This is a genomic window from Actinomadura keratinilytica, assembly GCF_039539665.1.
Lineage (GTDB): Bacteria > Actinomycetota > Actinomycetes > Streptosporangiales > Streptosporangiaceae > Spirillospora > Spirillospora keratinilytica.
Genome location: NZ_BAABDO010000004.1, coordinates 1 through 57,512 on the forward strand (window position 1 = coordinate 1; position 57,512 = coordinate 57,512).

Genomic DNA, 57,512 nt, shown 5'->3' on the forward strand with positions numbered 1-57,512 from the left:
CGGCGGGCGGCTCGGGCACGGCGCCCGCGACCACCCGCACCGGGCCGGCGCCGACACCGGGGCTGACGCCCGCGCCGCGCAGCAGGCGGGCCGCGGGCACCGCCGCGTCAGGCACTTTCCGGCTCCGGCTGCTTGAGCAGGGCCTCCAGCGTGTCGAGCAGCTCCTCGGCGCCCTCGCCCTCGGCGCGGATGATGACCTCCTGGCCGTGCCGGGCGTCCAGGCCCAGCACCGCCAGGATGCTCTTGGCGTTGACCGGCTCGCCGCCCGGCTTGGCCACGGTCACGTCGAAATCGGCCTTGGCCGCGGTCTGCACGAACAGCGCGGCCGGGCGCGCGTGCAGCCCCACCTTCGCCTCGATCTTGACGTTGCGCTGGCTCACAGCTACTCCTCATCCTCGCCGCGCCCGGGCGGTTCCCGGCGCGGTCGGCCCCCGAACACCCGCAGCACGGGTCCCGGCGAGAGCTCCACTTCCTTCAGGTTCGCCACCAGATGGTCGGCCCCGTCCAGGGCCTGCGCCGGCTGGGTGGTCGTCACGCCGACGCACGTCATGCCCGCGGCCTTCACCGCGGCCACCCCCGCCGGGGCGTCCTCGAAGGCCACCGCGTCGGCGGGCGGCACGCCGAGCGTCCCGGCCGCGGCCAGGTAGCCCTCCGGGTCCGGCTTTCCGGTGGTCACGTCCCCGGCGGTCACGGTCGCCGCCGGGAGTTCCAGAATGCCGAGGCCGTCCAGCAGGGCCTCGGCGTAGGGGCGCTGCGCGGAGGTCACCACCGCCACCGGCACGCCCGCCCCGTGCAGCGCCCGCACCAGCTCGACCGCGCCCGGCACCGGCGCCACCGGCGGCATGTCCGGCGCGGTGCCGTACGACACCACCTGCGCGAACAGCTCGTCGACGGCGCGGCCGGGGAACAGGTGCGCCAGCTCGGCCAGCACCTCGACGCCGCGCCGCCCGGCGAACGAGGCGATCAGCGCCTCGTCGTGCGGGACGCCGTGCGTCTGGAACAGCCGCTGCCACATGGCGCGGTTGCGCGGCTCGGTGTCGACCAGGGTGCCGTCCAGGTCGAACACCGCGGCCCGCAGCGGGATCTCCGCCGGGTCGCGGCGTTCCCCGGCACCGGGCGGGTCGTGCTCGCTCAGCGCCATGTGTACAGCTCGGCCCCCTTCTCGACCGCCCCGGACTCCTTCACGTCGGACAGCGCGTCGGCGGGGGCGTCCAGCGCCACCACCGCGCACACCGGCGACCGGCCGCCCGCCTCGATCTCGGCGGGGTTCCAGCCCACCACCGGCTGCCCCGCCTCGACCGCGTCGCCCTCGGCGGCCAGCAGCTCGAAGCCCTCGCCCTTGAGCTGGACGGTGTCCACGCCCAGGTGCACCAGCACGCCGTGGCCCTCGTCGTCGACGACGACGAAGGCGTGCGGGTGCAGCTTGACGATCGTGCCGGTCACCGGGGCGAGGGCCGGGCCGGGCGCGCGCTCGGGATCGACCGCGGTGCCCGGGCCGACCATGGCCTGCGCGAACACCGGGTCGGGCACTCCGGCCAGGCCGACGACCCGCCCGGCGACCGGTGACAGAACTCGCGTCATCGCGTGGCTCCCCCGGCCCGTCAGTCCAGCAGGTCTTCGATGTCGCTGGCGATGGTGTCGGCGTCCGGCCCGACCACCACCTGCACGACGTTTCCGCTGCGCATCACGCCGAACGCGCCGGCGGCCTTCAGCCCGGCATCGTCGACCAGATCCGCGTCCGAGACGACGGTGCGCAGCCGGGTGGCGCACGGTTCGATCTCGTCGATGTTGTCGGCGCCGCCCAGCGCGGCGATGATGGCCTCGGCCTTGTCCATCCGCTCGTCCCTTTCCTGGATGATCCGGGGAAACCCGGCGGACCCGGAGAGTCCGCTAGTCGGTCTGGGTGACCTTGTTGAGCCCGCGGGGCACGTCGGGGTCGACGCCGAGCGCCCGCGCCAGCGCCTCCACCAGCAGCTGCCCCGGCACGATCAGCCCCAGCGGCGCGACCCATTCGGGCAGGTCGGGGCCGGGCAGCGCCCGCGAGCACGCGGCGGCCAGCCCGTCCCCGCCGCCGATGCCGTACGCGCGGGCGCCCGCTCCGCGCACCCGCCGGGCCAGCGCCACCGTGCCGGCCAGGGTCGGCCCGGAGCCGGCGGCGACCAGCAGGGCGGGCGTCCGGTCGTCCACCACCGCGATCGGGCCGTGCAGCAGGTCGGCGTACGACAGGCCCATGGCGTGCAGATAGCACGCCTCCTTGATCTTCAGCGCCAGTTCCAGGGCGGTGCCGAACGCGATGCCGCGGCCGGACACCACCGCGCCCTGCACCTCGGCCAGCTCCGCGACGATCGCGGGCAGCGCCTCGGCCGCCTCGGTCACCGCGATGAGCCGCGCCACCTCGTCCGGCGCCCGGCGCAGATCGGCCCGCTCGACCTCGGCGCCGAGGCCGAGCGCCAGCACCGCCAGCGCGGCCAGCTGGGTGCTGTAGGTCTTGGTGGCCGGGACGGCGAGCTCGTCCCCGGCCTCGGTGATCAGCGCGACCTCGGCGGCCTCGGCCAGCGGGGACGCGGCGCCGTTGGTGACCGCGACGGTGCGGGCGCCGCAGGAGGCCGCCCACTCCAGCGTCTCGACGATCTCCTCGGTCTTGCCGGACTGGCTGATCGCCACGGCCAGCACGCCGGACAGGTCGAGGCGGCTGCGGTAGGCGGTGGCGATGGACGGCGCGGCGAGCGTGGCGAGCCGTCCGGTGTGCGACTCCACCAGGTACCGGCCGTACACCGCGGCGTTGTCGGACGACCCGCGCGCGATGAACAGCACCTGGCGGGTGCCGCGGGCCAGCAGCCCGAGGTCGGGCACGCGCGGCAGCAGCGCCTCGATGGTGCGGGCCAGGGCGTCCGGCTGCTCGCCGATCTCGGCCCGCATGCGGCTGGTGGTCATTCATCCCCCTGGAACACGTTGCTGCCCTGGTGAACGTTGCTGCCCTGGTAGACGATGTGCCCTGCGACCCAGGTGGCACGCGCCCGGTGGTCGGGGCCGAGCCACACCAGGTCGGCGGCCGCGCCGGGTGCGATGCGGCCGAGGTCGGGGCGGCCGATCAGGTCGGCCGGGACGCGGGTGGCGGCGTCGACCGCGGTGACCGGGTCGACGCCGAGGGCGACGGCGTTGCCGACCGCGGCGTCCAGCCGCAGCGCGGACCCGGCGATCGTGCCGTCGGCGCGCAGCGGCGGCCCCTCGGCGGGCAGCTCGATGGGCTCGCCGCCCAGGTCGTAGGAGCCGGGCGGCATGCCCGCGGCGGACGCGGCGTCGGTGACCAGCACGACCCGTCCGGCGGCGGCCGCGAACACCACGCGGGCCGCGACGTCCGACACGTGGTGCAGGTCGAGGATCAGGCCGGGGTGCAGCCGCGGGTCGGCCAGCGCCTGCGCGGCGACGCCGGGGTCGCGGTGGTGGACGCCGCTCTGGGCGTTGAAGATGTGGGTGACCTTGCGGGCGCCCGCGTCGGCGGCCCGGGCGACCTGCTCGGCGGTCGCGTCGCTGTGCCCGACGCTGACCAGCACGCCGTTCTCGACGAGCGTTTCGACCGCCGCGATGGCGCCGTCCCGTTCGGGCGCGAGGGTGACCAGCTTGACCAGGCCGGTCTCCAGGAGCGTCGCGACCGCCTCGGGCGTGGGGTCGGTGAGCCAGTCGGCGTTGTGGGCGCCCTTGCGCTTGGCCGACAGGAACGGCCCTTCGAGGTGGACGCCCAGCACCCGGGCCCCGTCCGGCAGTGCGGGCAGCAGGTCGCGGGTGCGGCGCAGCGCCGCGGCCTGGGCGGCGACGGGCGCGGTGATGAAGGTGGGCAGGAACGCGGTGACGCCCGTCTCGGGGAGCCGCCGGACGATCTCGTGCCAGCCGGCCTCGTCCGCGTCCGCCAGGTCGTGGCCGAAGTAGCCGTTCACCTGCAGATCGACCAGGCCGGGGGCGAGCGTCCCGGCGGGCAGGCGCACGTCCGGCGGTGCGGGCGGGGCGCCCTCGCCGACCTCGGTGATCACGCCGTCCGCCACGCGGACGAAGCCCGGGGACAGCAGGCGGGTGGGACCGTCCCCGTCGGGGACGGCGACCAGGTTCTTCGCGGCGAGGAGCAGTGCTGCCATGGGGGTGCTCTCCGTGCGGAGTGACGGCGCTCTGGACTGGTCTAGTCCGGACTAGACCAGTCGTCACCATACTCCACCAAACGGACAGAGCGAAGATCCCGGGGGCAACTCTCCCGCGACGGGGCCGGACCGCCGCCTCTCCGGCGGGCCGGCGCGCGGACCGGCCCGCCGCAAACCGCCCGGTGACGGCCGGTCATGGCTGCTGACCTGCGATTTCACGACGTTCCTGCTTAATGCAGCCGTTATCCATCTGTGCATTGACATGGCGTTTCATGCTGTGGTCTAGTCCGGCCTAGACCAGTACGTACCGTAGGTACCCGGCCCCGGCCCCGAGGACGACGACCACGTGACCAGCATCGACCCGCACAGTCCCGTCCCGAAGTACTTCCAGCTCCGGGCGATCCTGCTCGACCTGATCGAGTCGGCGGAGCTGCCGGTGGACGCGCCGATCCCGTCCGAGCGCGAGCTGTGCGTCCGGTACGGGCTGTCCCGGATGACCGTCCGGCAGGGCGTCGACCAGCTCGTCTCCGAGGGGCGGCTGTACCGGGTGCCGGGCAAGGGCACCTTCGTCGCCCGCCCCAAGATCGAGATGCCGCTGCGGCTGGTCTCCTTCACCGAGGACATGCTGGCCCGCGGGATGCGGCCGGGCGCGATCGACCTGGACCGGCGCACCATCGCCGCCGACGCCCACCTGGCCCGCCAGTTCGACGTCGAACCCGGCACCGAGATCCACGTCATCGAACGGCTGCGCACCGCCGACGGGCAGCCCATGGCGCTGGAGCGGGCGCACATCCTGGCCTCGCTCGCCCCCGACCTGCTCGACCGGCGACTGGCCGACCGCTCCCTGTACGGCGTCCTGGAAGCGGTCTACGGGGTGGTGTTCGACGCCGGAGACCAGACCATCGACGCCGCCGTGGCCGACGCCACGGAGGCCCGTCACCTGCAGATACCCCGCGGCAGCGCCGTCCTGCTCCTGCGGCGACGCTCCTACACCGGTGGCGTGTGCGCGGAACTGGGCGTGTCCACCTACCGGGCCGACCGCTACCAGATCCGCACCTCCCTCGGAAACCCGCAATCGCGCACGTAGCACTCCCCCGGCTACAAGGAGGAAAACCCGATGAGTTCCACAACCGCAGTGGGCGGGACCGCGGCACCAGGCCGCGGATCGGCCGCCCTGGCCGTCCTCCAGCGCATCGGCCGCAGCCTGATGCTGCCGATCGCCGTCCTGCCCGCGGCCGGCCTGCTGCTGCGCCTCGGCCAGCCGGACGTGATCGGCACCGACAAGGCGGCGGACCCGTGGATCAGCTTCTCCGGCGCCGACCGGGTCGCGCAGGTCTTCTCCGGCGCCGGGGGCGCGCTGTTCGACTGGATGCCGCTGCTGTTCGCGGTGGGCGTCGCCGTCGGCTTCGCCAAGAAGTCCGACGGCTCGACCGGGCTGGCCGCCGTGGTCGGCTACCTGGTCTTCCACTACGTCAGCATGAACATCTTCTTCGTCCGGTTCGACGAGGAGCTCAAGGCCAAGATCGGCAAGCAGCTGTTCGATCCGGACAACCCCGGCCGGCCCAACCTGGTGCTGGACCTGGCCGCGCAGAATCCCACCCGGGTGCTCGGCGGCATCGTCATCGGGCTCGTCACCGCCCTGCTCTACCAGCGCTTCTACCGCATCAAGCTGCCGACCTGGCTGGCCTTCTTCGGCGGCCGCCGGTTCGTCCCGATCATCACCGCGTTCACCGCGATGATCCTCGGCGTGGTGTTCGGCTTCATCTGGCCGGTGCTCGGCAAGTGGCTCACCGACTTCGGCGAGTGGATGGCCGACAACAGCACGATCGGCGCGGGCGTCTACGGCGTGATCAACCGGCTGCTGCTGCCGCTCGGCCTGCACCACATCCCCAACAACGTCGTCTGGACGCAGATCCCCGAGTGCACCGTGAACGGCAAGACCTACGCCGGCGACCTGAACTGCTACCTCAACGGCGCCGACGGCGCGGGCTGGTCGATGACCGGCTACTTCCCCGTCCTGATGTTCGCACTGCCCGCCGCCGCCCTGGCCATGTGGCGCGCCGCCCCGCCGCACCGCCGCCCGGCCGTCGGCGGCATCATGTTCTCCGCCGCGCTGACCGCGTTCGTCACCGGCATCACCGAGCCGATCGAGTTCGCGTTCATCTTCGTGGCGCCGATCCTGTTCGGCCTGCACGCGGTGCTGACCGGCATCTCCATGGCCGTCGCGGACGCGCTCGGCATGAAGCTGGGCTTCAGCTTCTCCGCCGGCGGCATCGACATGCTGATCAACGGCTCCAAGGACAACACCCACAAGCTGATCCCGTTGATCATCATGGGGCTGATCTACGCGGCGATCTACTACCTGCTGTTCAGCGTGCTGATCCGCAAGCTGAACATCCCCACCCCCGGCCGCGAACCGGAGGGCGAGGAGTCGGCCGCGGCCGACCCCGCCGCCTCCCCCGAACTGGCCGGCTCAGGCAAGAAGAGCGGCCGCTCGAAGAAGGGCGGCGCCGCGGAGACGAGCACGTCATAGCCGCCTTCTGACCACTCCTCCCGCCTCCCCCTCCGGCCGCGGCGGCGGGCCCCGACGGCCCGCCGCCGCGGCCTTCGCCATGCACACGCCCGCCTCCTGGGCGACCGAAGACACCGCGGCGCTCAGCCGACACCAGAGACGATCAACACCGTCCGCCCCCGCGACGACGGCGCCCCGTCTGTTCACAAGCCAACCGCCAAGGGTCCAGAGACGCCCATGTGAACGCGCCGCACGCCGCCACGTCCACCGAGGCCACAGCCAAGCCGACGCGCCCCCTGCCCGCCTTGGACGCATTGTCTGACCGCATCCGGCCAGCCTGTATCAAACGGCCCGTCCACGGCTCCTTGTAGTCGGCGCCTCCCCCCGGGCGCCCCCGACACAAGGAGACAACCATGCGCGAGCAGTTCCGGCCGACCGACGGCGCCCTGGCCCTCCGCTGGCCGCACGAGCCCGGCCCACGTCGCATACGCGCCGTCGCGCCCCCGGCCCGCGGCCGCGACCGGGCACCCCTCCACCTGGCCGAACACCCGCCCCAGGAGGAGCTGCGCGGCGCGGCCACCGCCATCGTCCGCCTGGTCGCCGAGGTTCTGGCGGGCACGCGCACCCTGCACCACCTGTCCCGCCGCGCCGCCCCGGAGATCTGCCGCGCGCTGGCCGCCCACCCGCTCCCGCTCGCCTCCGGCGCCCGCACCGTGCCACCGCGCGTGCTGACGACCTGGCTCCAGGAGCCCGCCCCGGACGTCGCCGAGACCGGCGCCGTGGTCGTCCTGGCCGGGCACGTCCACGCCCTCGCCCTCCGCCTCGAACGGCACCGGGGCCGCTGGCGGTGCACCGCCCTGGAGACGACCACCCCGCCCCACCGCGCGGGACGGCCCGCTGCGCCGGGACCGACCCGGCACCCACGAACCCCGGCGCGCGTCACCGCCCCACCTCAGCACCGCAGCCTCTGACCGCAACCGGCCACCGCCCCGGACGGCCCGTCCCATTCGGGCCATCCGGGGCGTCCACAACCGGTATCTCAGTCGACGCCACCAACCGCTCCGATCACACACTCCGGCCCGGAGGGAAGCAAAAGCCGCACCGGTCGGCGCCGGCATGCCCAACTGCCACCCACCAGACGGTGGAACACCCGGAACCGGGGCGCCAGGCAACGCGAAACACCACGACCTCACGCACCTGCCGGCGGGTGCCTGGCCCGCCCGCCCGCAACCGGCGTCCACCGACCAGTCCGGGGTCGCCGCTTCGGCCGGAGGCTCATCGAGCGAAAAGGCGCGCCGAACGGCGTCGGCAATGCCCAGCCGTCGTCCGGCGCGGGCCGAGCCGTAAACGCGCAGGACGGCGGGATGCCGGGTAACACGGGGCAGCACGGCGGCACGCCTCCCCACAGCGGGCGGGGGCGTCCGCAGTAGGGAGGTGGGGGCCTGCGGCGCGTGCGGGCGTGGCGGGACGCAAAACGGCCTCCCGGACGGGTGTCCGGGAGGCCGCCGTCAGGTCGTGCGGGCTACTTCTTGCGCGGGTCGCCGTGGCAGCGCTTGAACTTCTTGCCCGAACCGCACGGGCACGGGTCGTTGCGGCCGACGCCCTCGTACGGGTCCGCGGCCTCCTCGCTGTGGTGCTCCACGCCGCCCTCGCCGTCGACGGTGGGCGCCGAGTAGTCCAGCTTCTTGGGACGCTGCGGCTTCTCCAGGCCCTTGGCGCGGATGGCGGGCGCCTCGTGCTCGCCTCCCTCGCCCCTGTCGGCCTTCTCGGGCTCCTCGCCCTCCTCGGACGCCGCGGCCTCCTCCTCGGCGTCCTTGGCCGGGGCGGTCTTGGACACCTCGACCGGGGCGGCGCCGACCTTGGCCTGCGGCTGCTCCTCGACCTCGACCTCGAGGTTGAACAGGTAGCCGACCGACTCCTCCTTGATGCCGTCGAGCATCGCGTTGAACATGTCGTAGCCCTCCCGCTGGTACTCCACCAGCGGGTCGCGCTGCGCCATGGCCCGCAGTCCGATGCCCTCCTGCAGGTAGTCCATCTCGTACAGGTGCTCGCGCCACTTGCGGTCGAGCACCGACAGCACCACGCGGCGCTCCAGCTCGCGCATGACCTCCGAGCCGAGCTCCTCCTCGCGGGCGTCGTAGGCGGCCTGGGCGTCCTTGCGGACCCGCTCGGCCAGCGTCTCGGCGTCCAGGTTGGAGATGTCGCCGCCGATCTCCTCGACCAGGTCCTCGACGCTGAACGAGATCGGGTACAGCTGCTTGAACGCCTTCCACAGCTTGTCGAGGTCCCACTCCTCGGCGAAGCCCTCGGCGGTGGCGCCCGCGACATAGCCCTCGACGACCTCGTCGATCATGTTGCGGACCTGCTCGTGCAGGTCGGCGCCCTCCAGCACCTTGCGGCGCTCGGCGTAGATGACCTGGCGCTGCCGGTTGAGCACCTCGTCGTACTTCAAGACGTTCTTGCGCATCTCGAAGTTCTGCTGCTCGACCTGGCCCTGCGCCGACTTGATCGCATTGGACACGATCTTGGACTCGATCGGCACGTCGTCCGGGATGTTCAGGCGCGTCATGATCGCCTCGACCCGGGCCGAGTTGAACAGCCGCATCAGGTCGTCCTCCAGTGACAGGTAGAACCGGGACTCGCCCGGGTCGCCCTGCCGTCCGGACCGGCCGCGCAGCTGGTTGTCGATGCGCCGCGACTCGTGCCGCTCGGTGCCCAGCACGTACAGGCCGCCGAGCGCGACGACCTCCTCGTGCTCGCCCTTGACGGCCTCCTTGGCCTTCTCCAGCGCCTCCGGCCAGGCCGCCTCGTACTCCTCGGGCGTCTCCAGCGGCGACAGGCCGCGCTGGTGCAGCTCCAGGTCGGCGCGGAAGTCGGGGTTGCCGCCGAGCATGATGTCGGTACCGCGGCCGGCCATGTTGGTGGCCACGGTGACCGCGCCCTTGCGGCCCGCCTCGGCGACGATCGCCGACTCCTGCTCGTGGTGCTTGGCGTTCAGCACCTGGTGCGGGATGCCGCGCCGCTTGAGCATCTTGCTCAGCCGCTCGGACTTCTCCACCGAGGTGGTGCCGACCAGCACCGGCTGGCCCTTCTCGTGCCGCTCGGCGATGTCCTCGACGACCGCCTCGAACTTGGCCTGCTCGGTCTTGTAGACCACGTCCGGGACGTCCTTGCGGATCATCGGCTTGTTGGTCGGGATCGGCACGACCCCGATCTTGTAGGTCTTGTTGAACTCGGCCGCCTCGGTCATGGCGGTACCGGTCATCCCGGACAGCTTCTTGTACAGCCGGAAGTAGTTCTGCAGCGTGATCGTGGCGAGGGTCTGGTTCTCGTCCTTGATCGGCACGCCCTCCTTGGCCTCGATGGCCTGGTGCATGCCCTCGTTGTAGCGGCGGCCGTGCAGGATGCGGCCGGTGAACTCGTCCACGATCAGGACCTCGCCGTTCATCACGACGTAGTCCTTGTCGCGCTTGAACAGCTCCTTGGCCTTCAGCGCGTTGTTGAGGAAGCTGACCAGCGGGGTGTTGACCGAGTCGTAGAGGTTGTCGATGCCGAGCCAGTCCTCGACCTTCTCCACGCCGGACTCGGTGATGCCGACGGTGCGCTTCTTCTCGTTGACCTCATAGTCGCCCGGGCCGTACTTGTCCACCTCGCCGGGAATCGGCTCGGCGCGCTTGAGCCGCGGCACGATCTTGGCGAACTCCACGTACCACTTGGAGTTCTGCTCGGCCGGACCCGAGATGATCAGCGGGGTCCGGGCCTCGTCGATCAGGATCGAGTCGACCTCGTCCACGATCGCGAAGTTGTGCCCGCGCTGGACGCACTCGTCCAGGCTCCAGGCCATGTTGTCGCGCAGGTAGTCGAAGCCGAACTCGTTGTTGGTGCCGTAGGTGATGTCGGCGTTGTAGGCGGCGCGCCGCTCCTCCGGGGTCATCTGCGGGAGGATGACGCCGACCTCCAGGCCGAGGAACTGGTGCACGCGCCCCATCCACTCGGCGTCGCGCTTGGCCAGGTAGTCGTTGACGGTGACGACGTGCACCCCGTCGCCGGACAACGCGTTCAAGTACGCCGGCAGCACCGCGGTGAGCGTCTTGCCCTCACCGGTCTTCATCTCGGCGATGTTGCCCAAGTGCAACGCGGCGCCGCCCATGATCTGCACATCGAAGTGTCGCTGGCCGAGCACGCGGCGGGCCGCCTCCCGCGCGGTGGCGAACGCCTCCGGCAGCAGGTCGTCCAAGGTCTCGCCGTCGGCGATGCGCTCCCGGTACTTGTCGGTGAGCTCGCGCAGCTCGGCGTCACTCATCTCGAGGAAGTCCTCCTCGATGGAGTTGACCTGATCCGCGAGCTTCTTGAGCTTGCGCAGGGTTTTACCTTCGCCCGCACGAAGAATCTTGTCGATGACCGGTGGCACTCTCAAGGCTCCTTGCAGATCGTGGGTCACCGCCGACCGGCGGAACGCACACCACACGTACGATGCCATCGTAGGCGAGTCTCAGGATGGTCTAGGTCACTCCTTGACGCAATCCAGCGCGCTCTCCGTTTGACCTTTCCGTCCCGAGGAAGGTGTCTCCGCATACCCGAGGGGAGGCGTTCGATGACGGAAGAACAGCCGCAGGAGGGACACGGCTCGCACGCGGGGCGGCCCGGTTCGTGGGTCGCCGTCGGCATCGTGATCACCGGGTTCGTGGTCGGCGGAATCGCCCTGTGCATGGGCCCGGCCTGGGTCGCCTTCTGGGTCGGCGTGGGCATCGTGGTGGTCGGCTTCATCGTCGGCGGGGTGGTGCACATCTTCGCCGACGTGGTGGTGGACGCGCCCCGGGTCATTCCGGAGATCGTCGACTACTCCGTCTTCGGCACCCGCACCGACAAGCGCCGCGGCGGGTCGGCCGGGGAGACCATCGACAAGCCCATCCGCACCGACAGCCAGCACACCCCCCACGGCTGACGCCGCACGAATTCTTTACCCGCGCGCCTACCCCGCCAGGCGCGCGTTGACATTACCGAGAAGGTCCGTTGGGGTCATGCGCTCGACGCGTACGGCGTCGCACCCGACCCACTCGGCCGCCTTGCGCAGCGCCGTGCACAGGGCGGCCACGGACGACTCCGTACGGGCGGCCGTCCGGGTCGCCCACGGCTCCAGCGACGCCTGACGGACCACCAGGGTCGTACCTTCGCGGGCCGGATCGACGCGCCCGATGAGCCGTCCCCCGGCAAGCACGGGCATGGTGAAGTAGCCGTGGACCCGCTTGGCCTTGGGCACGTAGGCCTCCAGCCGGTGGTCGAAACCGAACACGCGGGACGTGCGGGCCCGGTCCCACACCAGTGAGTCGAACGGGGACAGCAGCGTCGTGACGTGCCGTCCGCGCGCCGGGGCGGAGAGCGCGCCGGGATCGGCCCAGGCCCCGTTCCGCCATCCCGCCACGCGCACCGGCACCAGCCCGGCCGCCTCGACCACCGCGTCGACCTGCTCGGCCTTGATCCGGAAGTAGTCGGCCAGGTCCGCGCGGGTCGCCACGCCCAGGGCCCGCCCGGCGTGCGCGACCAGCCTGGTCAGGCACGTCTCGTCGTCCGGCTCCTCCGCCAGCAGGGCGGCGGGGACGGCCCGTTCGGCCAGGTCGTACACCCGCCGCCAGCCGACCCGGCGCACGCACACGACCTCGCCGATGTCCAGCAGCCACTCGACGGCGATCTTGTGGTCGCTCCACTGCCACCAGTCGGCGCCCGACTTGGCGCCCCCCAGCTCCTTGGTGGTGAGCGGCCCGTCGACGCGCAACCGCTTGAGCACGTCGTCGCACACGCCCTCGGGCACCTTGTGCCACCGCCACCCCCGGCGGCGGAACTCGCGCCGCCTGAAGGAGAAGTACGGCCACTCCGACATGGGCAGCACGGACGCCGCGTGCGCCCAGTACTCGAAGCCCGCGCCGTCACCCCAGTACGCCTTCTCGACCGCCGCCTTCCCGACCGGCCCGAGACGCGCGTAGGGCACCAGCTCGTGGGAGCGCGCGAGCACGGAGATGGTGTCCAGCTGGACGGCCCCCAGCCGCCGCAGGACCCCCGGCACACCGCCCCGCCTGCCGTCCGTCCCGAGCAGCCCCTGCGCCCGAAGCTGCAGCCGCCGCACCTCATCCGCACTGAGTTCGATGTCCGTCACCCGCCCGATGCTAGCCTCCAACACCACCAAACCGAGATAGCCGGTGTCCTCTACGCGATCACCTGCTTCCAGGCAAAACACAACCGCGCCGTCACGACCCACGTCACGAACGCGACAGACGAAACAAGCCGCCCTCCTGCGGGCCCACAAGCGCCGACTGGGCCCCATGGCGCCCCAAGCCAGCCCCGCAACCGCTACCCCAGCAGCGGCGCCACAGCCGCCCCGACAGCCGCCCCGACGAATTGGCCTACGCGGCGTCAGCAGGCGCCCGTCCCGACATCAAATGCGACCACGCGGTTCGAGGAGCGCCGGTGCCGACTGCCTTTCCCTTGCCAACGCCGAGCGGGCGGCAGCGGGCGGCCGGGTGAGCTGCCACCGCAGGGCCAGCCAGCGGGCACCGTCTCAGGGCGCTGACGGACATGCTCGGCATCCCAGCGGCCAGGGCAGCGCAAAAGGGGGGACCGACGCGGCGTCAGAGTCCCTTCCGGCAACGAGAGCGGCCCCACCTTTCGAGGAGCGCTGGTGTCGACCGCGCCGACTCACCGGCCAACAAGCCCGCCACGGCCAACCAGTTCTGCGTGGGTGACGGCAGCCCGCCGCGCGAGCGTTGGAGGACCCGCGGACGCAGCGTCAGCAGCGGGCACCGTCTCAGGGCACTGACCGACAGTCCCGGCATCCCAAGGGCTAGACCAGCGACGACAAGTGGCCTACGCGGCATCAGCAGGCACTCATCCAAACGTCGAATGCTGCCACGCCGTTCAAGGAGCGCGCCGGTGCTGGCTGCGCTCGCCTGTCGGCCACGGACCCCACCAAGTCCACGCGGGCGACCGCAGCCTCCACGCGGGCAACTGAGTGTCTCGCGGATGTAGGACCAGTCGCGGCGGCGCCGTTTTGGGGGGTGCTGATGGGCAGGCTCGGCATTCCAGCGGCCAGGGCAGCGCAAAAGGGGGGACCGACGCGGCGTCAGAGTCCCTTCCGACAACGAGGGCGGCCCCACCTTTCGAGGAGCGCTGGTGCCGGCCGCGCCGACTCATCGGCCAACAAGCCCGCCACGGCCAACCAGCTCCGGGCGGGTGATGGCAGCCCGCCGCGCGAGTGGTTGGGGGACCTGCGACGCAGCGTCAGCCGCGGCAGGCACCGTTTCAGGGCGTTGACGGGCATGCTCGGCAGCCAGGGCGGCGCGAGAGGTGACCTACGCGGCGTCAGGGCGCCATCGTTCCAGCGTCGAATGCGCACGCCGTTGGAGGAGCAGCTCGCATGTCGGCTGCGGGCCTCCGCCGATTCCGGGCGGGCGACTGGGGGCTCGCGGATGCGGGGCCAGTCGTGGCGGCGCTTTGGGGGGCTGGTGGGCGACGTTCCAGCGGCGAGGCAGTGCTGGGGCCTACGTGGTTTTAGGGCGTGGCCGTGTCGGCGTTGGGGGGCTTTGAGGGTTTCCTCATGGGGGTGTCGGCGGGCATGGGTCAGGGGCATGCCTGGGCTGGGGACATGATCATGTCTTTGGCGGCATGCGTGCTCGGGCGTCCCTGCGGATGGGGTATGGGGGACGGCGGGGTCAGGTGATTTCCAGGAGTTTCTCCCGTACGGCGTAGACGACCGCTTCCATGCGGGAGTGGAGCTGCAGCTTCTCCAGGATGTTGCGGACGTGGTTCTTGACGGTGTTCTCCGAGATGAACAGCTCGCGGGCGATCTCCCGGTTGCCGAGGCCGCGGGCGACCAGGCGCAGGACCTCCATCTCGCGGTCGGTGAGGCGGGGGGCGGGCACCTGCTGCTGCCGCTCCTCGCTGCGCTTGGCCAGCGCCGCGAACTCGGTGATCAGCTTGGAGGCCATGGACGGGCTGATCAGCGACTGGCCGCCGTGCACCGCGCGCACCGCCTGGGGGACCTCGTCGATGGAGATCTCCTTGAGCAGGTAACCGGTGGCACCGGCCTTGATCGCCTCGAAGAGGTCCTCCTCCTCGTCGCTGATGGTCAGCATCACGATCTTCGCGCTGGGTGCCGCGTCCTTGATCGCCGTGCATGCCTCGATGCCGCTGCGGCGGGGCATGCGGATGTCCATCAGGACCACGTCGGGCAGCAGGTCGCCGGCCATCTCGACCGCCTCGTACCCGTCCGCGCCCTCGCCGATGACCTCGATGTCGGGCTCGTCCTGCAGCACCATCTCCAGGCCGCGCCGGAACAACGCGTGATCGTCCACGATGAGCACGCGGATGGGGTCGGCGGGGCCCTGCGCGTCGCCCCTGCCGCCCGCGGCCTGGCGGGGCACCGCGGCGGCGCCGCGAGCCTCGGGATTCTCGCTCACCTGAGTCGCGGCGTGCAGGAGAACGCCGCTTCCCCCCTTCACTGTCAGCGATCTGGTCTTCCGGAGGGTTCCGCGGGGCGGCGGTCCGGGCGATGCGGCGCGGGGCGCGAGCCACGCGCAGCGGGCATGCGCGGTGCGCCTGCCCTTTCGCCCCGGACCACCGCGTCCGCGGCTTGCTGAGTTACGCCTTTCTAGATCATGACATGCCCCGGCCGGTGACGTGCCGCATGTGCCGCTTCACTCTTCGACAAGGCGGATGACCCCGTAGTTGTAGCCGCGCCGCCGGTAGACCACGGACGGGTGGCCGGTGGCCTTGTCGCGGAAGAGGAAGAAGTCGTGGCCCACCAGCTCCATCTCGAACAGGGCCTGCTCGATGCCCATCGGTTCGGCCCGGTGGAACTTCTCGCGCACGACGAGCGGGCCGTCGCCCTCCATGGGGATCGGGACCAGTTTCTCGTGCGATTCGGCCGGCTCCTCCCGGCGCGTCTCGGGCTCGGCCGTCGCGGTGGCGGCGGGCACCGGCTCGGCGAGCGGCTCGGCCGCGGTGGGCTCGGGCAGCGGCTCCATCTTGGCGAGCTTGGCGGGGGCGCGGCTGCCGTAGTGCACCTTGCGGCGGTCGTTCTGCCGGCGCAGCCGGTTCTCCAGCTTGTCCATGGCCACGTCGAGGGCCCCGTACCGGTCTTCGGCGGCGGCCTCGGCGCGGATCACGGGCCCCCGGGACCGGATCGTGATCTCGACCCGCTCACGCTGGTCCGCCAGGCGCGGGTTGCGCTCCTGGGAGACCTCCACGTCCACCCGGATGACCTTCTGGTTCAGTCGCTCGATCTTCGACAACTTGCCGTCGACATGCCGTCGGAACCTGTCGTCGACATCGGTGTGACGGCCCCTGACGATGATCTCCACGCGGGACCCCCCTTCTCCCGGAGTTGACGGACTCGCGTTGTCGGGGTCGCACCCGCCCGGCCGACCTGGTCTTCGTCCCCACATCCGCCTGCTGAGGGTCTCGCGGCGCTCTCGCCACTACTCCCCTTCTCCCTGCTCGGGGGGTGTCGGACCCCCCGACGGGGCAGGACTTACCCCTAAGGCGCACCGTGATCGGTCGACGAGAAGTCGCCTTACGTGGGCCGTTTCGCCTGCGCCTGGCATCGGCTAGCCGGACCGGCGGGCGTGCTCGCGACGAGCACCGCGGTCCGACGCAACCACGGACCCGGGCGGGTGCCATGTCAGGAACGCTAACCCCTTTACGCCGCGAATGTCAGGGGGGTTGCGGGAGGAAAAACTCACGGTGCGTCATCGCTGGACCTCCTTCCGGCGTACGCAGTTGCCCGCGGGGAGCGCTCACGACCCGTGATCCGCCGATCCCACAGGGCCTCCGCTGCGATCTGCGCGAGCAGGTCATGCCGACCTGGCGGGACGGTGAGACTTCGAAGACCGCTTCTGTCCTGCGACTCGACGTGACCTGATCGACCCGGACGATCCGGTCGCCGACGGCGAACCGGATCCACTTCCTGGTTACGCTCGGCAACTACCAACCGGTTCAACCCGAATTAGGAAGAATCTCACCTCCCCTGCGTCTCACGAGCCCCGGATAGGCCGTCGCGCAGGGGGTGCTCACCGTCCGCCCGGACCCCTGCGCCGTTGCGGGTCATCGGGCCAGGGGCGCCTGCCGTTGAAGTCGGGGCGCATGCCTCGGGCCGCTGCGGCTGGGGGCGAGTGCGGGCGTCACCTGGCCGCGCGTGGAGCGGCACCGCTTGCGGATCACCCACACGGCGCCCCGCCCGGGGGCTGCTGCTGTCTAGAGGCCGCCCTCCACATCGCGGTCATCAACGACTGGCCGGCCTGCCTTCGAAGCAGGCTCTGGCAGGGGCGTCCGGCGTCGTTCGCTCGGGGGGGCGTCTGCTGTTGCTCACCTCGGGGTGGACATTGGTGCTGGGGCTCGGAGGGATGTGTGGTGCGGGTGCCTCTGGTGCGGGCTGTCCGCGAGCTGGTCCGCCTGCGGTGCCTGGACTGGTCCGGTGTCGTGGGGGTGGTCGGGAGGCGGCGGTCAGGGCGGGGTTCGGCGGGGGGTGGCGGCCAGGGTGGCGATGACGGTGACGGTGGCGCCTGCTTCGGTGAGGGCGCGGGCGGCCTCGGCCAGGGTGGCGCCGGTGGTGACGACGTCGTCCACGAGGACGACCCGGTGGCCGGGGAGCGGGCGTTCGGGTTCGAGGGCGCCCTGGAGGTTGGCGGCGCGTTCGGCGGCGGTGAGCCCGGTCTGGTCGGCCACCGTCCGGCGGTGGCGCAGGGCGTCCAGGCGGACGAGCCCCGGGGTGCGCAGTGCGCGGACGGCCGCGTCGGTCATGCGGCGGGTGGGGTCGTGACCGCGCCGCCGGACGGCCGATCGGGCCGACGGCACGGGGACGATGGCCGTGGGGGGATCCCTCGGGCCGCCCGGCTCGGACAGGGCGGCCTGGACGGCGCGGGCCAGCGCGGCGCCCAGGGGGCGGGCGAGCGCCGTTCTGCCGCGCTCCTTGTGGGCGACCAGCATCGAGCGGACGGGGCCCTCGTAGGCCGCGGCCGTCCACGGGCACGGCAGGCCGGGCGGCAGGGACGTCGGCCGCGTCACGCGGCGGGCGGGGGTGCCCAGCCGGGCCGCGCAGCGCCGGCACAGCAGGCCGGCGGCGACGCCGCAGCCGGCGCACAGTTCCGTGAGGACGAGGTCGAGCAGGTCGTCGAGGAGGCGCATGACTCGACGATGCCGGGCGGGGCGCCGGCTTCACCAGGGGGCGGCGAGATTGTGGATGACTTCGCGAAAGAAGTGATCTTGGCGGGTCACTGGGCGTAGGTGGGGTCGCTGCCGGGGATGGCGCAGACCCATTCGCTGAACTGGTCGCGGTAGGAGCGCTGGCGGCAGACGCGGGTCTCGTGGGACGAGCGGGTGCCGATGAGCACCGGGGACTTGGGGGCGGCGGCGATCGTCTGGGGCATGCCCAGGGCGCCGACCCCGAGGGAGCTGATGGCGCCGCCGCTCACCGGGACGAGGTAGGGCAGCGGCTGGGAGTCGGATTTGGCGCGTCCGAGGACGGCCAGGGTGTTGTAGTCGCGCCAGGACAGGTCGATGGCGTCCTGCAGCTCGGAGCTGACCGGCAGGAACGAGCCGACCTCGACGCCGCCGTCGGAGCGGCGGACGATGCGGCCTATGTGGAGCTGGGCGCGGCGGTCCATCTTCACGATGGCGGCCACGCGGACGCCGTCGCGGGCCACGCGCAGGGCCAGGACCTGGCGGCCGCCCAGGCCCCAGTGGGCCGCGCGCACGGGGGCCTGGCCGCGGCGCCGGATCCACAGCGTGGAGCGGTCCTTGGTGGTCTCGACCGTCCAGAGCACGCCGTTGCGGTCGAAGGAGGGGGCGGTGAAGCGGGCGTCGGGGTCGCTGCGGGTCAGCAGGGGGCGGATGTCGGTGGACCCGGCGACCAGGGTCCCGGCCAGCACCTGGCCGGAGTCGGGGCTGAGCCCCGCGACCTCCTGGTAGTCGGGGGTGACGGCGGGGCGGACGAGGCGGCCGGCCGCCCCGGTGACGATGGGCTGCGGCAGGTCACCGGCGAGCTGGCTCAGATGGCCCGCGGCGCCGATGAGGTAGGCGCTCTGCGGGTCGGAACGCTCCTCCGACGACTCGCCGTCGGGTGCGTTGGCCGCCCACGCGCGGACGGACTGGGTGGCGCCGACGCCCTCGGGGGTGACCGTCTCGCCCTCGATCTGCAGCTTGAACTGCTTGACCTCCGACAGCTGCCGCAGCGTCCAGGCGAGCTGGGCGGACATGCGTTCGGGGCTGCCGGAGCGGGCCTGCCGGGTCAGGTCGACGGTCGCGACGTCCTTGCTGATCCTGATCGCGCCGCGCAGCCGCGTGCCGGCCGGGAAGGCGCTGCGGACGGCGGGCGCCAGCCACGAGGTGGGGCCGACGAGCAGGGCCTGGACGAGCCGGGTGGGCAGGTCCTTGCGGTCGGCCAGCGGCAGGAAGATGGAGTTGGGCACGAGGGTGCGCCCGTCCGGCCCGAAGAAGTACAGGTTGGCGGTGCGGAAGGCGCGGTCGACGTCGGCCTTGGTGAGCAGCAGCCCGCCGCGCACCTCGGTGGGCAGCTCGGTGATGCGCCACAGCCCCTGCTGGTTCTTGCCCAGCTCGAAGGTGACCTCGACGTGCTTGGGGTCGGCGGTGTACTGGCCGTCCGAGCCGATGGTGCCGAGCTGGTCGCCCTCCAGCCGGACGGTGGCCTGCGCGGCGCTCTCCTTGACGACGATGGGCTGGTCGCGGTTCTGGAAGACGGTGACGGCGGGGCGCAGGCCGGGCCGCCAGCCGGTGGCCGGGGAGACGTACTCGCGCGCCACCTTCTGGTCGTCGTCGAAGCTCGCCGAGGCGGCCAGGAACCCCGACACGATCTCCGCCGGGCCCCATTCCGCGCGGGGCCCCACCGGGACGAGCCGCACGTACGGGTCGTCGACGCGGTCGGACCGGTCGACCGGCCGACCCGACACGACCCGCCCCCCGGTGGGCACGGAGGCGCAGCCGGCGACCATCAGCAGCGACAAGGCGGCCGCCAGCGCGCGTCGCGGCCGCCTCACCCGGAACGACCCCCGAGGCCGCGCGCTCACTCCCCCGCCTCCAGTTCGGCGTAGACGGCCCGGCCGTCGCGCACTCCCGGGGGGACGAGGGGCAGCGGGGAGCCGCGCAGCTCGGCGCCCGCCACGCGCGGCAGCGACAGCCGGAACTGCGAGCCCTTGCCGGGTTCCCCCCACGCCTGCAGCCAGCCGCCGTGCAGCTGGGCGTCCTCCCTCGCGATCGACAGGCCGAGCCCGGTGCCGCCGGTGGTGCGGGCGCGGGCGGGGTCGGCCCGCCAGAAGCGGTCGAACACCATCTGGCTCTCGCCCGGTTTCAGCCCCACGCCGTGGTCGCGCACCGCCACCGCGACCGCGTCGCGGTCGGCGGCGCAGGACACGATGATGTCCTCGCCCTCGCCGTGCTCGACGGCGTTGACGAGCAGGTTGCGCAGGATGCGTTCGACGCGGCGGCGGTCCACCTCGGCCATGCACGGCTCGCCGGGCAGCTGCAGGACGACCTTGCTGCCCTTGCGTTCGGCCAGGTGCTGGACGTCGCCGACGGCGCGCAGCACCACGTCGCGCATGTCGACCGACTCGGCGTCCAGGGTGGCGGCGCCCGCGTCGTGGCGGCTGATCTCCAGCAGGTCGGCCAGCAGCGCCTCGAACCGCTCCAGCTGGCTCTGCAGCAGCTCGGCGGAGCGTCCGACGGCCGGGTCGGAGAAGGTGTCGCGGTACTCGTAGAGCATGTCGGCGGCGATGCGGATGGTGGTCAGCGGGGTGCGCAGCTCGTGCGAGACGTCCGAGACGAACTGCCGCTGCACCTGCGACAGGTGCTCCAACTCGTTGATCTTCTCCTGCAGGTTGGCGGCCATCTCGTTGAACGAGGTGGCCAGGCGCGCCAGGTCGTCCTCGCCGCGCACCCGCATGCGCTCTTCGAGCCGTCCGGCGGCCAGCCGCTGCGCCCCCTGGGCCGCGAGCCGCACCGGGATGACGACCTGCCGCGTGACGAGCGAGGCGATGGCGGCCAGCAGCAGCACCAGCACCGCGCCCACGGCCAGCAGCGACCAGGTCACCCGGGCGAGGGTGCGCTCCTCCTGGGTGAGCGGGAACAGGTAGTACAGCTCGAACTGGCCGGTCTTGCCGCCGACGATGAGACCGGGTTCGCGGTCGCGGCCGATATAGGACAGCCTGCCGAAGGTGTAGTCGCGCGCCCCGGCCGGGCCGCGGCGCAGCTCCTCGCGCAGCCGCTGGGGGACGCTCTCCTGGCGCAGCTCGTTGGTGGCGTAGCCGTCGTAGTAGGGGTTCTTGGCGTCGCGGATGTAGATCTCGTACAGCCCGGACGGCCCGCTGCGGGCCTTGAGGGCGTTGACGACGCTCCCCAGCCGCCCGGTGTCGTCGGCGGCGGGACCGCCCAGGTCGCGCTGCACCATGCCGAGGCCCTCGTCGAGCTGGAGCATGGCCGCCTTGATCTTGCCTTCCATCAGGGCGGCCGAGATCTGCTGCTGCAGGAACGCCCCCAGGATCGCCACCACGACCGCCGAGATCAGCAGCGTGGACGTGACCACCCGGATCTGGATGGAACGGCGCCAGCGGGTGTAGGCACGTCCGACCGCACGGCGCAGGACCCGCCGGGACGCCCGCAGCCCGCGCCGTGCGACTCGCCTGGCCGCGCGCATCACCGCGGCACACCCCCGGCGGTACGCCGCGCCGCCCGCGGGGCGTGCGCCATCGCGGTGTGGCGGCGGTTGCGGGCCCTGGGGGGCGCCGGGGCCTCGGGCGTCACGGGGGGAGCGTTCATGGGGTCGCCGTTCTCGCCGTCACGGGGAGCGGTTCAGGCGGGACCGGCCTTGTAGCCGACGCCGCGCACCGTCACGACGATCTCCGGCCGCTCCGGGTCTTTTTCGATCTTGGCGCGCAGCCGTTGGACGTGCACGTTGACCAGGCGGGTGTCGGCCGCGTGCCGGTAGCCCCACACCTGCTCCAGCAGCACCTCGCGGGTGAAGACCTGGCGCGGCTTGCGGGCCAGCGCGACCAGCAGGTCGAACTCCAGGGGGGTGAGCGGGATGGCGCGGTCGCCGCGTTTGACCGAGTGCCCCGCCACGTCGATGGTGATGTCGCCGATCTGCAGCGTCTCGGGGGCGGGCTCGTCGGTGCGGCGCAGCCGGGCGCGCACCCGCGCGACCAGCTCCTTGGGCTTGAACGGCTTGACGATGTAGTCGTCGGCGCCGGACTCCAAGCCGAGCACCACGTCGACGGTGTCGCTCTTGGCGGTCAGCATGACGATCGGGACGCCGGACTCGGCGCGGATCTGGCGGCACACGTCGATGCCGTCGGCGCCGGGCAGCATCAGGTCGAGCAGCACGAGGTCGGGCCGGGTCTCCCGGAACGCCTCAAGCGCCTTGTCGCCGTCGTGGACGAAGGATGGCTCGAACCCCTCGCCCCTCAGCACGATGCCGAGCATCTCGGCGAGAGCGAGGTCGTCGTCGACGACCAGTACACGTCCTCTCATGGCCCTCATCGCTACAAACTCGGGGTCTGGTGGGAACAGGCAAGCGCGTCGCGCACGTCATCGACGCCCCCGTCGTGCCCCGGACGATGGCCCGGCCCCACCTCGCCAGGGAGAGAAATGCTTTGGCAGGCAAGGTTACCTGCGTTTGCCTCAGCCATGACTCCTCCCGACCGGCGATGAGGTTGCGTGCACCCGGCCGCGTCTAAAGGAACGAATTCTAGACACCGTTTCGCCTACCAACCCGCGGTCCGACTTGAATCGGACGAACGAATCAATCGTGCGGCGGACCGTCAAGAGGAGGCAATCGCAGGACCTCGGCCGTGACAGGATGGCCAGACGGGCCGTCATGGGAGCGGGCCTCACGAAACGGTCACACGACACCGGGCACGGGGAGCTGGAGATGCCGGGACCGAACGGCTGGGACGCTTCGGGCGACCGAGACGGCACGCCTGCGTCCCCCGCTGCCCCCACACCCCCGCCCGACGCCGCCTTCCCGCCCCCGGTCGACCCCGCGCCCCCCACCGGCCCCGCCCGCGCCCCTGAAGCCGCGCCCGCGTCGGACGCCGCGCGCCCAGGGGCCGAGCCCGCCCCCGTGCGGATCTCCCTGGCGGACGCGGACCTGCTCGGGGGCGACATTCCGTTCCGGCCGCTGTCGATCTCGGAAATGCTGGACGCGGCCATCGCGTACATTCGGCGGCACCCAAGGGCGACTCTGGGCCTGTCCGTTGGCGTCTCGACCGTCATCCAGGTGCTGGGGTCGCTGCTGGCGTACTACTTCATCGGCCCCGAGGCCAGCGAGGAGATCACGCCGGACATCCTGATCCGCTCGATCGGCACCCAGTTCATCCTGGGCGCGATCGCGCTGGTGCTGTCGGCGTACGGGATCCTGCTGGTGGCCGGGCTGCTGGCGCCGCTGATCGGACGCGGACTGCTGGGGCTGCCGACCTCGCCGCGCCAGGCGTGGCGGGACGCGCGGCCCCGGATGGGGCGGCTCGCGGCCGTCGCCGCGCTGATCATGACGGGGTCGCTGGCGGCGCTGGTGCTGCCGAACGCGCCGCTGCTCCTGCTGATCGCCGCCGAGGGGCCGGTCGAGGCGATCATCGTCGCCGGCGTGTTCGGCGTGCCGCTCGGGCTGGCCGCGATGGTGTGGGTGTACGTGCTGCTCGTGCCGGCCGTGCCCGCGGTGGTGATGGAGCGCCGGAGCGTCGCCGGCGCGCTGCGCCGGGCCCGCACGCTGTCGCGCGGGCGCTGGTGGCGCACCTGCGGGACGCTGCTGCTCGCCCTGCTGATCACCGTGTTCATGGGCATGTTCGCGCTGCGCGCGCCGTTCCTGGTCGTGCAGCTGGCGGTGTTCGGCGACGAGGGCAGCGGGGCGTCGGTCGGCGCGCTGGCCGTCGACACGCTGGGACGCATCGTGAGCTGGTCGGTGGTGCTGCCGTTCGACGCCGGCGTCATCGCCCTGCTGTACGTTGACCGGCGGATGCGCCGGGAGGGCTTCGACCTGGAGCTGCGGACCCGCACGCATCCCGCGCCCGCCGCCGGCGGCGGCGCGCCGACCGGGGACGCGCCCGACGGGCCCGAGGCGGCCGACGACGGCTTCTTCGAGCTGTGGCGGCCCACGACGCTCACCGCCCGCCCGCAGCCGCCCGCGCCGCAGCCGCCGCCCGCGCCGCGGCAGCAGCCGGTGCCGCAGCAGCAGCCGCAGACCTGGACATCGACATGATCACTGCCGTGCTCACCGCCCTCGCCGCCGATCCGATCGGCCGGGACCCGGCCCGCGACCTGGCCCGCCGCGAGCTGGACAAGCCGGTCTACCACCGCGACCAGCCGTCGTGGCTGGAGCGGCTGCTGCACCGGATCGGCGACTGGCTGCGCGAGCTGACCGACCGGTCGGCGAACCCGAACGCGCCCGGCAGCGGCGGCTGGCTCTCCTGGATCATCATCGCGATCATCGTGGCGGCGGTGATCGGCCTGGTCGTGTGGCTGATGTGGGGCCGCCGCAACACCCGGGGCACCCGCCGGGCCCTGCTGGACGGCACGCCGTCCACGCCGCGCAGCCACCGCCGGAACGCCGAGGAGCACGCCGCGGCCGGACGCTGGGCCGAGGCGATCCGCGAGCGGCTGCGGGCCATCGCCCGCGACCTGGAGGAGCGGGCGGTGCTCGGGCCGCGCCCGGGCCGCACCGCCGAGGAGCTGGCGGCCGAGGCGGGCCGGGCGCTGCCGGACGTGGCGGCGGACCTGCGGGCGGGCGTGCGGATCTTCGAGGACGTCTGGTACGGCGGCCGTCCCGGCACCCCCGAGGGCTACGCCCGCCTGCGCGAGTTGGACGAACGGGTGCAGGCCACCAGACCGCGCCCGCTGGACGACGACGGCGCGGCCGCCGGGCGGCCCGGCGGGTCCGGGATCCCGGACCTGGCCGCGGGCGCCCCGGGCCCGGGCGGCGAGGTCGGCCCGGGCGGCGGGAGCGGCGCGTCGCACGGGGGTGACGGCCGATGACGTCGACGCTCACCCCCGGCGCCCCGGAGACCGCCGGCGCGCCGTCCGCCGGGGAAGGCGCGGAGCCGACCGCCGGGCAGGTCGCCAGGCGGCGCTGGCGGGCCTCGCGCGGCGTGCTCGCGGTCGTGTCGGCCCTCGTCGCGGTCGCGGTGATCCTGGCGGCGCTGCGTCCCGAGACCTCGTGGCAGAACCTCGACCCGCAGTCGGCGAGCCCGGGCGGCTCGCGCGCGCTCGCCGAGATCTTGCGGCAGCGGGGCACGCCCGTGGCGGTGTCGCGCAGCGCCGACGACGCCGCGGAGCGGGCCACCGCGGCGTCCGTCACCGTCATCACCCGTTCGGAACGGCTCACCGAGGCCGACATCGAGCGGCTGCGGCGCATCCCCGGCGACCTGCTGCTGGTGGCGCCGTCCCGCAGGGTCCTCACCGGGCTGGCCCCCGGGGTGCGAATGGCCAGCAGCAGCTTCGAGGACACCGGCGACCCCGGCTGCACCCTCCAGGCGGCCGCACTGGCCGGGAGCGTGGAGTTCGGCCAGTCCGACACCTACGAGGCGCCGCCCGGCGCCACGGCCTGCTACCGCGTCGAGGGCCTCCCCAGGCTCGTGCAGGTGCGGCTCGACGGCGCCCGTACGGTGACGGTGCTGGGGTCGTCCCGTCCGTTCACCAACGAGTACCTGGACGATGAGGGCAACGCGGCGCTGGCGATGAACCTGGCCGGGGCGCGCGCCTCGGTCGTGTGGCTCATCCCCGACCTTCCGGACCCGGGCAGCGCCAGCGGCGACCGGACACCGGGCGACCTGGTGCCGTTCGGAGTGAAGCTGTTCTTCCTGCAACTGGTGCTGGCCGTGGTCGCCGTGGCCTTGTGGAGGGCGCGCAGACTGGGGCCGGTGGTGGCCGAGGCGCTGCCGGTGGTGGTGCGTTCGGCCGAGACCGTAGAGGGCCGCGCCCGCCTCTACCGCGCGCATCACGCCCGCGACCGGGCCGCCGACGCCCTGCGCGCGGGGGCCCGCGACCGGCTCGTCCCCCTGCTGGGCCTGCCGCGCAGCGCCGCGCAGGACCCGAACGCCGCCCAGGAGATCGTCGCCGCGGTCGCCCAGAGGGTGCGCGCGGCCGGGGCGGGGGCGCCCCCCGGCGCCGCCCAGGCCGGAACGTTCAGCACCGGCCCGGACGGCCGCCTGCTCTACGACGAGGCGACGATCGGCGCGGCCCTGTACGGTCCTGAACCTGCGGACGACGCCGGACTGGTGTGGCTGTCCGACGTCCTCGACGACCTGGAAAGGCAGGTACGGCAATCGTGAACCACCCCGTCCCGCTCGCCGAGGGCGGCGCCCCCGGCGTCGACGCCGAGCAGGCCCAGCAGGTCCGGCAGGCCCTGACCGCGCTGCGCGGCGAGGTGGCCAAGACGGTCGTCGGCCAGGACTCGGTGGTCACCGGCCTGGTCATCGCGCTGCTGTGCCGCGGCCACGTGCTGCTGGAGGGCGTGCCCGGCACCGCCAAGACGCTGCTGGTCAAGACCCTCGCGCACGCCCTGGACCTGGACTTCAAGCGCGTCCAGTTCACCCCCGACCTGATGCCCGGCGACGTGACCGGCTCGCTGATCTACGACAACCGGACCGCGGAGTTCGAGTTCCGCGAGGGCCCGGTGTTCACCAACCTGCTGCTCGCCGACGAGATCAACCGCACGCCGCCCAAGACGCAGGCGTCGCTGCTGGAGGCGATGGAGGAGCGGCAGGTGTCGGTGGAGGGCGCGGCGCGCGCGCTGCCCGACCCGTTCGTGGTGTGCGCCACCCAGAACCCGATCGAGTACGAGGGCACCTACCCGCTGCCGGAGGCCCAGCTCGACCGGTTCCTGCTGAAGCTGACCGTGCCGGTGCCGTCCCGCGACGAGGAGATCGCGATGCTGGAGCGGCACGCGGCCGGGTTCGACCCCCGGGACCTGTCGCGGGTGCAGGCCGTCGCGGGGGCGTCCGACCTGGCCGCTGGGCGCGCCGCCGTGGGCGCGGTGCGCCTGGACCCCAAGGTCGCCGCGTACGTCGTCGACCTGTGCCGCGCCACCCGCCAGTCGCCGTCCCTGCAACTGGGCGTCTCCCCCCGGGGGGCGACCGCGCTGCTGGCAACCTCGCGCGCCTGGGCGTGGCTGTCGGGCCGCGACTACGTCACGCCCGACGACGTGAAGGCGCTGGCCCGCCCCACGCTGCGCCACCGCGTCCAGCTCCGTCCCGAGGCCGAGCTCGAGGGCGCCACCGCCGACGGCGTGCTGGACGGCATCCTCGCCCACGTCCCGGCCCCCCGCTGAGGAGGCAGGCGATGAAGGGCACGTCTGGCAGGCGGGCGGGGAGCACGGCATGGCGCTGACCGGACGGCTGGGGCTGCTGGCGCTGCTCGGCGCGGTCGTGCCGATCCTCCTGCCGAGCTGGTGGACGCTGGCGGCCCTGTGGGGTGTGCTGGCGGCCGGGGTGGCGCTCGACCTGGCCCTCGCCGGCAACGTGCGGGCGCTGCGCCTGCACCGGGAGGGCGACACCAGCGTCCGCCTCGGCGGAACCGCGCGGGTGTCGCTGATCGTGGAGAACACCGGCCGCCGCCGCGTGCGAGGCGTGCTGCGCGACGTGTGGCCGCCGAGCGCGGCCGCCGGGCCCCGCACGGTGCGGCTGGACGTGCCCGCGGGCGAGCGCCGCCGCGTCGAGACCACGCTGGTGCCGACCCGGCGCGGCGACCGGCAGGCGGTGACGGTGACGATCCGCTCGTCCGGCCCGCTCGGGCTCGCCGCCCGGCAGCTGTCGCGGCGCGCCCCGTGGACGGTGCGGGTGCTGCCCGCGTTCCCGTCCCGCCGCCACCTGCCCGGCAAGCTGGCCAAGCTGCGCGAGCTGACCGGCCAGCAGGTGGCGCTGATCCGCGGGCAGGGCACCGAGTTCGACTCGCTGCGCGAGTACGTGGACGGCGACGACGTGCGCTCCATCGACTGGCGGGCCACCGCGCGCCGCCGCGACGTGGTCGTGCGCACCTGGCGGCCCGAACGCGACCGCCGCATCTACCTGGTGCTCGACACCGGCCGCACCTCCGCCGGGCGCGTCGGCGACATCCCGCGCCTGGACTGCTCGATGGACGCCGCGCTGCTGCTGGGGGCGCTGGCCTCCCGCGCGGGCGACCGCGTCGACCTGCTCGCCTACGACCGGCGCGTGCGGGCCCGCGTGGAGGGCGCGTCCCGTACCGACCTGCTCCCGGCGATGGTGCGCGCGCTGGCTCCGCTGGAGCCGGAGCTGATCGAGTCCGACGCGGCCGGGATGGTGTCCACCCTGATGTCGCGGGTGCGGCAGCGCTGCCTGGTGGTGCTGCTCACCGAGCTGAACGCGGCCGCGATCGAGGAGGGGCTGCTGCCGCTGCTGCCCCGGCTCACCGCCCGCCACCTGGTCATGGTGGCCGCCGTCGCCGATCCGCGCGTCGACGAGATGGCCGCCGCCCGCGGCGACCTGGCCGCCGTCTACGACGCCGCGGCGGCCGAGCGCGCCCGCGCCGAACGCCGCCGCCTGACCGCCGAGCTGCGCGGCTACGGCGTCGAGGTCGTCGACGCCCCGCCCGCCGAGATCGCCCCCGCGCTGGCCGACGCCTACCTGGCCCTCAAGGCCGCCGGCCGCCTTTGAGCCCCGTCCCCTCCTCGCTGCCGTGATCAGCCGGAGACGGGGGCGGTGTCGGGGGTCAGGTCGGCGTCGCCGGTGGCGCCCTGGCGGACGGCGCGGCGGCCCAGGACGACGACGTAGGCCAGGAAGGCGGCCTCCGCGACGACGCCGATGCCGACGCGCAGCCAGGTGATGTGCACCCAGCCCGTCACGAAGCCCTCGATGAGCCCGGACACCAGCAGCACCCCGACCAGGCCGATGGCGACCGCGACGCACGCGCGGCCCTCCTCGGCCAGGGCCTGGCCGCGCCGCCGCGGCCCCGGATCGATGACCGTCCAGCCGATCTTGAGGCCGGCGGCGCACGCCAGGTAGACGGCGGTCAGCTCCAGCAGGCCGTGCGGCAGGATCAGGCCGAAGAAGACGTCCCCCTTGCCGTGGGCGAACATCAGCCCGCCCGTGACGCCGAGATTCAGCTGGTTGACCAGCAGCACGTACAGGGTGGGGATGCCCAGCAGGATGCCGAAGATCAGCGCGACCGCCGAGACCCAGGCGTTGTTCATCCACACCTGGAAGGCGAACGAGGCCGCCGAGTGCTCGACGTAGTAGTTGGCGAAGTCGTGCTCGACCAGCTCGCGGATCTCGTACGGTGTCGCGATCGCCGTCTGCACCTCCGGGTTGCGCGCCACCCACACCCCGAGGACCAGGGCCAGCAGGTTGCCCAGCAGGGCGTTGCCGAGCCACCACCACTTGAGCCGGTAGGCGACGGCGGGGAACGAGCGGGTGGCGAAGTTCCCGACGTCGCGCCACAGCGGCGCCTGCGCCCCGCCCACGGTGGCCCGTGCCCGCGCCACCAGCGACGACAGCCGGCCGACCAGCATCGGATCGGGCGCGCTGGAGCGCACCACGGACAGGTGGGTGGCGGTGCGCTGGTACAGCTCGACCAGTTCGTCCACCTCCGCCCCGGTCAGCTTGCGGCTCTTGTTGATGAGCTGCTCCAGGCGGCGCCACTCGTCGTTATGGGCGGCCATGTAGGCATCGACGTCCACCCGGCGAGACTAACGCCTGCCCGGCCACCCGTGCGGAACGGGCAGAATGGGGGTCCCTGCCCCCGCCCTGGAGGACCGGACATGGCCGAACTCGTCACCGGTGAGGCCGTCGCGCTCGACATCCGGGTGGCGCGGCTGGCCAGCCGGGGCTGCGCGTTCCTGCTGGACCTGGCCCTCCAGATGACGCTGCTCAACCTCGGCCTGACCCTGGTGAGCATGACCTCGCTGGTCGCCGACGAGGCGTGGACCATCGGGCTGAGCATCGCGACGATGGTGGCGGTGCTGGTGGGCTATCCGTGCGTGTGCGAGACGCTCTCCCGCGGCCGCACGCTCGGGAAGCTGGCGCTGGGCCTGCGCGTGGTGGCCGACGACGGCGGTCCGGTGCGGTTCCGGCAGACGCTGGTGCGGGGGCTGGCCGCGACGGTGGAGCTGTGGTCGCTGGCGGCCGCCCCCGCGCTGCTGACCTCGCTGGGCAACCGGCGCGGCAAGCGTCTGGGGGACCTGTTCGCCGGGACGATCGTCATCCAGGAGCGGGTGCCGCACGGGCCGGTGTTCGGGCCGGTCGCGGTGATGCCGCCGCAGCTGGCCGGGTGGGCGCAGCGGCTGGAGCTGTCGCTGCTGCCGGACGGGCTGGCGCTGGCGGCGCGCCAGTACCTGGCCCGGTTCTGGGAGCTGCTGCCGGAGGTGCGGGACGCGCTCGGCGAGCGCATCACCGAGCAGGTGTTCGCCGTGGTGAGCCCGCCCCCTCCGGCGGGGGTGCGGCCCGAGATCGTCCTGTCGGCGGTGCTGGCCGAACGCCGCCGCCGCGACGAGTGGCGGCTCGCCCAGCGCCGCGCCCGCCGCCTGCGCATGGCCGTTCCCGCCGCGGCGTGGCCCGGGGAGCCGGCGATGGCGGTGGCCGGGCCGCCTCCGGCCGCGGCCGTCCCGCAGGGGCCGCCTCAGCCGCCCGCGTTCAGCGCGCCGAGGCCGGGGCAGCCTCAGTTCCTTCCTCCGCACGATTACGGCTCCGGGCCCTATGTAGACGTGCTGCACCGGCAGAACGCCACTCAGGGCGCCGCCTACGGCGCTCCGCAGGGCCCTGCGACGGCGGGTACTCCCCAGGCGGTTCCGGCAGGCGTGCCGCAGGCGCCTCCGGCGGGCGGCCCCACGCAGGCGCCTCCGGCGCAGGCCCCGCAGACACCGTCGTGGGCCCCTGTGCCCGGCACCCCTCCGGCCGGTGGCCCGCCCACGACTCCCCCGAGCACGCCGTAAGCGCCCCTGCGGCGTCCGGCAGACACCGCCGCTGGGACGCTGTGGGCTCGTGGTCGTTCGCGTCTGCCGCACGGCGGGGGACGGGGCGGGCCGGGCGGGGCGCCGCGGCCCGCACCGTGAGCGTCACGCGCCGCAGTACTGGGCCTGCTTGCCGATGGCGCGGTACGGGCAGTCGGCGTACTCGGCGAGCGTCAGCAGGGCGTCGCGGTTGCGTTGCGTCAGCGTCTCGATGTTGGCCGGGGACGGGTAGAAGCTGCCGCCCGCCAGCTCGAAGGTGAACGAGAAGATGCGCTGGTCGCCCCACGTCCAATCGTCCGAGCTGCCGTCGGTGATGTACAGGTCGCTGGACTGCTGCGGTGTGTAGCCGTTGGAGGCGGCCAGCTGGCGGCCGATGGTGCGGTGGGTGGCCGCCTCGTCCGCCGACATGGCGCCCGTCACGGTGTCGGCGTAGGTGTAGCCGAACGGCCACAGCACCAGCCCGCCGTAGGAGTGGATGTCCAGGAAGATCTTGATCTGCTGGACGCCGCCCACCCGGCGGCTGCGGACGAAGTCGGCGATCACCTTGGTCTCGGGGGCCGACTCGGCCGCGGTGCCGCGGTAGGTCTCGCTGGCGCCGTTGGAGGACGAGCCGCCGCAGCAGCCCCACCGGTAGGCGAAGTTGCGGTTCAGGTCGGTGCCGGTCGCGGTCGGGTTGGGCTGGCGGTTCTTGCGCCAGCCGCGGCCGGCGGAGGTGTCGCTGGTCATGTCGTAGACCTGGCCGTCCGGGTTGGTGATCGGGATGATCCAGATCTCCCGGGAGTCCACCAGCTCGGTGATCCGGCTGTTGGAGCCGTACTCGCCGGTCAGGATGCCGATGAAGTACAGCGCCTGCTCGTTGGTCAGCCGTTCGCGGGCGTGGATGTTGGCGATGTAGAGCACCTCGGGCTCGTTCTCGTCCGTGCCCACGTTGTCGCTGATCTTCACGCCGACGATGTCGCGGCCCTGGTAGGAGCGTCCGGCCACGAACTTGCGCGCGATCTGCGGGTGGGCGGCCACCACCGCGTCGATCTCCGCCAGCGTCTCGGCGTAGGTGTGGTAGGAGGTGGCGGCGGCGCTCGGGCCGGGCTCGGGCGTGGTCAGCGCGGTGGCCCGCAGGCCGAGCCGCCGGACGGCGGCGATCTCCGCCGGAAGGGCGCTGACCTCCAGCGTTCCGTCCGGCCGGACGGTGTCGATGGCCGCGCCGGTGCGGGCGACCTGGGTGCGCTGCTCGGCGGTGCGCGCCCCGGTGACCAGGTACCGGTCGGAGGCGGGGCCGCCGGGTGCGGGGGCGGACGCGCCGGCGGCGGTCGGCAGGGCGAGGAGGACGAGGGCCAGCGCGGCGAGCACCGCGCCGAGCACGCGCGGCCGCGGGGACCTTCGGGGGATGACCATGGGGGGCTACTCCTGACCGTTCGTCGACGGCACGCGCCGGGCCCCGGGCGGGGGCGGGTTCGCCCGGCGCGGCAGGGGGTTGGGGGGTTGTCGGGACGGTCGCGAGCGCTCGCGTTGCCGACACCATGACCGTCGGCGCCGGATTTGACAATGGCGGCGCCGACCTGGGCAGACTCCGCCCCGCAAGAGTGTTCGCGCAGGTGGCTGGGCGGTTTTCAGTCGTTTTCGACGCGCGGGAGGTGAAATTTCAGTCGGGCCGGCCGGCAGGCGGCCTCACGGGCCGAGCCCGCCCAGGTGGGGCGGGGAGTCCAGGTCGGTCAGCTCGACGCCGGGCGCCGCGACGACCACGTCCCCGGCGACGTGGATCTCGTCGGTCTCGCCCGTGGCCAGGTCGGCGATCCGGTACCGCGCGACGGGCAGCGGCTCGGTGTCGGTCTCGTAGGCGGTGACCTCGGCGAGCCGCCAGCGCTGCGCCACCGTCAGCGCCGACAGGGCGGGGCCTGCGAGCCGGACGAGCGCGACATCGGCCTGCTCTCCCTCGGCCAGGCGCAGCGACCGCGCGACCGCCACGAGGAACCCCGGCGACTCCCCCAGGAATCCGTAGGCGCGGGCGTCGTGTTCGGCCGCCTCGCCGCCCCGGGCGCCGCGCACCCAGGCCACCCGGTGGCCGGTGACGCCGCCGCGGATCCACCAGTCGGGGGTCACCACCTCGACCCGGATCTGCCGCCACCGCGCGTCCACGACCACGTCGGTGCGGCGGCCGTCGGAGCGTTCGCCGACGTACCGCCAGCCGCCCGGCCCGGGGGCGCACTGGAAGCGCTCCTCGACCTCGTCCTCGACGTGCAGGTAGGTTCCGCGCGGCACGTCCGAAACGCTACCGGCCGCTCAGGAGCCCAGGCGCCAGGAGTGCAGGTACTCCTCCTGCTCGGCGGTCAGCGTGTCGATCTCGATCGCCATGGACGCCAGCTTCAGCCGCGCCACCTCGGTGTCGATCTCCTTGGGCACCTGGTGCACCGCCGGTTCCAGGGCGGCGTGCGCGGTGGCCAGCCACGCGCAGGTCAGCGCCTGGTCGGCGAACGACATGTCCATGACGGCGGCGGGATGCCCCTCCGCGGCCGCCAGGTTCACCAGGCGCCCCTCGGCCAGCAGGATCAGGCGGCGCCCGTCGGCCAGCACGTACTCGTCGGCCTGCGGGCGGACCCGGTGCACCTCGACCGCCAGGTCCTGCAGCGCCCGCACGTCGATCTCGACGTCGAAGTGGCCGGAGTTCGCCAGGATCGCGCCGTCCTTCATGACCGCCAGGTGCTCGGCGGCCACCACGTCGCGGTTGCCGGTCGCGGTGATGAACACGTCGCCGTGCTCGGCGGCCCGCGCCATCGGCTGCACCGAGAAGCCCTGCAGCGCCGCGTCCAGCGCCTTGACCGGGTCGATCTCGGTGACCACCACGCGCGCGCCCAGCCCGCGGGCCCGCTCGGCCAGGCCGCGCCCGCAGTAGCCGAACCCGGCGATCACCACGGTCTTGCCCGCCAGCAGCGTGTTCGTCGCCCGGACGATGCCGTCCAGCGTGGACTGTCCGGTGCCGTACCGGTTGTCGAACATGTGCTTGGTGTCGGTGTCGTTGACCGCCACCACGGGGAAGCGCAGCGCGCCCTCCAGGGCCATCTGGTGCAGGCGGATCACGCCGGTGGTGGTCTGCTCGCACCCGGCGCGGACGGTGCCGATCAGGTCGGTGCGGTCGGTGTGCAGGGTGTTGACGAGGTCGCAGCCGTCGTCCAGCACCAGGTCGGGGCCGGTCTCCAGGGCCTGGTGGATGTGCCGGTAGTAGCCCTCGCGGTCCGTGCCGGCGCGGGCGAACACCTCCGCCCCGTACTCGTGCACCAGGGCGGCGGCGGTGTCGTCCTGGGTGGACAGCGGGTTGGACGCCGCCAGCGCCACGCTCGCGCCGCCCGCCTGCAGGGTGCGGATGAGCCCGGCCGTCTCGGTGGTGACGTGCATGCACGCGGCGATCCGCAGCCCCGCCAGCGGCCGTTCGGCGGCGAACCGCTCGCGGATCTGCCGCAGCACGGGCATCGCCCGGTCGGCCCACTCGATCCGTTTGACGCCCTCGTACGCCAGCGACCCGTCGGCGATGTCGCTCATCCGGCCACCTTCCGTCAGCCCACCCGCAGCCGCACAACCAGAACGATCTTCACATGCCTCGCGTCCCGCGCGCGCCGCATCCGGGCCGCGGGCCGTCGTCGGCGGCGCGCCACCCGCCGCAGCCGCACGCGCGGCCGCCGGGTGGCCGTGCTCAGACGCAGGCGACGCGCGTCCGGCGGGCCGCTCCTGACGCGCGCGACCGCCGCCGGACCACGCCGTGCAGCGGGCGCGCCCGGCCATTGCGGGGCGTGCGCTGGCCGAGCCCGCTTTCGGCTCGCGTCCGGCGCCGCCGCGTACGTGCGCCCCGGCGTACAGGGCCGGAGCCATGGCGCAGGGGACGGCGCCGGACGTCTGCGTGGCCGCGGGACGGGGCCGGGGGCGGAAGGCGTCCGCCCCCGGCCGGGCCGCTCAGTACCGGTAGTGGTCGGCCTTGTAGGGGCCCTCGACGTCGACGCCGATGTACTCGGCCTGCTCCTTGGTCAGCTTGGTGAGCTTGACGCCGAGCGCGTCCAGGTGCAGGCGGGCGACCTTCTCGTCCAGGTGCTTGGGCAGCGTGTAGACGCCGACCGGGTAGTCGTCGGTCTTGGTGAACAGCTCGATCTGCGCGATGACCTGGTTGGTGAACGAGTTGGACATCACGAACGACGGGTGGCCGGTGGCGCAGCCCAGGTTCATCAGGCGGCCCTCGGCCAGCACGATGATCGAGTGGCCGTCCGGGAAGCGCCACTCGTGCACCTGCGGCTTGATCTCGATCTTCTCGATGCCGGGGATGCGGGCCAGCCCGGCCATGTCGATCTCGTTGTCGAAGTGCCCGATGTTGGACACGATCGCCTGGTGCTTCATCCGCTGCATGTGCTCGGCGCGGATGATGTCCCGGTTGCCGGTGGCGGTGACGAAGATGTCGGCGGTCTCGACCACGTCCTCCAGGACGGTGACCTGGTAGCCGTCCATGGCGGCCTGCAGCGCGCAGATCGGGTCGATCTCGGTGACGATCACGCGGGCGCCCTGGCCGCGCAGCGCCTCGGCGCAGCCCTTGCCGACGTCGCCGTAGCCGCACACGACCGCGACCTTGCCGCCGATGAGCACGTCGGTGGCGCGGTTGAGGCCGTCCACCACGCTGTGCCGGCAGCCGTACTTGTTGTCGAACTTGGACTTGGTGACCGAGTCGTTGACGTTGATGGCCGGGAACAGCAGGGTGCCGTTCTTGGCCATCTCGTACAGGCGGTGCACGCCCGTGGTGGTCTCCTCGGTGACGCCCTTGATGCCCTCGGCGGTGGCGGTCCAGCGGCCCGGCTTCTCGGCGATGGTGCGGCGCAGCGTGTCGAGGATGACGGCCCACTCCTCGGGGTCGTCCTCGGACGCGGTCGGCACGGCGCCCGCCTTCTCGTACTCGGCGCCCTTGTGCACCAGCAGGGTGGCGTCGCCGCCGTCGTCCAGGATCATGTTGGGGCCGGTGCCGTCGGGCCACTGCAGCGCCTGCTCGGTGCACCACCAGTACTCCTGCAGGGTCTCGCCCTTCCAGGCGAACACCGGCACGCCCTTGGGGTCGTCGACGGTGCCGTCCGGGCCCACCACGACGGCGGCCGCGGCGTGGTCCTGGGTGGAGAAGATGTTGCAGCTCACCCAGCGGACGTCGGCCCCGAGCTCGACGAGCGTCTCGATGAGCACGGCGGTCTGGATCGTCATGTGCAGGGAGCCCATGATCTTGGCGCCGCGCAGCGGCTTGGCGGCGGCGTACTCCTTGCGCACCGCCATCAGGCCGGGCATCTCGTGCTCGGCGAGCCGGATCTCCTTGCGCCCGAACTCGGCCAGCGACAGATCGGCGACCTTGTAGTCCATGCTTTCGTAGCTCCTTCGGTGACTCGGGAACCCGGTCCGCGGCATCGGATGACCGGGCGCCGCCTCGGGCCCGGCTCACCGCCGGCGGGAGCGGGCGCGGACGGTCGATCACGGGGCGTCGGTCCGGTCTGGTCGCGAGTCTAGGCGCGGCCGCGGCCTGCGGGCACGGCCGAGGGCGACTTCCTGACACTGATTTGTCAGAATCGAGGCCATGCGTATCACGGAGGCCGCCCGGCGGCTCGGCACGTCCCCCCGGATGCTGCGCTACCGGGAGAGTCTCGGCCTGCTGCCCGCCACCCGCGACTCCGCGCCCCGCCGGCCCGGCGCACCGGCCGGCACCGCGCCGGGCCGGGACGGGCGGCGCGGCGGCGGCCACCGGCAGTTCGGCGAGGCCGAGCTGCGGGCCGTGGCGCTCGCCCTCGAACTGGAGAAGCGCTACGACATCGGCCCGGCCGAGCTGGCCTTCGGGCTGCGCGTGCTGGCCGAGCCGGAGGTGCAGGCGCGCGTCCGCGAGCTGGGCGAACGCATCGGCCGCCTGTCGGCGCCGCCGACCCGCGCCCTCGACTTCGAGAAGGAGAAGGCGCTGCGCCTCCTCCAGCGCCGCCGCTGACGCCCCCGCCGGCACGTTCGCCCCCCGGTGCGGCCGCCGGACGCGCCGCCGCGCGCGGGGGTCAGGAGCGGCGCAGGTCGTTCTCGCCGGGGACGACGACGCCGGACTCGTAGGCGAGCATGACCGCCTGGGCGCGGTCGCGCACGCCCAGCTTGGTGAACACGCGCGCCACGTGCGTCTTGACGGTGTGCTCGCTGACGACCAGCCGTTCGGCGATCTCGCTGTTGGACAGGCCGCCCGCGATCAACGTCAGCACCTCGGTCTCCCGGGCGGTGAGCGTGGACAGCTCGGCCGGGGCCCGCGGGCGGCTGCGGCGCTGGCGGGTGAACTCGCGGATCAGCCGCCCGGTCACCTGCGGGGCCAGCAGCGAGTCGCCGCGCGCCACCACCCGCACCGCCGACACCAGCTCGTCGGCGGTGGCGTCCTTGAGCAGGAAGCCGCTCGCGCCCACCGCCAGCGCCTCGTAGACGTACTCGTCGACGTCGAAGGTGGTCAGCACCAGCACCCGCACGTTGTCGGCGCCGGGACGCTCCAGGATGCGGCGGGTGGCCTCGATGCCGTCCATGCCGGGCATCCGGATGTCCATGACCACCACGTCGGGCCGGTGCAGCCCGGCCAGCCGCACCGCCTCGCGGCCGTCGCCGGCCTCCCCGACCACCTCGATGTCGGGCTGGGCGGCCAGCAGCGCGGCGAACCCGGCGCGCACGATCGTCTGGTCGTCGACGATCAGCACTCTGATCAATGCGACCTCCCCGGGGTGCCGGCGGCGATCACGGACGCGTCCCGCCCGGTCCGCCGCGCCTCCCGCCGTCCCGCATCAGCCGCCCCTCTCGCTCAACCCGGGCCGCGTCCCCCATCCGACGAGGAGACCGGCAGTTCGGCCTCCACCACGAAGCCGCCGTGCTCGGCGGGCCCGGCGGAGAACCTCCCGCCCAGCATGGTCGCACGTTCCCGCATGCCGACGAGACCGTGTCCGCCGCCCGGTTCGGCCGCGGGCGCCCCCTCCAGTCGGGTGGCCCCGGACGCACCGGCCCCGGCGGTCTCGGGATCCAGTACCGCGGTACGGGCCGGCGATCCGTCCCGGTTCAGCACCATGGTGGGCGCCGAGCCGCCGTCGTCGACCACCCGGACGGAGAGCCTGTCGGGCAGATAGGTCAGTTCCACCTTGACCTCGGCGCCGGGCGCGTGGCGGCGCGCGTTGGTGAGGGCCTCCTGGACGATCCGGTACGCCGACAGCTCGACCGTCGTGGACAGCATGCGCGGCTCCCCGCGGATGCTCAGATCGACCTTGCCCCCGGCGCCGCGGTGCTGCTCGATCAGGCCGGGCAGCTCCTCCAGGCGCGGCTGCGGCGCCGACTCGGGCTCGGCGCCGGCGTCGGCGCGCAGCACGCTGAGCAGGCGGCGCATCTCCACCAGCGCCTCCCGGGCGGTGCGGGCGATCTCGGCGTAGCCCTCGCGGGCCTCGGGGGACAGCTCCCGCATCGTGTACGGCGCGGTCTCGGCCTGCACGGCGATCATGGAGACCGAGTGGGCGACCACGTCGTGCAGCTCGCGGGCGATGCGGGCCCGCTCGCGCATCACCGCCTGCTCGCGCTGCACGGCGGTGAGCCGGGTGAGGGTCTGGCTGGTGCGCTCGTCCGCCTCCGCCTGGGTGCGTCCGGCGGTCTCCAGGGTGCGCCGGGCGTCGCCGAGGCCGATGGCGGCCAGCACGACGAGCACGGCGGCGGGCCACGGGATGCGGTCCAGGGTGTCGGTGGCCAGGTACACGACGGCGACGGTGACCACGCTGCCGGCCGCCAGCACGCCGGTGGACTGCCGGGGCAGGCGGCGGCCCAGCGTGTACAGCGTGTAGAGCGCGGCGAACGCCGTGGTGACCAGCAGCGTCTGACCGGTGAGCAGCCCGGCGGCGTACGCCCCGAGGACCATCGCCGCCACCGGCCGCAGGAACTCCTCGCGCCAGCCCAGCGGCAGCGTCGCGGCGACCGCGAACCCGGCGGCCACGCTGATCGGCGAGTCGGAGCGCGGCGCCAGCTCGGCCAGCGCCGCGACGGTGAGGGCCAGGCCGGTGAGCGGGGCGAAGTACCACGCCTGGCTGAACTCGGTCCACGCGTTGATCCAGCGGGGCAGCGGGGCGGTGGCGTCGCCCGGCGCCATGACGCGGGTGCCGCCGTCCCGCGCCCCCTGGCCTCCGGGCGGTCCGGGCGGGGTGCGGCGCGCGGTTCCGTACAGCTTGGCGCCGATGCGGGCGGCCAGCGGACGCAGCAGGCTGCCGATGCCGGTCAGGACCCACAGCAGCAGCTGCCCCAGTCCCGCCACGACGCGTCCGGACAGCCGCCACGCGTGGTGGGCGAGCGTCGGGCCGATGCGGGTCGGCGGTGCGTTCGGCGGTCGGTGGTCACTGGTCACGTTCTCCATACTGGCCGTTGCCCGGCGCGGCGCACCTCACCGTGCGGTGTTATGCCGACCGGCCGGATCCCTCTGGAGGACGACCCCGGTTCCCTCCTCTGGGACGACGTGCGCGGGACGGGGCGGACCGTACTGTCGTAACCGTGACCGCGGGCGGCGGACCGCCGGCGCAGGGGGTTCGGCGGCCGCCGCGGGTCACACCGAACCGTCCGGTTCAGGGGTCCGGGCGGACGCATGGGAAGGCGCCCTTGCCGGTTCGGCCGCGGCGCGTCTCTGCGGAGGCGCGGCCGGTCATGCCTGGGCTGGGGTGGACCGGCGCGGCCTCGGCCGAGCCGGCGAGGGAGGCCGCCCCGTCGGACGACGGCCGACATGGACAGCGGCCGACATGGACAGCGGCCGACATGGACAGCCGACGAGCACGGCCGACAAGACCGCGCACACGCGACGGCCCGCCGCGTCCGCGGGGACGCAAGCGGGCCGTCTCAGCCGAGTCTCCGCCGAATCGTCGAATCTCAGCCGGATCGAGGACTCGCCGGCGGCGCCTCAAGTGGAGGCGGCGCTCTCCGTCCCGGCCGCCTGCGCGGAGGACCGGTCCTGCCCGCGCGACGGCTCGTCCAGGGCGGGTTCCAGGTAGATCAGGCGGGCGTGCGGGAACTCCGCGCGGATCTTCGCCTCCGCCGCGTCGATGCCGCGGGCCACCTCGGCGGCCGTGTCGTCGTGGTGCACGGCGATCTTGGCGGCGATCAGCATCTCCTCCGGACCGAGGTACTCCGTGCGGATGTGCATGACGTGGTCCACCTCGTCCACCGACTCCATCGCGTCGATGATCCGCTGCTCCACCTCGGGGCCGGCGCCCTCGCCGATCAGCAGGCTCTTGGTCTCGACGGCCAGGATGATCGCGATGATGCCGAGCAGCACGCCGATGCAGACGGTGCCGACGCCGTCCCACACGCCGTTGCCGGTCACGACGGCCATCGTCACGCCGAACAGCGCCAGGACCAGGCCGACCAGGGCGCCGAGGTCCTCCAGCAGCACCACCGGCAGCTCGGGGGCCTTGGCGTGCCGGACGAACTGCACCCACGACTTGCCGCCGCGCAGCTCGTTGGACTCCTTGATCGCGGTGCGGAAGGAGAAGGACTCCATGGCGATCGCCACGAGCAGCACGCCGAACGCCCAGCCCGGCGACTCCACCTCGTGCGGGTCGCTGATCTTGTGGACGCCCTCGTACAGCGAGAACGCCGCACCGACCGTGAACAGCACCACGGCCACCACGAACGCGTAGAAGAAGCGTTCGCGCCCGTATCCGAACGGGTGCTGGGGCGTGCGGGCGCGCTGGGAGCGCTTGCGGCCCAGCAGCAGCAGGCCCTGGTTGCCCGAGTCGGCCACCGAGTGGATCGACTCGGCCAGCATCGACGACGAGCCGGTGAACACGAACGCCACGAACTTGGAGGCCGCGATGCCGAGGTTGGCGCCCAGCGCGGCGATGATCGCCTTGGTTCCGCCCTCCGCGCTCACCGGGCACCTCCCGTCCTGGCCGGGGTCGCGGACCGCACAGCTCTCATTCCACAATCCTCGCTTTGAGATCTTGGATGGCCGGCACGGGCGTGGGGTCGACGCCCAGCGCGATAGCCAAGTAAACCGTGACGTAGTCGGCCAGCGCGATCAGCGTCGCGATCCGCTCCAGCGGATGGACGCCCTCGGCGGCCAGCTCGGTGACCGGCACCCCCCGCGCCGCGGCCAGCTCGGCCGACGCCTCGCGGCGCTTGCGCACCTGCGGATGCTCGTCCGCGTCGCGCAGCAGCACCAGGTGGATGCCGTGCTCGGCCTCCTCGGCGCGGTCGCGGAAGAAGTCGCCGGGGTCGGCGGAGCGGCGGGCGAAGTACCCGTCGAACGCCATCACCTGGTTGTGGTCGGTCTCCGGCAGCTCCCCGTACACGCCCGGGTACTTGGCGTTCTCGTTGAGCTGGCAGCACAGCCGGTAGGCGGCGGTGCCCGCGAGGGGGGACGTGCCCCACACCAGCGGGATGTCGCCCATGAGGTCGAGCGCCGCCCGCTTGGCCGGGTTGACGAACGGCTCACTGGCGGGACGGCACCGGTGCGCCACGTCCTCCAGACGTCCGGCCGTCGCCTCCAGCAGCGCGTCCGGCACGTCCGCCAGGCCCAGCTCCCGCGCCGCCACCAGCAGCGGGACGGTCAAACCCCACAGCGTCGCCCGGGGCTGCCCCACCGACCGCACCGGCACGAACAGCGCCCGCGTCCGCTCGGCCAGGTCGGCCAGCGGCGAACCGGCGGCGCCCACGAACATCAGCCGGCAGCCGCGCCGCGCCGCCTCGGCCGCGACGGCGAGGGTCTCCTCCGTGCCGCCCGAGCACGACACCGCGATCACCAGGTCCGCGGCGCCCACCCAGCCGGGCAGCCGGTAGCCGCGCACCGTCACCACCGGGACCGGGCAGCCGGTGCCGCACACCGCGGCCAGCACGTCCCCGGAGATGCCCGAGCCGCCCATGCCGGCGACCACCACCGCGCGCGGGCGCCCCTCCTCGGCCAGCCGCGCCGCGCCCGCCTCGACGGCCAGCCGCCGCGCCTCCCGGATCTGCGCCGCCGACGAGGCGACCTGCCGCAGCATCCCGCCCGGATCGGCGGCCTCGATCGCGGACGGATCCTCCAGCCGGTCCGCCCCGTCCGGGTCGCTCATCTGGTCTCCGCTCGACTCCGCGGCGCCCCGGGGGGCGCCGTCCCACCGTGTACCGGCGTCCGGGCCTCGCCGCGGCCGCCACCATTCCGGACGCGCACGCCCGCCCTGGCGTTCCGGGCAAAAGCCCCGAGATCATCCGCAGTCGCGGGCGCTGTCGCGGCCGGTCGCGTACGGCGGGGTCGCGCGCGGTCAGGACGCGGGGGCGCGGGCCTCGTCCACCAGCAGCACCGGGATGTCGTCGCGGACCGGGTAGGCGTAGCCGCAGTCGCCGCCGCACACCAGTTCGGCGGCCTTCTCGTCGGGACGCAGCGGGCCCTTGCAGTTGGGGCAGGCCAGGATCTCCAGCAGCCAGTCGTCGAGCTTCACGGTCAGTTCCCCCTCACGATCGCCAGCACCTCGTCGCGGATCTCGGCCATGGTCCGCTCGTCGGACGCCTCGGCGTTCAGGCGCAGCAGCGGCTCGGTGTTGGACGGCCGCAGGTTGAACCACCAGTCGCCGGTGCCGACGGTGAGGCCGTCCAGCTCGTCGATGGTGACGCCGGGCCGCCCCTCGAACGCCGCGCGGACCCGGGCGGTGGCCGCGGCCTGGTCGGCCACCTCGCTGTTGATCTCGCCGGACGACGGGTAGCGGCCGTACTCGGCCAGCAGCTGCGACAGCGTCCGGTCCGACCGGCCGAGGGCGGCCAGCACGTGCAGCGCGGCCAGCATCCCCGAGTCGGCGAACCAGAAATCGCGGAAGTAGTAGTGCGCCGAGTGCTCCCCGCCGAACACCGCGCCGGTCTCGGCCATCGTCTGCTTGATGAACGAGTGGCCGACCCGGGTGCGCACCGGGGTGCCGCCGTGCTCGGCGACGATCTCCGGCACGGCCCTGGAGGTGATCAGGTTGTGCACGATGGACGCGCCGGGGTGCTTGGCCAGCTCCCGCACGGCCACCAGCGCGGTGATCGCCGACGGCGAGACGATCTCGCCGCGCTCGTCCACCGCGAAGCACCGGTCGGCGTCGCCGTCGAAGGCCAGCCCGATGTCGGCGCCGGTCTGGCGGACCTTGGCCTGCAGGTCGCGCAGGTTCTCCGGCTCGATGGGGTTGGCCTCGTGGTTGGGGAACGTGCCGTCCAGCTCGAAGTACAGCGGCACCAGCTCGAACGGCAGGCCCTCGAACACCACCGGGACGGTGTGCCCGCCCATGCCGTTGCCCGCGTCCACCACGACCTTGAGCGGCCGGACGCCCGACAGGTCCACCAGCGTCTTCAGGTGCTCGGCGTACCCCTTGAGCAGGTCGCGCGAGGAGACGGTGCCGCGCGGCCCGTCATAGGCGGGGACGCCCTTCTCGACCAGTTCGCGGATCTCGGTGAGCCCGGTGTCGCGGCCGACCGGCTTGGCGCCCGCCCGGCACAGCTTCAGCCCGTTGTACTTGGCGGGGTTGTGGCTGGCGGTGAACATCGCGCCGGGCAGGTCGAGGCTGCCGCTGGCGTAGTAGAGCATGTCGGTCGAGCCCAGCCCCGCCTCGATGACGTCGGCGCCCTGGGCGGTGGCGCCGCGCGCGAACGCCTCGGCGAGCGGCACCGAGGAGGCCCGCATGTCGTGCGCGGTGACCACGGCGTCGGCGCCCGTCACCCGCACGAAGGCCGCCCCCACCGCCTCGGCGGTCTCGGCGTCGAGCTCCTCCGGTACGACGCCCCGGATGTCGTACGCCTTGAAGATCTTGTCGAGATCGCCCACTCCTGCTCCCTGTCCGAATCGCTGTGCTCGCCCCTGCGGGGGGACGATCCCTGGCTTTCGGCGCCAGGCCACGAGCCTACCGGGCGGGACCGCACCGCCCCCCGGCGCTCGCCCCGCCGCATACCCGGAACGCGCCGATCAGCCGCCGACCAGGACGAACGACACACCCGGGGGCGGCACGACAGGGACGGGGGTCAGTCCTGCCCCGTCTTCTGGCGGGGCTCGGAGGGTTCGGAACGCAGCACCCGCAGATGCCCCCGGCGGCCGATCTCGGTACCCTGCCCGACAGGTTCGTGTCGCGTTCCCGGCACGGGCTTGGCGGCCTCGCGCACGGCGTCGGCCAGGGCCTCCAGGTCGTCGGCGCTGGGCTCGGTCTGCTCCTCCACCGGGAGCCGTACCAGTTCCCAGCCCATGGGGGCGGTGAGCCGCTCGGAGTGCTCTGCGCACAGGTCGTAGCAGTGCGGCTCCGCGTACGTCGCGAGCGGCCCCAGGACCGCGGTGGAGTCGCGGTAGACGTACGTGAGCGTGAAAACTGCGGGCGCCTTGCAGGCGGTGCGGGAGCAGATGCGGACGGGGCTCACGATGGCCGACCGTACCCCGCTCCCGCCGACTCCGCCACCACCCGGGGGTACGTGTCGCCACTACCGGCCTAATTACGCGAGAACAACTACATTCCGTGCACCGGCCGGTGCGATGAGCATCACACCGCGGCGGCGGTCAGCGGTGCGCGGACGGCGGCGAACCGGCGGTGCCGAGCCAGCGCGCGATGGCCGCTCCCCGGGTCCGCACGCCCATCTTCGCGAAGATCCGGTTGACGTGGTTCTTGACGGTGTTCTCCGACACGACCAGCGCCAGGGCGATCTCCCGGTTGGCGTGGCCGCGTGCGATCAGCTCCATGACCTGGGCCTCGCGCGGCGACAGGCCCAGCGCGTGCCGGTCGGGGGCCGGTTCGGCAGCCGCGCCGCCGGTCGCGCGGCGCAGCGCCTCCACCACGGCCTTGCTCGCCGCCGGGGACAGCGGGCTGGCCCGTCCCGCGACCGTGTCGTGGACCGCGGCCACCAGCTCCTCCGCGGCGAACGAGCCGTGCACCAGGTAGCCGGACGCGCCGTCGCGGATCGCCGTGCCGATCACCTCCGTGTCGGTGTCGTAGGACAGCATGAGCACCTTGGCCAGGGCGCTGAGCGGGGCGACGGCGGCCAGCCCGTCGACGCCGGGCATGCGCACGTCCAGCAGGACGATGTCGGGACGCAGCCGCCTGGCCTCCTCCAGCGCGTGGTCCCCGTCCACGGCCTCGCCGACGACGTGCACGTCCCCCGCCTCCAGCAGGGCGACGAGCCCGGCCCGCACGACGGGGTTGTCGTCCACCACCAGTGCGCGTACACGGCGGACGCCTGCACCGCTCACTGCCGCTCCCGAACGGGCGAGGGCCCCGCGGCCACGGCGAGGTCGTCCGCCGCCGTCCAGGACGTCCAGGCGTCGGGGTCGGCGGAGCCGTACGGCCAGGGAAGCGTCATCGTGACGGTGGTCCCCTCGCCGGGGGCGGAGTCCACGGTGAGCGCGCCGCCGACCCGGCGGGCGCGCTCGGCCATGCCGACGAGCCCGTAGTGCCCTTCGCGCGCCAGCAGGTGCACGGCGCCGTCGGGCGGGGGCGCGAAGCCCGCCCCGTCGTCGCGCACCGTCAGCTCCAGGCGTCCGGCGGCGCACCGCAGCCGCACCTCCACGCGGTCGGCGCAGGCGTGCCGTTCGACGTTGGTGAGGGCCTCCTTGAGCACCGCGACGACCTCGTGGCGCACCACGGTGGGGGCGTCCATCGCCCCGGCCGCCTCGGCCAGGTCGGTGCGCGCGGCGACCCGGCTGGAGCGGCTCCACTCCACGGCGACCCGCCGCACGGCCAGCGGCAGCGGCAGCCCGTACGCCTCCTCCCGCAGGTCGGCGATCAGCCCGCGGGCCTCGCGCGTGGCGGTCTCCAGCGCGGACACCAGGTGGCGGGCGTCGCGTTCGGCGCGGTCGGGGGACTTGCGGATCCACACCGGCAGCGCCGCCGCCGACATGACCATGCCCTGCAGGGTCTTGGCGAGCGAGTCGTGCATCTCCCGGGCCAGCCGGGTGCGCTCGGCCGCCGCGGCCACCGCCGTCTCGATGCGGCGCCTCTCCTCCTCGGCCGCCGCGTACTGGGCGAGCAGGCGGCGCAGCATGGCCCCGGCGCAGGCGGTCAGCGGGTAGAAGGCGGGCAGGCCGAGCAGCGTGCCCGTCCCGTGCGCGGGCTCGGACGCCATGGCCAGCAGGCACAGCACGACCTGCACGGCGCACACCGGAAGGGCCCGCCGCCACGGGTACAGCACGCCCGCGATGCCCGAGGTCATGACGGTCAGCGGGAAGAACTCCCCGTAGACGCCGCCCTCGGCGAGCACCCAGTACGCCGGAAGGCCGTCCAGGCAGCACAGCACGGGCCGGCGCCGCAGCCAGGGCAGGACGGTGCGCCAGGCGGCCGCCGCGAGCGCGGTTTCGGCGGCCAGCGCGGCCACGGCGAGCGCGAACCCCGGGTCCAGGCGGGAGGCGGGCATGAGCACCAGCGCCATCGCCAGCAACAGGCCCCGGAACAACATGAGCAGCTGGAAGGTCATCCCCAGCCGCGACCAGGCGGGTCCCCGCACCATCGGCCACGTGGGTCTGTGTGCCACGCTCAGTAACTCTAACCACTGCATTCGCAGCAGAGGTACATGAAGCGCCCGATATCCCGCGGTCGCGTCCGCGGCCCCTCCGGAGGGCCGCCGCCGGGGGCGTGCGGCCCTGCTCGCACAGGGCGGGAGGGCGTCGCGGGCTGAGGGGTAGTCTTGGTGACGTGCGATCCCGTGTGGCAGGCGTACGGCGCCGCGACCGGCACGGTCGCGGCCTCCGCGGCCCTCTGGCGCCCCCTCAGGCGCCCCTGTCCCGTACCCGCGCCGAACGCTTCGACGACCTCGTCGCCGACGAGGTGCGCCGTCTCGGGCAGCGCTGGGGGCGCGAACTGGCCCGGGTGGAGTTCGCCGTCGAAGAGGTCCCCGAGCTCGAACCGTGGTTCGACGGCCCGGTGCCGCTCGCCCAGACCCGCCCCGGCGCGGCGGGGCGCCCCGTGCGCATCGTGGTGTTCCGGCGGCCCGTGGAGGCCCGGGGCAGCGGCGAACGCGAGCTGGCGCAGATCGTCCGGGACGCCCTCGTCGAGGAGGTGGCCGACCTCCTCGGGCTCTCCCCCGAGTCGGTGGACCCCAGCTACGACTCCCCCGACGACTGACCGGTCTTTTCCAGGTCCGGCCTAGGGGATCAGGGCGCGCTGGGAGTCCGCGGCGGGGGGCATCCGCATGGTCGTCCAGGCGGGCTCGACCGGCAGGACGGTGAGCAGGGCGTCGTCCTTCTTGCCCGTGGCGAGGACCCGGGCCGCGTAGACGGGGCCGGAACCCGAGCTCGGCGCGAGCAGCACCCCGAACCCGTCCTCGGCGCCCTTGGGCGCGGTGAGCTTCGCCTCGGCTGTCCCTCCGGCCGGAACCTTCACCTCCCGCGCGCTGCCGGGGCCCGCCGGACCGACGGGGGTGACGCGCACGGTGGCCGCGGCGCCGGGGGCGGTGAGGATCAGCGAGGCGTCGAACCGGTTCTCGGCCACCACACCGCCGTCCGCACCCAGGGGTGCCACCGCCGCCCCATAGGCCACGTCGGCGCCGCGCTCGGCCGCGAACCCGGCGACGATGGGCTTGTCGGACTCCAGCCGTACGGCGGCGGCCTTCCCCGACAGAGCGCGGTCGAGGTCCAGGGCCGTGACCGTCTCGGCGGGGGCGTCGAGCACGTCCTGCCCCTGGGGGGCGAACGATCCCTTGGCGGTGACCACTCGCACCCGTATGCGGGCGTCCTCCTCCCCTGGAACGGCCACCAGAAGCTGCCTGCGCCCACTCCCGCCGGGCACCCCCGGCACGACCAGCGACGTGGCGGGCTGCTGCGCCTGCGGGAGCCACTCGATGCCCTTGCCCTTGTCGATCCGCACCCGCACGGCCGCCGCGACCCGCCCGGTGGCGGCGCGCACCCGCAGGGAGAGGTCCCGGGCCGAGGCGACCACGTCCCCCAGCCCGTCCCCCGGGTCGCCTATGCGCACGACCTTGGTGCTGTAGGGCTCGACGGGGACGCCCCTGCCGTCGGTGGTGTCGAGCGGCCCTTCCCCGGACAGCGCGGTGACGTCCACGGAGGCGGGCTGGGCGTCCACGTTGGTGAGGTACAGCTCGATGCGTTCGGCTGCCACGGGGCCCGGCCCCACGAACCACAGGTCCGTGCCGGGCCGTGCGCATCGCATGCCCGCCAGGCCGCGGTCGGCGCCCCGCGGCCAATGCGTGGTGCGCTCCGCCTCGAGCCCGGGCGCCAGCGCCCCCGAGGCCCGCACCGTGTACGACTTCTGGTCGCTCTTGAGGCCGTCCTTCATCCAGAACGCCCCGGGCGACTGCGACGAGACGACCGCGCTGCCGTCCTGCGTCTCCACCACGTCCACGCGCCCGGCCGACCGGGTACGGGACGCCGACAGAAGGCTCAACCGGCCGCTCTCCCCGGCCGGGCACACCGCCACGGCGGACGTGACGGGCGCGGAGACCGCCTTGGCCGCCCCGGCCGTCCCTTCGGGCCGCGACAGCGACGCCAGCCCGTACAGGGCCACCAGCGCCAGCGCCACGAGCACGGCCGTCGCGTACCGGAACCCGAGGAACCGCAGAACCCTGTCCATGTTCACCGCCGCTCCTCCGCCACATCCGCACCCCGCTCACCGGCACCCGCCCTCCCGGCGGAAGCATCTGCGGCACGCCAGGCGAAGGTCCTGCGAAGGGAAAAGTGCTCGCAGAACGAGAACGTCTTGGCAGCACGGGCGAACACCCTGCCGCGCCCGGCGGTCACCAGAACCGAGGCCACACTCACCGCCGCTCCTCCGCAACATCCGCACGCCGCTCACCGGCGCCCGCCTTTCCGGGCGAGGCGCCTTCGGCACGCCGGGCGAAGGTCCTGCGGAGAGGGAAACGCTCAGCGAACGAGGCCGCCTTGGCGGCGCGGGCAAAGACCCCGCCGCGCCCCGCGGTCACCTCGTCATGCGGGCCGGTGACCTGCGGGGAGGTCGGGTCGGCTGGGGCGGTCGCGTGATGTGAGGGGAGGGCCTGCGTGGCGGCCGTGTCCGTGCGGGGCTCATCGTCGCGTGTCGGGTGTTCGTCGGGTGCGGCCGTCTGCGGCTGGTGGGCGGGGTTGGGTGTTGTGGTCTCAGTGTGGTGTCCCGGGGGGCTTGTGGGCGTGGGAAGCCCGTACGGGGGTGTCTGGGAGGACGGGCCCTTGGGGGCGAGGGGGTAGGGCTCGTTGGTGGTCTCGCCGTCCGGGGTGGCGGCGCGGTCTTTCTCTGAGCGGTCGTCTGCGGGGGTGGTGTCGGGGTCCGCGGAGACGGGGCGGCGGGGGCGGCGGCGGTACACGGGGGCGGGCGCCTCGGGGGTGCCGGGGAGGGCGAGAGCGGCCACCACCAGGACGGCGACGGCCTGGAGGGCGACCCAGGTGTGGCGCAGCGTCATGCTGCGGGAGAGGTCGAACGTCCCGCCGGAGGCGGGGATGTCGTAGCCCTGCGCCCAGCCGTCCACGGTCTTGCCCTTGAGGTCGCGTCCGTCGAGGGTGGCGCGCCAGCCGCCGTCGGCGGGTTCGGCCAGCAGGAGGGTCCGGGTGCCGTTGCCCGGGGGGATGCGGACGTGGGCGTCGGTGCGCCCGGCGGGCAGCGGGGTGACGTTCCGGCCGTCCAGGAGCATCAGGCGGCCGGCCGGCGGCTGCAGCCGCCAGACCCCGTAGGCGCCGGTGCGGTTGAGGCGGGTCAGCTCGGGGTTGGCGTCCAGGACCGGCGTGAGGGCGTCGCGGGCGGGGCGCGGCACCAGGACGTACTGGATGCCCATGCGGGTCAGCTTGGAGCCGTCGCCCACACGTCCCGCGGCCAGTGCGGCCACCACGTCCCGCAGGTGGTCGGGGCCGGGCGTCTCGTTCTCGCCCAGGCTCGGCTCGGTGCCGCGCAGGACGGTGTAGGAGACGCGCCCGTCGCGTTCACGGTGCAGCACCAGAGTGCGCGGGCCCGTCGGGGCGTCGACGAACAGCGGAACCGTGCGGGGGACGCGGCCGACGGGCCCCTCGGCGCCCTGCAGAACCCAGTGCCCTGCGGCGAGGAGGGGTGTCGCCACGGCGGCGACCCCGATGAGGCCGCCGACGGCGGTGGCGACGAGGTGGCCGCCGAAGACCTCCGCGGCGCGCCGCACGGCGACCGTGGCCGCGAGCAGGATTCCGGCGGCGGCGAAGGTCAGCGCCACGCCGGGCCAGGCGGGCGCATGGTCGGCTCCCTTGGTGACGGTGACGGCGCTGACGAGGATCGCGGTGAGCAGCCCGAAGATGCCCAGCGCCCAGCCCGCCGCGACGAGGGTGCGGCGCCCCCGCAGCAGGAGGGCGCACAGCGCGACCGCCACGAGGCCGTACATGGTCCAACGGGCGGGGGCGCCCGGGCCGCCGGGGTTCAGCGTCAGCAGGTCGTGGGCGGTCGGCAGGGGCCGTGCCGCGTTGTGCAGGCCCGCCTCCAGCAGGAACCGCGACGGGTGCAGCAGGAGGCCGACCGTCCACGGCAGGAGCAGCAGCGGCGGCACGCCCAGGGCGATGGCCAGGCGGGTGCGTACGCGGGGGCCGCCGAGCAGCACCCACGACAGCGCCCCGGCGGCCAGGGCCAGCAGCCACGTCAGCGGTACGAACGCCATCGCGACCGTCAGCAGGAACGCCACCGCCCAGGCGGCGCGGTCGGCGCGGCGCGCGTCGACCGCTCCCCGCGGCAGGCCGTAGAGGCGCATGGCCTGGACGGCGATGAGGGGCAGCAGCACGATGACGACGGACGTGCCGAACCGTCCGTTGGAGACCGCCCCGGTCGCCGATGGCAGCAGCGCGTAGGAGGCGGCGAACCACACCCGGACGGCTGCACCGGGCACGCGTCGTCCGCGCGCCCTGCGGCCTATACGCGGCAGCTGCGTCATCAGGGTGCGCGAGGCGTGGTAGGCCGTCAGCCCCGCCAACGGCACGCTCGCCAGAAGAAGCAGGGCCATCGCCAGCCAGGGCTTGCCGAACAGCACCGTGGACAACGCCGCCAGCACCGCCACGTACGGGGGGCTTCCTGCATCGGAGCCCAGCCCCACGGGATGCCAGCCGGACACGTACTGCGCCCACAGGTCGCCGGCTCCCCCCGAGGCGGGCACGAGCGCGCCCCCGCCGAGACGCCCGCCGGCGGTGAGCAGTGAGCGTTCCGCGGCCAGGGACACGGCGGTGAGGGCGAGCACGAGCATGACGCCGGGGCGGGTCAGCACGCGCCGCACGCGCCCGGGGCCCTCGGGGGCCGGTGCCTCGTCCTCGTCGTCGCGCCCGGACAGGCGGTTGAGGACGTGCTCGTAGAGGCGGCGGAGCGCGACACGGCGGGGCATGAGGCGTCGGACGCTGCGGTAGACGTGCCTGCGCCCTTCGGCCCGCGCCTTGCGCGCCCTGCGGAGCCGCCGCGGCGCGCGCAGCACGTCGGCCGGCGCCGCCAGCTCGTCGCGTGCGTCCTGCGGCCGTTTGAGGATCGTCAGGTACAGCGCCCGCACCAGGGCGACGAGGAGGTTGCGCACGAGAATGCGCGCCGCGGCCCCCAGGGGCGCGTTCGCCAGGAGGGTGTAGAGGGCGTTGCGGCGGTCGCGGCGGCGCCGGGACTCGGCGAACATGCCGATGTCGCGCAGCCCCCTGTGGGAGGCCTGCGCGTGGTAGACGACGGCGTCGCTGACGACGAGGACGCGGTGCCCGGCGGCGTGCACGCGCCAGCAGAAGTCGATGTCGTCGCGGAACAGCCCGAAGTCGGCGTCGAAGCCGCCGAGCCGGTCCCACACGTCGCGGCGCACCAGCATCCCGGCGCTGCCGACGGCCAGCACGTCGCGGACGCCGTCGCGCTGCCCCTGGTCCAGTTCGTGCCGGTCCAGGCCGGTCTCGCGGCGGCCCGCGCCGTCCATGGACACGCCGAGCTCCAGCAGCATGCGGCGGTCGTACCAGTCGCGGGCCTTGACGCCGAGCACCGCGGCGCGGGGGTCGGCGTCGGCGGCGCGCAGCAGCAGCGCAAGCGCGTCGGGTGCGGGGGCGGAGTCGTCGTGCAGCAGCCACACCCATTCGGTGCGGGGCTCGCCGGGCCGGTCGTCGGGGACGGCGAGGGTCGCGGCGGGGTGCCGCAGGGCCTCGGCGACGGCGCGGCCGTAACCGGTGTCGCGGGGCAGGGTCAGCACGTTGCCGGTGCCGGCGACCTCGGCCAGCACGGCCGGGCCGCGGTCGCGGCTCCCGGTGTCCACGGCGACGAGGCGTTGCACCGGCCGCGTCTGTGTCAGCAGCGCCTTCAGCGTCTCGGGGAGCCAGCGCGCGCCGTCGTGGGCGACGAGGACCGCCGTGACGATGTGGCGATCGACAGTGGGCGACAAGGGTCCGCTCGATCTGTGGGTCGACAGTCAGCAGCCGTGCCGGCCGGGGGCCGACACGGCTGACAACTGTACGCGCGCCCTAGCGGATGCGTCCCAGATCTCCCCGGATCGGCGGCGCCGCGAATTGCGCGGCGCCGCCTTCGGCCGTCCCCGGCTCCGGGGTTCCGGGGAGGGGTCTTCGTCAGACGGCCTGTCGCTTCAGCTTGCGGCGCTCCCGTTCCGACAGTCCCCCCCAAATACCGAAACGTTCGTCATGCTGCAGCGCGTACTCCAGGCACTCGGCCCGGACCTCGCATGCGCGGCACACCTTCTTGGCTTCGCGAGTGGAGCCGCCCTTCTCCGGAAAAAATGCCTCCGGGTCCGTCTGCGCGCACAGTGCGCGCTCCTGCCAGCCCAACTCTTCGCCCTCTGTGCCGTGCGCCAGCGGGATGACCACCTCGCTCACAGCGCACCTCCTAGCCCGTGGAGCCCCCCTGGTCACTGCCTTCCCTCGAGCTCCATCCCCCGAGAAGGCATAGAACTACACCCACGAAATTACACGCGTGTAGCGCCCGGTCCGTCAAGCGGAACCAGTTTCCGAGGGGACAAAGAGGGTTTTTTGGGTATCGCCGCGATCGGCTTTGGCACGGAGATCAGATAAACGCGCCGTAGGTCACTGTGAGGGGCGGTTGTCGCGGTACCAGTCGCCGCCCTCATCGGACCGTTGCTCGCCCGGCTGCGAACCCTGCTGGGAACCATAGCCGGGTTGAGCGGGCGGCTTGCCCTCTTGGCTCGAACCGCCGCCGTATGCGCGCGTCCACTCGCCGACTTCGTCGCTGTCGGAGTCCTGCTGCCGGGCGCCGCCGCTCTGGCCGTACGGCTGCTGGCCGGGCTGGGCCTGCCCGAACTGCCCCTGCCCGAATTGCGCCTGGCCGGGCTGGGGCTGCCCCGGCTGGGCCGGCGGCTGGCCGGGCGCACCGGGCTGCCCCGGCGCCTGCTGCTGGAAGCCCTGGGGCTGCCCGTACTGCTGCGGGTAGCCCGGCTGCTGGTAGGGCTGCTGCTGGTACGGCTGGGCGAACGGCTGCGGCTGACCAGGCTGCCCCGGCTGCCCGGGCGGGACCTGCTGCCCCTGCTGGTAGCCGAAGTCGGGGTAGCCCTGGGGCACCTGCGCCACGCCCTGGGGACGGACGGGCTGCATGCCCTGGAACACCGTCAGGACGAACCAGCCGCCCGCGCCGACGACCGCGAGCTTGGCCGCGCAGTAGAGGAAGACGGCCAGCTTGGAGCCCGCGCCCGCGTAATGGGAGTCCACGAACAGCGAGCCCAGCAGCGCGATCACGCCGAAGAGGGCGACGCCGCCGAGCACGCCCAGCGCGCCCATGGTGATGGTGCGGGCCTGCGGGGAGGGCGCCGGGCCCCAGGTCGTCAGCACGACCGCCAGGACGGCCAGCGCCACCACCGTCACGTGGGTGAAGAAGCCGTCGCCGGCCTCGGCGTACGCCCGGTACTTGAAGCCGTCACCCCCGCCGATGAACAACATGATGATGCCCGCGAGCAATTGCAGTCCGGCGGCGGCGACCAAAATCCAGGCGGCCGGTTCACGCAGACGTCGGACGGCTTCGGTGTTCACCACGACCTCTCCAGACGTACGCAATGGGTTGTTCCGCAAAGCTTTGCACATCGCGTGCCCCGCCGTCTCATCCCGAAACCGCCCCGCCCTGCGGGCCGGACCGCCTCCGCAGCCGCCTAGGCTGGGCGCATGAAGATCGTGGCGCTGGCGGGCGGCATCGGCGGGGCCCGCTTCCTGCGCGGGCTGCGGCTGGCGGCCCCGGATGCGGAGATCACCGTCATCGGCAACACCGGTGACGACATATCGCTCTTCGGGCTACGGGTCTGTCCCGACCTGGACACGGTGATGTACACCCTCGGCGGCGGCATCAACGAGGAGCAGGGCTGGGGCCGCGCCGACGAGAGCTTCACCGTCAAGGAGGAGCTGGCCGCCTACGGGGTGGGGCCGAGCTGGTTCGGCCTGGGCGACCGCGACTTCGCCACCCACATCGTGCGCACCCAGATGCTCGCCGCGGGCTACCCGCTGTCGGCGGTCACCGAGGCCCTGTGCGACCGGTGGAAGCCGGGCGTGCGGCTGATCCCGATGACCGACGACCAGGTCGAGACCCACGTCGTCATCGAGGACGACAAGGGGCGGCGCGCGATCCACTTCCAGGAGTGGTGGGTGCGGCTGCGGGCGTCCGTCCCGGCCCGGTCGATCGCGGCGGTGGGCGCGGACGACGCCAAGCCCGCCCCCGGCGTTCTGGACGCGATCCAGGAGGCCGACGTGGTGCTGTTCCCGCCGTCCAACCCGGTGGTGAGCATCGGGACGATCCTGTCGGTCCCCGGCATCCGCGACGCGGTGGCGGCCCGCACCGTCGTCGGCGTGTCGCCGATCATCGGCGGGGCGCCGGTGCGGGGCATGGCCGACGCCTGCCTGACCGCGATCGGGGTGGAGACCTCGGCCGCGGCGGTGGCCGCCCACTACGGCCCGGACCTGCTGGACGGCTGGCTGGTGGACGAGACCGACGCCGGCGTGCAGGTGCCCGGCATCGCCGTGCGGTCCCGGCCGCTGCTGATGACCGACGAACGCGCCGCCGCCGACATCGCCGGCGCCGCCCTCGACCTGGCCCGCGAACTGACGAAGGACGCCGCATGAAGCTGGAGGTTTTCGGCATCCCCGGCCTGCCGGAGGTCACCGAGGGCACCGACATCGCGGCCCTGCTGCCCGCGGACGCCCTCGCCGACGGCGACATCGTCGTCGTCACATCCAAGATCGTCAGCAAGGCCGAGGGACGGGTGCTGGTCGCCGCCGACCGGGAGAAGGCGATCGACGCCGAGACGGTCCGCGTGGTCGCCCGGCGCCGCCACGCGCGCGGCGAGACCCGCATCGTCGAGACCCGTCAGGGGCTGGTGCTCGCCGCCGCCGGGGTGGACGCGTCCAACACCGCCCCCGGCACGGTGCTGCTGCTTCCGGAGGACCCGGACGCCTCCGCGCGCCGCATCCGCGCCGGCCTCCGGGAGCGCACGGGGCTGAACGTGGCCGTCCTGGTGTCCGACACGTTCGGGCGTCCGTGGCGCAACGGCCTGACCGACGTGGCGATCGGCGCGGCCGGCCTGGCGCCCCTGCACGACCTGCGCGGCCGCGACGACGCGTACGGCAACCGCCTGGACGCGACGATCACCGCCGTCGCCGACGAGCTGGCGTCCGCGGCCGAACTGGTCAAGGGCAAGCTCGACGGTGTGCCGGTCGCCGTCGTCCGGGGCCTGGCCTCGCTGGTCACCGAGGACGACGGGCCGGGCGCCCGGGCGCTGGTGCGTCGCGCCTCGGAGGACATGTTCCGGTACGGCTCCGCCGACGTCCTCCACGCCCGGCGCACCATCCGCGAGTTCACCTCCGACCCGGTGGACCCGGCCGCCGTGCGCCGGGCGGTCGCCGCCGCGATCACCGCGCCCGCGCCGCACCACACCACGCCGTGGCGGTTCGTCCTGCTGGAGTCGCCCGAGTCGCGGGTGCGCCTGCTGGACGCCATGCGCGACGCCTGGGAGGCGGACCTGCGCCGCGACGGCTTCTCCGACGAGTCGATCGCCAAGCGCCTGCGCCGGGGCGACGTGCTGCGCCGCGCCCCCTACCTGGTGGTGCCGTGCCTGGTGATGGACGGCTCGCACGACTACCCCGACGAGCGCCGCTCCCAGGCGGAACGCGAGATGTTCGTCGTCGCCGCGGGCGCCGGGGTGCAGAACCTCCTCGTCGCGCTGGCGGTGGAGGGGTTGGGCTCCTGCTGGGTGTCCAGCACGATGTTCTGCCGCGACGTCGTCCGCAAGACCCTGGACCTGCCCGCCGACTGGGACCCGATGGGCGCCGTGGGCATCGGCCGCGCCGCCGCCCCGCCCCGCGAACGGCCGCCCCGCTCCCCCGACGCGTTCATCGAGGTCCGCTGACTCCCACAAGGGCGTTGACGCTGCATCGGGCGGTGCGTCAGCCTACTGTCTGCTGATCAATCCCTGTTGTGGGGAGGCAGGGCTCGGTGAGCGCACCACCCGGCTGGTACCCGGATCCGCAGTTGATGGGGCGCGAAAGGTACTGGGACGGCCAGAGCTGGACGGACAAGTCGCGCCCGTGGACCGGCAAGGCCGGCGTCATGACCGAGCACGTGGCGCCCCCGGCCCCCCGCCGTCCCGCCCGCAAGACGCTGACCCGGTCCCGGGGGTCCGGGAGCGCCTCGGGGCGCGGGAGCCTGCCGGAGAAGGGGCTCAGCGCGCGTCCCCGGCCGAAGGCGCCCGTCGCGGAGGGCCCGCACCGTCCGGGGGTGTGGCCGATGACGGTGAGTTTGGCCACGACCGTGGTGGCCCTTGCGGGGGAGGCCGCGATCGTGGGCCCGCTCACCTACGCGGCGTACCTGGCCCGGCCGCCGTGGGGCGCGGCGGTGCCGTTCGCCGCCTGGTGCGGGCTCGCGCTGCTGACGTTCCTTCCGGCGGCCCGGTCGTGGACCGCCCGGACCCGCGGCTGCCGCGAACCGACCGGCTCCGAGCGCTCCGGCCTGCGGCGGCCGTGGCGCAGCCTGCTGGACCGCGCCGGGCTCCCCGACGAGCGGTACCGGCTCATGGTCACCGATTCGGACGACCTGAACGCGTGCACGTCGGTTCGGGGGATCGTGGCGGTCACCACGCACGCCGCGTCACTGCCCGCACCGCACCTGGAGGCGGTTCTCGCCCACGAACTGGGGCACCAGCGCGGCCTGCAGGCGCTGCCCGTGTTCGTCGCGACCCACCTCACGGTGCCGAGCCGGATCCTGTGCTGGGTGCTGCGGACCGTGTGGTCGCCGGTCGTCCCCATGTGGAAACGCGCCGTCGCGTGGCAGCGCCCGATCGGCTTCGTCCTGGTCTTCCTGCTGGTCGCCGTCGCCGCGTCCGTCACCCTGCTCGCGGCGCTCCCGACCGCCCTCGCCTACGCCGCGGCGGCCCTGCACCGGCTCGCGAAAACCTCCACGGACCACGACGCGGACGCGTACGCCGTCCACCTGGGGTTGGGCCCCGACCTGCTCACCGCAGTGGAAACCCACCTCGAAAAAGCCGCCTCCGAGGGCGAGTTCCCCCTCCCCCTGACCCGACGCGCCCACCACCTCCGCGACACCCTACCCCCGGCCTGACCACCACCGCAGGGCGACGCCGAGATATCAGCCGCGTGGAACAGCGTCACCGAAGATCAAGGGTCCCGGCTTTGATCGCCCCGAAGAACACCCTCAACTCCCGACGCCGGAAAGTCAGCACCGGCCCGGAGGGATCCTTGGAATCACGCACCGCGACGCCCGGCTGCACGCGAGCAACCTCGACGCACTCAACCCCTGCGCCCTGGCTGTACGAAGACTTCCGCCACGTGATCATTTCCAGCATTCGAGGCCGCCTTCCAGATCGAACGTGCCCAGGCGGACCGCCTCGGCGAACCTGACGAACTCTGAGCAACCGAACGTCAGCACCGGGCCCGACGGGTCCTTGGAGTCACGGACAGCGACGCCTCGCCGCACGCGAGCAACCTCGACACAGTCCTCACCGCTCCCCGTGCTCCGACTGGCCTTACGCCACCTACCAGCCGACAAGGAAACAG

49 protein-coding genes (1 of these 49 running past the window's edge) are annotated in these 57,512 nt (G+C 73.6%); 15 read left to right on the forward strand and 34 right to left on the reverse strand.

Translation table 11 applies throughout. The features are described from left to right. Positions 1-107: 107 nt before the first annotated feature. The 6 genes from ABD879_RS02150 to nagA are packed head-to-tail and all read right to left on the reverse strand — an operon-like array spanning position 108 to position 4,130. Positions 108-380 carry an HPr family phosphocarrier protein gene (locus ABD879_RS02150; RefSeq protein ID WP_345016848.1) on the reverse strand — a complete coding sequence of 91 codons (273 nt, stop codon included), beginning with the start codon at positions 378-380 and terminating at the stop codon, positions 108-110. 2 nt (positions 381-382) lie between these two features. Beyond that, the gene (locus tag ABD879_RS02155; RefSeq protein ID WP_345016850.1) at positions 383-1,141 is read right to left on the reverse strand and encodes an HAD family hydrolase; all 759 of its coding nucleotides are present in this window, start codon (positions 1,139-1,141) and stop codon (positions 383-385) included. Beyond that, positions 1,132-1,581, reverse strand: a complete 450-nt coding sequence (locus ABD879_RS02160) for a PTS sugar transporter subunit IIA (RefSeq protein WP_345016852.1) — start codon at positions 1,579-1,581, stop codon at positions 1,132-1,134. The genes ABD879_RS02155 and ABD879_RS02160 overlap by 10 nt, the downstream gene beginning before the upstream one ends. Positions 1,582-1,601: 20 nt before the next feature. Then, positions 1,602-1,835: a PTS sugar transporter subunit IIB gene (locus ABD879_RS02165; protein ID WP_345016854.1), complete on the reverse strand. Its 234-nt coding sequence runs from the start codon at positions 1,833-1,835 to the stop codon at positions 1,602-1,604. A 55-nt stretch (positions 1,836-1,890) separates the two neighbouring features. Continuing rightward, the gene (locus tag ABD879_RS02170) at positions 1,891-2,934 is read right to left on the reverse strand and encodes an SIS domain-containing protein (RefSeq protein WP_345016856.1); all 1,044 of its coding nucleotides are present in this window, start codon (positions 2,932-2,934) and stop codon (positions 1,891-1,893) included. Continuing rightward, complete coding sequence (gene nagA / locus ABD879_RS02175; protein ID WP_345016859.1) at positions 2,931-4,130, reverse strand: N-acetylglucosamine-6-phosphate deacetylase; 1,200 nt, start codon at positions 4,128-4,130, stop codon at positions 2,931-2,933. Before nagA ends, ABD879_RS02170 begins: the two co-directional genes overlap by 4 nt. Before the next feature lie 346 nt (positions 4,131-4,476). Here nagA and ABD879_RS02180 point away from each other — a divergent pair, with 346 nt between their 5' ends. From ABD879_RS02180 to ABD879_RS02190, 3 genes are all read left to right on the forward strand, one after another. After that, a complete protein-coding gene (locus ABD879_RS02180) occupies positions 4,477-5,217 on the forward strand; it encodes a GntR family transcriptional regulator (protein WP_345016861.1) in 741 nt (246 codons plus the stop codon). A gap of 30 nt (positions 5,218-5,247) precedes the next feature. After that, positions 5,248-6,663 carry a PTS transporter subunit EIIC gene (locus ABD879_RS02185; protein ID WP_345016863.1) on the forward strand — a complete coding sequence of 472 codons (1,416 nt, stop codon included), beginning with the start codon at positions 5,248-5,250 and terminating at the stop codon, positions 6,661-6,663. Positions 6,664-7,055: 392 nt separating this feature from the next. After that, positions 7,056-7,613: an Rv3235 family protein gene (locus ABD879_RS02190; protein WP_345016865.1), complete on the forward strand. Its 558-nt coding sequence runs from the start codon at positions 7,056-7,058 to the stop codon at positions 7,611-7,613. 551 nt (positions 7,614-8,164) lie between these two features. On the opposite strand, the gene secA is transcribed toward ABD879_RS02190, so the two are convergent. Then, on the reverse strand, positions 8,165-11,053 hold the full coding sequence (gene secA / locus ABD879_RS02195; protein WP_345017076.1) for a preprotein translocase subunit SecA: 2,889 nt from the start codon (positions 11,051-11,053) through the stop codon (positions 8,165-8,167). A gap of 183 nt (positions 11,054-11,236) precedes the next feature. On the opposite strand from secA, the gene ABD879_RS02200 reads away from it, so the two are divergent. After that, entirely contained in the window at positions 11,237-11,587 is a 351-nt protein-coding gene (locus ABD879_RS02200) for an HGxxPAAW family protein (RefSeq protein ID WP_345016867.1), read from the forward strand. A 27-nt stretch (positions 11,588-11,614) separates the two neighbouring features. Here the strand turns inward: ABD879_RS02200 and ABD879_RS02205 are convergent, their stop codons facing one another. From ABD879_RS02205 to mtrA, 7 genes are all read right to left on the reverse strand, one after another. Beyond that, positions 11,615-12,793 carry a winged helix-turn-helix domain-containing protein gene (locus tag ABD879_RS02205; protein ID WP_345016869.1) on the reverse strand — a complete coding sequence of 393 codons (1,179 nt, stop codon included), beginning with the start codon at positions 12,791-12,793 and terminating at the stop codon, positions 11,615-11,617. Between the two features lie 1,552 nt (positions 12,794-14,345). Continuing rightward, a complete protein-coding gene (locus ABD879_RS02210; protein WP_425549613.1) occupies positions 14,346-15,092 on the reverse strand; it encodes a response regulator in 747 nt (248 codons plus the stop codon). A 237-nt stretch (positions 15,093-15,329) separates the two neighbouring features. Further along, a complete protein-coding gene (gene hpf, locus ABD879_RS02215) occupies positions 15,330-15,995 on the reverse strand; it encodes a ribosome hibernation-promoting factor, HPF/YfiA family (RefSeq protein WP_345016871.1) in 666 nt (221 codons plus the stop codon). Between the two features lie 1,141 nt (positions 15,996-17,136). Then, positions 17,137-17,817 carry a ComF family protein gene (locus ABD879_RS02220; RefSeq protein WP_345016873.1) on the reverse strand — a complete coding sequence of 227 codons (681 nt, stop codon included), beginning with the start codon at positions 17,815-17,817 and terminating at the stop codon, positions 17,137-17,139. Between the two features lie 86 nt (positions 17,818-17,903). Then, positions 17,904-19,685: an LpqB family beta-propeller domain-containing protein gene (locus tag ABD879_RS02225; protein ID WP_345016875.1), complete on the reverse strand. Its 1,782-nt coding sequence runs from the start codon at positions 19,683-19,685 to the stop codon at positions 17,904-17,906. A 26-nt stretch (positions 19,686-19,711) separates the two neighbouring features. Further along, complete coding sequence (gene mtrB / locus ABD879_RS02230) at positions 19,712-21,337, reverse strand: MtrAB system histidine kinase MtrB (RefSeq protein WP_345016877.1); 1,626 nt, start codon at positions 21,335-21,337, stop codon at positions 19,712-19,714. Between the two features lie 155 nt (positions 21,338-21,492). Next, on the reverse strand, positions 21,493-22,170 hold the full coding sequence (mtrA, locus tag ABD879_RS02235; protein ID WP_344954396.1) for an MtrAB system response regulator MtrA: 678 nt from the start codon (positions 22,168-22,170) through the stop codon (positions 21,493-21,495). Between the two features lie 592 nt (positions 22,171-22,762). Here mtrA and ABD879_RS02240 point away from each other — a divergent pair. Genes ABD879_RS02240 through ABD879_RS02260 form a run of 5 tightly spaced genes read left to right on the forward strand, consistent with a single transcriptional unit; the run spans position 22,763 to position 28,301 of the window. Continuing rightward, positions 22,763-23,893 (forward strand): hypothetical protein, encoded by a 1,131-nt coding sequence (locus tag ABD879_RS02240; protein WP_345016879.1) that lies wholly within the window; start codon positions 22,763-22,765, stop codon positions 23,891-23,893. After that, positions 23,890-24,666, forward strand: a complete 777-nt coding sequence (locus tag ABD879_RS02245; protein ID WP_345016881.1) for a DUF4129 domain-containing protein — start codon at positions 23,890-23,892, stop codon at positions 24,664-24,666. The genes ABD879_RS02240 and ABD879_RS02245 overlap by 4 nt, the downstream gene beginning before the upstream one ends. After that, complete coding sequence (locus tag ABD879_RS02250; protein WP_345016883.1) at positions 24,663-25,961, forward strand: DUF4350 domain-containing protein; 1,299 nt, start codon at positions 24,663-24,665, stop codon at positions 25,959-25,961. Before ABD879_RS02245 ends, ABD879_RS02250 begins: the two co-directional genes overlap by 4 nt. Continuing rightward, entirely contained in the window at positions 25,958-26,959 is a 1,002-nt protein-coding gene (locus tag ABD879_RS02255; protein ID WP_378271647.1) for an AAA family ATPase, read from the forward strand. Before ABD879_RS02250 ends, ABD879_RS02255 begins: the two co-directional genes overlap by 4 nt. A 49-nt stretch (positions 26,960-27,008) precedes the next feature. After that, positions 27,009-28,301 carry a DUF58 domain-containing protein gene (locus ABD879_RS02260; RefSeq protein ID WP_345016885.1) on the forward strand — a complete coding sequence of 431 codons (1,293 nt, stop codon included), beginning with the start codon at positions 27,009-27,011 and terminating at the stop codon, positions 28,299-28,301. Positions 28,302-28,327: 26 nt separating this feature from the next. On the opposite strand, the gene ABD879_RS02265 is transcribed toward ABD879_RS02260, so the two are convergent. Then, complete coding sequence (locus ABD879_RS02265; protein WP_345016887.1) at positions 28,328-29,323, reverse strand: stage II sporulation protein M; 996 nt, start codon at positions 29,321-29,323, stop codon at positions 28,328-28,330. A gap of 81 nt (positions 29,324-29,404) precedes the next feature. Here ABD879_RS02265 and ABD879_RS02270 point away from each other — a divergent pair, with 81 nt between their 5' ends. Further along, positions 29,405-30,574 carry an RDD family protein gene (locus ABD879_RS02270; protein ID WP_345016889.1) on the forward strand — a complete coding sequence of 390 codons (1,170 nt, stop codon included), beginning with the start codon at positions 29,405-29,407 and terminating at the stop codon, positions 30,572-30,574. 123 nt (positions 30,575-30,697) lie between these two features. Here ABD879_RS02270 and ABD879_RS02275 read toward each other — a convergent pair whose 3' ends face one another. The 4 genes from ABD879_RS02275 to ahcY (ABD879_RS02290) all read right to left on the reverse strand — a co-directional run bounded on the left by ABD879_RS02275 (position 30,698) and on the right by ahcY (ABD879_RS02290) (position 35,962). Then, the gene (locus tag ABD879_RS02275) at positions 30,698-31,984 is read right to left on the reverse strand and encodes a M14 family metallopeptidase (RefSeq protein WP_345016891.1); all 1,287 of its coding nucleotides are present in this window, start codon (positions 31,982-31,984) and stop codon (positions 30,698-30,700) included. A gap of 273 nt (positions 31,985-32,257) precedes the next feature. Then, complete coding sequence (locus ABD879_RS02280; protein ID WP_345016893.1) at positions 32,258-32,848, reverse strand: hypothetical protein; 591 nt, start codon at positions 32,846-32,848, stop codon at positions 32,258-32,260. 21 nt (positions 32,849-32,869) lie between these two features. Next, a complete protein-coding gene (gene ahcY, locus ABD879_RS02285) occupies positions 32,870-34,123 on the reverse strand; it encodes an adenosylhomocysteinase (RefSeq protein ID WP_345016895.1) in 1,254 nt (417 codons plus the stop codon). Positions 34,124-34,531: 408 nt separating this feature from the next. Next, positions 34,532-35,962 carry an adenosylhomocysteinase gene (ahcY, locus tag ABD879_RS02290; RefSeq protein ID WP_345016897.1) on the reverse strand — a complete coding sequence of 477 codons (1,431 nt, stop codon included), beginning with the start codon at positions 35,960-35,962 and terminating at the stop codon, positions 34,532-34,534. A gap of 211 nt (positions 35,963-36,173) precedes the next feature. Between ahcY (ABD879_RS02290) and ABD879_RS02295 the strand changes: the two genes are divergently transcribed. After that, a complete protein-coding gene (locus ABD879_RS02295) occupies positions 36,174-36,572 on the forward strand; it encodes a MerR family transcriptional regulator (RefSeq protein WP_345016899.1) in 399 nt (132 codons plus the stop codon). Positions 36,573-36,633: 61 nt separating this feature from the next. Here ABD879_RS02295 and ABD879_RS02300 read toward each other — a convergent pair whose 3' ends face one another. From ABD879_RS02300 to ABD879_RS02340, 9 genes are all read right to left on the reverse strand, one after another. Then, positions 36,634-37,314, reverse strand: a complete 681-nt coding sequence (locus tag ABD879_RS02300; RefSeq protein WP_345016901.1) for a response regulator transcription factor — start codon at positions 37,312-37,314, stop codon at positions 36,634-36,636. A 92-nt stretch (positions 37,315-37,406) separates the two neighbouring features. After that, complete coding sequence (locus ABD879_RS02305) at positions 37,407-38,987, reverse strand: sensor histidine kinase (protein WP_425549614.1); 1,581 nt, start codon at positions 38,985-38,987, stop codon at positions 37,407-37,409. A 534-nt stretch (positions 38,988-39,521) separates the two neighbouring features. Continuing rightward, the gene (locus ABD879_RS02310) at positions 39,522-40,493 is read right to left on the reverse strand and encodes a cation diffusion facilitator family transporter (RefSeq protein WP_345016905.1); all 972 of its coding nucleotides are present in this window, start codon (positions 40,491-40,493) and stop codon (positions 39,522-39,524) included. A gap of 43 nt (positions 40,494-40,536) precedes the next feature. Then, on the reverse strand, positions 40,537-41,673 hold the full coding sequence (locus ABD879_RS02315; protein ID WP_345016907.1) for a bifunctional phosphoglucose/phosphomannose isomerase: 1,137 nt from the start codon (positions 41,671-41,673) through the stop codon (positions 40,537-40,539). A gap of 189 nt (positions 41,674-41,862) precedes the next feature. Next, on the reverse strand, positions 41,863-42,045 hold the full coding sequence (locus ABD879_RS02320) for a Trm112 family protein (RefSeq protein WP_345017082.1): 183 nt from the start codon (positions 42,043-42,045) through the stop codon (positions 41,863-41,865). Then, complete coding sequence (locus ABD879_RS02325) at positions 42,042-43,391, reverse strand: phosphomannomutase/phosphoglucomutase (RefSeq protein ID WP_345016909.1); 1,350 nt, start codon at positions 43,389-43,391, stop codon at positions 42,042-42,044. The genes ABD879_RS02320 and ABD879_RS02325 overlap by 4 nt, the downstream gene beginning before the upstream one ends. 194 nt (positions 43,392-43,585) lie before the next feature. After that, on the reverse strand, positions 43,586-43,972 hold the full coding sequence (locus tag ABD879_RS02330) for a DUF3499 domain-containing protein (RefSeq protein ID WP_345016911.1): 387 nt from the start codon (positions 43,970-43,972) through the stop codon (positions 43,586-43,588). Between the two features lie 136 nt (positions 43,973-44,108). Beyond that, complete coding sequence (locus tag ABD879_RS02335; RefSeq protein ID WP_345016913.1) at positions 44,109-44,795, reverse strand: response regulator; 687 nt, start codon at positions 44,793-44,795, stop codon at positions 44,109-44,111. Next, positions 44,792-46,072, reverse strand: coding sequence for a sensor histidine kinase (locus ABD879_RS02340; protein ID WP_345016915.1), 1,281 nt, complete (start codon positions 46,070-46,072; stop codon positions 44,792-44,794). The genes ABD879_RS02335 and ABD879_RS02340 overlap by 4 nt, the downstream gene beginning before the upstream one ends. 161 nt (positions 46,073-46,233) lie before the next feature. Here ABD879_RS02340 and ABD879_RS02345 point away from each other — a divergent pair, with 161 nt between their 5' ends. Next, positions 46,234-46,662 carry a metallopeptidase family protein gene (locus tag ABD879_RS02345; RefSeq protein WP_345016917.1) on the forward strand — a complete coding sequence of 143 codons (429 nt, stop codon included), beginning with the start codon at positions 46,234-46,236 and terminating at the stop codon, positions 46,660-46,662. Between the two features lie 21 nt (positions 46,663-46,683). Here ABD879_RS02345 and ABD879_RS02350 read toward each other — a convergent pair whose 3' ends face one another. From ABD879_RS02350 to ABD879_RS02365, 4 genes are all read right to left on the reverse strand, one after another. Beyond that, positions 46,684-48,126: a DUF5719 family protein gene (locus tag ABD879_RS02350; RefSeq protein WP_345016919.1), complete on the reverse strand. Its 1,443-nt coding sequence runs from the start codon at positions 48,124-48,126 to the stop codon at positions 46,684-46,686. Between the two features lie 184 nt (positions 48,127-48,310). Beyond that, a complete protein-coding gene (locus tag ABD879_RS02355) occupies positions 48,311-51,880 on the reverse strand; it encodes a glycosyltransferase (protein ID WP_345016921.1) in 3,570 nt (1,189 codons plus the stop codon). 181 nt (positions 51,881-52,061) lie between these two features. Continuing rightward, on the reverse strand, positions 52,062-52,325 hold the full coding sequence (locus ABD879_RS02360) for a WhiB family transcriptional regulator (RefSeq protein ID WP_067907771.1): 264 nt from the start codon (positions 52,323-52,325) through the stop codon (positions 52,062-52,064). Between the two features lie 207 nt (positions 52,326-52,532). Beyond that, positions 52,533-53,492 (reverse strand): hypothetical protein, encoded by a 960-nt coding sequence (locus tag ABD879_RS02365; RefSeq protein WP_345016922.1) that lies wholly within the window; start codon positions 53,490-53,492, stop codon positions 52,533-52,535. A gap of 126 nt (positions 53,493-53,618) precedes the next feature. On the opposite strand from ABD879_RS02365, the gene cofD reads away from it, so the two are divergent. The 3 genes from cofD to ABD879_RS02380 all read left to right on the forward strand — a co-directional run bounded on the left by cofD (position 53,619) and on the right by ABD879_RS02380 (position 57,057). Continuing rightward, complete coding sequence (gene cofD, locus ABD879_RS02370; RefSeq protein WP_345016923.1) at positions 53,619-54,566, forward strand: 2-phospho-L-lactate transferase; 948 nt, start codon at positions 53,619-53,621, stop codon at positions 54,564-54,566. Beyond that, the gene (locus ABD879_RS02375; protein WP_345016925.1) at positions 54,563-55,849 is read left to right on the forward strand and encodes a coenzyme F420-0:L-glutamate ligase; all 1,287 of its coding nucleotides are present in this window, start codon (positions 54,563-54,565) and stop codon (positions 55,847-55,849) included. Before cofD ends, ABD879_RS02375 begins: the two co-directional genes overlap by 4 nt. A gap of 86 nt (positions 55,850-55,935) precedes the next feature. Beyond that, the gene (locus ABD879_RS02380) at positions 55,936-57,057 is read left to right on the forward strand and encodes a DUF2510 domain-containing protein (protein WP_345016927.1); all 1,122 of its coding nucleotides are present in this window, start codon (positions 55,936-55,938) and stop codon (positions 57,055-57,057) included. A gap of 46 nt (positions 57,058-57,103) precedes the next feature. On the opposite strand, the gene ABD879_RS02385 is transcribed toward ABD879_RS02380, so the two are convergent. Then, on the reverse strand, positions 57,104-57,301 hold the full coding sequence (locus ABD879_RS02385) for a DUF397 domain-containing protein (RefSeq protein ID WP_345016929.1): 198 nt from the start codon (positions 57,299-57,301) through the stop codon (positions 57,104-57,106). Continuing rightward, a protein-coding gene (locus ABD879_RS02390; RefSeq protein WP_345016931.1) for a DUF397 domain-containing protein crosses the window boundary here: on the reverse strand, positions 57,289-57,512 show its 3' portion. 70 nt of this gene lie beyond the right edge of the window; 224 of the gene's 294 nt are visible here — the last part of the coding sequence; the start codon falls outside the window, past its right edge; the stop codon is at positions 57,289-57,291. The genes ABD879_RS02385 and ABD879_RS02390 overlap by 13 nt, the downstream gene beginning before the upstream one ends.

What these genes read in the sequence shown, in the direction of transcription:
- ABD879_RS02155 (WP_345016850.1), bottom strand. Translation starts at nt 1,141, where the DNA reads ATGGCGCTGAGCGAGCACGACCCGCCCGGTGCCGGGGAACGCCGCGAC.
- ABD879_RS02160 (WP_345016852.1), bottom strand. Translation starts at nt 1,581, where the DNA reads ATGACGCGAGTTCTGTCACCGGTCGCCGGGCGGGTCGTCGGCCTGGCC.
- ABD879_RS02165 (WP_345016854.1), bottom strand. Translation starts at nt 1,835, where the DNA reads ATGGACAAGGCCGAGGCCATCATCGCCGCGCTGGGCGGCGCCGACAAC.
- ABD879_RS02170 (WP_345016856.1), bottom strand. Translation starts at nt 2,934, where the DNA reads ATGACCACCAGCCGCATGCGGGCCGAGATCGGCGAGCAGCCGGACGCC.
- nagA (WP_345016859.1), bottom strand. Translation starts at nt 4,130, where the DNA reads ATGGCAGCACTGCTCCTCGCCGCGAAGAACCTGGTCGCCGTCCCCGAC.
- ABD879_RS02185 (WP_345016863.1), top strand. Translation starts at nt 5,248, where the DNA reads ATGAGTTCCACAACCGCAGTGGGCGGGACCGCGGCACCAGGCCGCGGA.
- ABD879_RS02190 (WP_345016865.1), top strand. Translation starts at nt 7,056, where the DNA reads ATGCGCGAGCAGTTCCGGCCGACCGACGGCGCCCTGGCCCTCCGCTGG.
- ABD879_RS02200 (WP_345016867.1), top strand. Translation starts at nt 11,237, where the DNA reads ATGACGGAAGAACAGCCGCAGGAGGGACACGGCTCGCACGCGGGGCGG.
- ABD879_RS02220 (WP_345016873.1), bottom strand. Translation starts at nt 17,817, where the DNA reads ATGCGCCTCCTCGACGACCTGCTCGACCTCGTCCTCACGGAACTGTGC.
- mtrB (WP_345016877.1), bottom strand. Translation starts at nt 21,337, where the DNA reads ATGCGCGCGGCCAGGCGAGTCGCACGGCGCGGGCTGCGGGCGTCCCGG.
- mtrA (WP_344954396.1), bottom strand. Translation starts at nt 22,170, where the DNA reads ATGAGAGGACGTGTACTGGTCGTCGACGACGACCTCGCTCTCGCCGAG.
- ABD879_RS02245 (WP_345016881.1), top strand. Translation starts at nt 23,890, where the DNA reads ATGATCACTGCCGTGCTCACCGCCCTCGCCGCCGATCCGATCGGCCGG.
- ABD879_RS02250 (WP_345016883.1), top strand. Translation starts at nt 24,663, where the DNA reads ATGACGTCGACGCTCACCCCCGGCGCCCCGGAGACCGCCGGCGCGCCG.
- ABD879_RS02260 (WP_345016885.1), top strand. Translation starts at nt 27,009, where the DNA reads ATGGCGCTGACCGGACGGCTGGGGCTGCTGGCGCTGCTCGGCGCGGTC.
- ABD879_RS02270 (WP_345016889.1), top strand. Translation starts at nt 29,405, where the DNA reads ATGGCCGAACTCGTCACCGGTGAGGCCGTCGCGCTCGACATCCGGGTG.
- ABD879_RS02275 (WP_345016891.1), bottom strand. Translation starts at nt 31,984, where the DNA reads ATGGTCATCCCCCGAAGGTCCCCGCGGCCGCGCGTGCTCGGCGCGGTG.
- ahcY (WP_345016895.1), bottom strand. Translation starts at nt 34,123, where the DNA reads ATGAGCGACATCGCCGACGGGTCGCTGGCGTACGAGGGCGTCAAACGG.
- ahcY (WP_345016897.1), bottom strand. Translation starts at nt 35,962, where the DNA reads ATGGACTACAAGGTCGCCGATCTGTCGCTGGCCGAGTTCGGGCGCAAG.
- ABD879_RS02295 (WP_345016899.1), top strand. Translation starts at nt 36,174, where the DNA reads ATGCGTATCACGGAGGCCGCCCGGCGGCTCGGCACGTCCCCCCGGATG.
- ABD879_RS02305 (WP_425549614.1), bottom strand. Translation starts at nt 38,987, where the DNA reads ATGGAGAACGTGACCAGTGACCACCGACCGCCGAACGCACCGCCGACC.
- ABD879_RS02315 (WP_345016907.1), bottom strand. Translation starts at nt 41,673, where the DNA reads ATGAGCGACCCGGACGGGGCGGACCGGCTGGAGGATCCGTCCGCGATC.
- ABD879_RS02350 (WP_345016919.1), bottom strand. Translation starts at nt 48,126, where the DNA reads ATGGACAGGGTTCTGCGGTTCCTCGGGTTCCGGTACGCGACGGCCGTG.
- cofD (WP_345016923.1), top strand. Translation starts at nt 53,619, where the DNA reads ATGAAGATCGTGGCGCTGGCGGGCGGCATCGGCGGGGCCCGCTTCCTG.
- ABD879_RS02375 (WP_345016925.1), top strand. Translation starts at nt 54,563, where the DNA reads ATGAAGCTGGAGGTTTTCGGCATCCCCGGCCTGCCGGAGGTCACCGAG.
- ABD879_RS02385 (WP_345016929.1), bottom strand. Translation starts at nt 57,301, where the DNA reads ATGCTGGAAATGATCACGTGGCGGAAGTCTTCGTACAGCCAGGGCGCA.